The sequence below is a fragment of the [Zimmermannella] faecalis ATCC 13722 genome (genome assembly GCF_000381765.1).
Taxonomy (GTDB): domain Bacteria; phylum Actinomycetota; class Actinomycetes; order Actinomycetales; family Microbacteriaceae; genus Gulosibacter; species Gulosibacter faecalis.
In genome coordinates this window covers 230,336-287,257 of record NZ_KB907074.1, presented here as the reverse complement: position 1 = coordinate 287,257, position 56,922 = coordinate 230,336, and the positions used below count along the sequence as shown (strand labels likewise).

Genomic DNA, 56,922 nt, shown 5'->3' with positions numbered 1-56,922 from the left:
CCACCTCGTCGGCGAAGGCACGAATCGCGTCAATCTGCGGGTCGAGCATCTCGTGCACCGCGATGAAGTTCGGGCCCTGCACGTTCCAGTGCGCGTGCTTGAGCGTGAGGTGCAGCTCGTTGAGGTCGTTGAGCCGCTGCTGCAGCGACGTCGCGATCTCGGCGGCGGTGTCCTTCTCAACACCGGGCACCGTGTACGACGCGGTTGCCGAGCGGGCGTCGAGGTTCTGCGTTGTGGTCATCTGGCGTACCTCCTGAGTCTCGGGGCGGGATCTCCGAACCCGTCATATCTATACAACGTTACGGGGCTGAGTTTTGTGCCCGTTTTGCCCAGGTATTCTGAAGAAATGGCCGATCCCCGCCCGTATAGCGTGCTCGTGCGCGATGAGGACCACGAGATCGAGATCAAGCGGTCGCGGTTCATCTGTTATCTCGCGAGGGTGGAGTCAGAGACGGATGCGCGCGAGCAGGTCGAGCTCGTGCGGGCGGAGCATCGACTCGCTCGGCACCACTGCACCGCGTTCGTCATCGGCCCCGAGCGAGAACTCCGGCGATCAAACGACGATGGCGAGCCGTCGGGCACCGCGGGGATGCCGATGCTCGACGCGCTCGTGAAACATGTGCCTGAGGGCCGCGAGGCGCCCGATCTCTCCGACGTGGTCGCGGTGGTCGTGCGGTACTTCGGCGGCGTGCTGCTCGGAGCAGGTGGCCTCGTGCGGGCCTACTCCGAGGCGGTTTCGGCCACCCTGGCGCGAGCGAGCTTTGCCACGCGGGCCCGACTCGCGCTGTTCACGCTCGAGGCACCGGTTGCCGAGGCTGGTCGCTGGGAGCACGAACTTCGCGCAGCCGGGATCGAAGTCGTCGATACGACGTACGACACTTCGGCCCACCTCCGGCTCGCCATCGACGACACCGAGGCCGCCCGCGCCGCCCTCGACGGGCGCATCGCGACGATCACTTCGGGGGCGGCGCGTGCCGTCGCTGAGGGCACCGAATGGCGCACGACGCGCGGCTAGCGCGACCGTGCCCATTCACCGCCGGCACTACTCGTCGCTAACCCGTTCCTCGGCAGGAGTCGTCACGGGCATGCCGTCGTAGCTGATCTCATCGTCGTCATCGCGGCCCATGAGTCGCAGCCGCGCGTAGAGTTCGTCGACGAGCTCGATGGTCTCGCTAATCGGTCGGGTCGTGTCGAGCACGACGTCGGCAATGCGACGACGCTCCTCATCGCTCGCCTGCGCGTCAATGCGGGCCTGCGCCTCCTCGCGCGTCATGTCGCGATCAGCGAGGAGCCGCTCGAGCCGCACGTCAGCCGGGGCATCGGCAACCCAGATTTCGTCGTAGTCGTAGTTCGAGCGGTTCTCGGCGAGGAGCGGAATGTCGTGCACGAAGATCGCCTCGGGGTCGGCGGCGAGCTCGCTGTCGATTCGTTCCTCGGTGATGCGCCGAATCTCGGGATGCGTGAGGTCGTTGAGCACCCGACGTGCTTCGTCGTCGTTGAACACGATCGCGGCCAGGGCCGAACGGTCGAGCGAACCGTCGGCCCGCAGAATGTCGTCGCCGAAGTGGCTGACGATCGCGGTGAGCGTCGGCTGCCCCGGCTCGACGATCTCGCGGGCGATCTCGTCAGCGTCGATGATGATCGCGCCGAGCTCGCGGAGGCGGTTAGAAATGGTCGTCTTCCCGGAGGCGATTCCCCCCGTGAGCGCGATGGTTGTCATGTCGCTACCTCCTCGAATCGTCGGTGACTTCGTTCTGTCAGACTACTGCCACAGGAGGTTCAATTGCTGGAACTACTCGCTGGTACCGGGCTCGCGACATCGGCGGGGCTCGGGGCCTTCCTTCCCATGCTCGCCCTCGGACTGCTCGACCGCTTCACGCCGCTCGTTGCACTCCCGAGCGGATGGGACTGGCTCTCGAGCGATCTCGCGCTCATCATTGTCGCGGTGCTCACGGTGCTCGACATTGTCGCCGACAAGGTGCCCGCAATCGACAGCGTCAACGACATCGTGCAGACCGTCGTACGCCCCGCATCCGGTGGCATCGTGTTCGGGGCTGGTTCGTCGGCCCAGACCGTGAGCCTCGACGACCCGGCACAGTTCTTCTCGGCCCAAGCGTGGCTCCCGATCATCCTCGGCGCCGTGATTGCGCTCGTGACGCACCTCGCGAAGGCCTCGACCCGCGCGGCGGTCAACACGGTGACACTCGGTGCCGCGGGCCCACTGCTGAGCACCGGCGAGGATGCGATGAGCATCGGCCTCATTGCCTCGGCGATCCTCGCGCCGGTGCTCGTGCTGCTGCTGATTGGCGGCCTCATCGCGATGGCCATCACGCTCGCCCGTCGGTTCCGTGCAATGCGCGCGCGGCGGCAGGCGCGCGTCAACCCGGGCCAATAGCCCATGTTGTGCCGCCCAAACGGGCAACGGCCCGGTTCCGTTCGGAACCGGGCCGTTGCGCGTGGTCGGGCTTAGTTGCTGCCCGAGAGCTTCTCGCGAAGCGCGGCGAGCGACGCGTCATCGGCGAGCGTGCCGAAGCGGTCGTCCGACTCGCTCGAGAACGAGGAGCCGCCGGCCTGCTCTGCGGCCTCGGGCGCGTTCGCCTCGGCCTCGAGCGCACCGCGCACCTGCTCCTTGTGGGCTTCCCAGCGGGTCTGCGCCTGCGCGTACTCCTGCTCCCAGGCCTCGCGCTGTGCCTCGAAGCCCTCGATCCACTCGTTGGTGTCGGGGTTGAAGCCTTCGGGGTACTTGTAGTTGCCCTGCTCGTCGTACTCGGCGAGCATGCCGTAGGTGGCCGGGTCGAAGTCGGTGCCCTCGGGGTCAACACCCTCGTTCGCCTGCTTGAGCGACAGCGAGATGCGGCGACGCTCGAGGTCGATGTCGATGATCTTGACGAAGAGCTCCTTGCCAACCGAGACGACCTGGTCGGCGGTCTCGATGTGCTGGTGCGAAAGCTCCGAGATGTGCACGAGGCCCTCGATGCCATCGGCAACGCGAACGAACGCACCGAACGGCACGAGCTTCGTGACCTTGCCGAGCACGATCTGACCGATCGCGTGGGTGCGAGCGAGTACCTGCCACGGGTCTTCCTGCGTCGCCTTCAGCGAGAGCGAGACGCGCTCGCGGTCCATGTCGACCTCGAGCACCTCGACGGTGACTTCCTGGCCAACCTCGACGACCTCCGACGCGTGGTCGATGTGCTTCCAGCTGAGCTCCGAGACGTGCACGAGGCCGTCAACGCCGCCGAGGTCGACGAACGCACCGAAGTTGACGATCGACGAGACAACGCCCTTGCGGACCTGGCCCTTCTGGAGCTGGTTGAGGAAGTTCGCGCGGGTCTCCGACTGCGTCTGCTCGAGCAGCGCGCGGCGCGAGAGCACAACGTTGTTGCGGTTCTTGTCGAGCTCGAGGATCTTCGCCTCGATTTCCTGGCCGAGGTACGGCGTGAGGTCGCGCACGCGACGGAGCTCGATAAGCGAGGCGGGGAGGAAGCCGCGGAGCCCGATGTCGACGATGAGACCGCCCTTGACGACCTCGATGACCGTACCGGTGACGACGCCGTCGTCTTCCTTGATCTTCTCGACGTCGCCCCAGGCGCGCTCGTACTGGGCGCGCTTCTTCGAGAGGAGCAGACGGCCTTCCTTGTCTTCCTTCTGGATGACCAGGGCCTCAACCTCGTCGCCGATCTCAACAACTTCGTTGGGGTCGACGTCGTGCTTGATGGAAAGCTCACGCGAGGGGATAACGCCCTCGGTCTTGTAACCGACGTCGAGGAGCACCTCGTCGCGGTCGATTCGAACGACGGTACCGGTGATGAGGTCACCGTCGTTGAAGTACTTCATCGTCTCTTCGACCGCGGCGAGGAAATCCTCAGCAGTGCCGATGTCGTTGACGGCGATCTGCGAATTAGCCGATTCGGTCGTGGTGTTCGTCATGTAGGTGGTACTCCAGATGGATGGTGGTGTCGGCCCGTTCGACGCCGCGGATCGCACCGCGGTGCGGAACCGAACGGGAAACGGATAGGTTATGGACGCACAAAAGTGCCTTTCAAGCCTACCTGAGAATTTGCCGGAGTTCCAAGTTTCTGGGAGTCGTTTACTCCCCTACGCATCCATGAGCGTCGAGCGGATCAAGAATCGCTTCCCCGTTGGCCCCTCAAGCGAGAATCCGGCGCCCCGACCGGGCACTGCGTCGACGAGGAGCCGCGTGTGCTTCCAGTATTCGAACTGTTCCTTCGACATCCAAAATTCCAGTTCGCTCGTGCCTGCGCCGTCGGCTGCGGGGAGGTCGAACACCCCCAACAGGACGTCGGCGTCGCCCGTCAAGAAATCACCCGCCGGGTAACACATCGGGGCTGAGCCGTCGCAGCAGCCGCCCGACTGGTGGAACATGAGCGGGCCGTTCCGCTCGGCCAGTTCCTGCAGCAGCTCTACGGCGGCCGCGCTCAGGCCAACGCGCGATCTCGTCTCCCCCGCGATGGCCGGCCGCGCCTCGATCAGCGCTGCCGGCGGGTTGTCGATGACGTCAGACATGCTTGGCTCCTTGCCTGGTCGGCGGGCGGGCGACGGAACCGCCGCCCGCCCGCCGACGTTTGTCGCAATGGTCTCAGAAGAACCCGAGCTTGTTCTCGTCGTAGCTCACGAGCAGGTTCTTCGTGTTCTGGTAGTGCTCGAGCATCATCAGGTGGTTCTCTCGCCCGATGCCCGACGACTTGTAGCCGCCGAACGCCGAGTGGGCGGGGTACGCGTGGTACTGATTCACCCAGACACGGCCGGCCTGAATGGCACGGCCGGCGCGGTAGGCGGTGTTCTGGTAACGCGACCAGACGCCGGCGCCGAGACCGTAGAGCGTGTCGTTCGCGATGCGGATGCCGTCGTCGAAGTCCGAGAACTTCGTCACCGCCACGACCGGACCGAAGATCTCCTCCTGGAAGATGCGCATCGAGTTGTCGCCCTCGAAGATCGTCGGGTTGACGTAGTAGCCGCCCGAGAGGTCGCCGCCGAGATCGGCGCGTTCGCCGCCGATGCGTACCTTCGCACCCTCCTGCTTGCCGATGTCGATGTAGCTCAGGATCTTTTCGAGCTGGTCGTTCGACGCCTGCGCGCCGATCTGCGTATCCGTGTCGAGCGGGTTGCCCTGCACGATCTTGCTCGTGCGCTCGGTCACCACGTCGAGGAAGTTGTCGTAGATCGATTCCTGAATGAGCGCGCGCGACGGGCACGTGCAGACCTCACCCTGATTGAGCGCGAAGAGGGTGAAGCCCTCCTGCGCCTTGTCGAAGTAGGCGTCGTCGTGCTGCATGACGTCTTCGAAGAACAGGTTCGGCGACTTGCCGCCGAGCTCGAGGGTGACCGGAATGATGTTCTGCGACGCGTACTGCATGATCAGGCGACCGGTCGTCGTCTCGCCAGTGAAGGCGATCTTCGCGATGCGGGGGTTCGACGCGAGCGGCTTTCCGGCTTCGACGCCGAACCCGTTCACGATGTTGACGACGCCGGCGGGCAGAAGGTCGCCGATGAGCTCGAAGAGGTACATGATCGACGCCGGCGTCTGCTCGGCCGGCTTGAGCACGACGCAGTTTCCCGCCGCGAGGGCGGGTGCGAGCTTCCACGTCGCCATGAGGAGCGGGAAGTTCCAGGGGATGATCTGACCGACAACGCCGAGCGGCTCGTGGAAGTGGTAGGCGGTCGTGTTGTCGTCGAGCTGCGAGAGCGTGCCCTCTTGCGCCCGAATGACCCCCGCAAAGTAGCGGAAGTGGTCAATCGCGAGCGGAATATCGGCGGCGAGCGTCTCGCGCACGGGCTTGCCGTTGTCCCAGGTCTCGGCAACGGCGATCTTCTCGAGGTTCTCTTCGATGCGGTCGGCGATGCGGTTCAGCACGAGCGAGCGCTCGGCGACCGACGTCTTGCCCCAAGCCTCCTTCGCGGCGTGTGCCGCGTCGAGGGCCGCCTCGATGTCCTCGGCCGTACCGCGGCCGACCTCGCAGAACACCTGCCCCGTGACGGGTGAGATGTTCTCGAAGTACTCCCCCTTGACGGGCGCGACCCACTCGCCGCCGATGTAGTGCTCGTACCGGCTGCGGTACTCGACGAGGGATCCCTCGGTGTTCGGATTTGCGTAAACGGTCATGATGCTCCTTGACTACGTTGTCGGAGAAGTGCAAATGCCCGGAAGGTGCAATTGACGGCATCTTGGATGCGCGTGGTGCAACCGTAGGCCGACGAACGTTGCGTCGGGGTTGCGTCACGTCGTCGCGCTACTCGAGCCCCTCGAGGTCGGCGACGAGCGCCGCTCGCTTTGGCGATCTCGGTGGCAGAAGGCGCAGCAGCTCGTACCGCACGTCCGCATCGTCGGCGTTGCCCGGCACCTCTAGCCAAGCGAGCAGGGATTCAGCGCTGCCGAGTTCGAGCAGGGCCTCGCGGAGCGTCGCCCGGGTGCGATCGCGCAGGTCGCGGATGCCCGGCGCGGTCGAGTTCGGCAGCACCGGCCCGAGGTAGCCGCGAAGCGCCTGCCGGTGGGCACCCCTGCTGACCGCGTCGAGCACGGCACCCGCGTCGGTGCTGAGCGGCGCCGACAGTCGATACGGCCGCGACGCGAGCGTGAGTTCGGCGCCCGCCTCGGCGAGCACACCACGCAGCCGCACGAGCTCGGCGCGCAGGGTGACCGCCCGCATCCCTTCCTCGTGCGCGAGCCCCGCGAGCTCCCCGCTCGAGAGCCCGTCGCGACTGCTTGCGAGCAGCGCGAGAAGTTCGGAATGCCTGCGGCTCAGCACGACCGGCGCCCGGTCGGGCAGCTCGAGCAGCGCCTCGTCACGGCCGAGCAGCCGCAGCCGGGGCCGCTGCGACGGCACGGTGATCGGTCGCGTCGGCGCCGGCCCGCGGTCGTGGCGCTCGGCGTTCCCGTGGCGGATCGACCGCAGCTGCACCTCGGTCTCGACGGCGCGAGCGGTCGCCCGCAGCATCGCGAGGCTCGTCGGCGCGACCGCGTCGGCGCCTCCCGTGATGTCGAGCACCCCGAGCACCTCCCCGGTACCGAGGTTGCGAATCGGCACGGCTGAGCAGCTGTACGGATGCACGCTCGGCGCGAAGTGCTCGGCGCCGGCCACCTGCACGGCGCGCCCAACCACGAGCGCCGTCCCCGGCGCGCTCGTGCCGACCGAGGTCTCGGCCCAGTCGGCGCCGGGCACGAAGCCCATCTCGCCCACCGCCCGGCGCGTGCGCACGCTGCCGTCGACCCAGAGCAGGCGACCGTGCGCGTCGCCGAGCGCAACGACGAGGTCGGCGTCGCGAACCGCCTCGGTCAGGAGTTCCTCGATGATCGGCAGGTACTCGCCGAGCACCGACTCGCGGCGCCAGTCACGCACATCGTCGAGCGCGATCGCGACCCCGGGGTGGGCATTCGCGGGCGAGCCGAGTGCAAGCTCAGAACGACGGTGCGACGCCGCAATGACGTCACCCATGTGGGAAAGCTGCGCAGACACCCGACCTCCTTGTCACGGTGCTGCGAGCCTATCCCCCAACCCTGGTGATTCGTGCAGTCGACCCCCTGGCCCGACTCAGCGGTACATGCCCCGCACCGCGGTGCGGAGCGTGTCGAGCCCGCAGCCGCCAAGGCTCAGCGCGCGGCGGTGGAACTCCTTGAGGTCGAACGCGGCGCCCTCTCGGGCCGCGATCTCGTCGCGGAGGTCCTCCCAGACCCGCTGCCCCACCTTGTAGGCGGGTGCCTGCCCCGGCCAGCCAAAGTAGCGCTCAACCTCGAAGCGCACGAACGGGGCGTTCATGTTCACGTGCTCACCAAGGAACTGCAGGGCTGACTCGAATGTCCAGGCGCCGCCGCCCGGCATCGGCTTGCCGAGGTGCACGCCGATGTCGAGCACGACGCGGGCCGCGCGCATCCGCTGCCCGTCGAGCATGCCGAGCCGGTCTGTCGGCCATTCGAGAAACCCGAGCTCCTCCATGAGGCGCTCGGCGTAGAGCGCCCATCCCTCGCCGTGCCCGCTCGTCCATGCCTCGCGACGCCACGAGTTGAGCTGGTCACGCAGGTACACGGCCTGGCCGACCTGCAGGTGATGCCCGGGCACACCCTCGTGATACACGGTCGTGAGCTCCCGCCACGTGTCGAACTCCGTGACGCCCTCGGGCACCGACCACCACATGCGGCCGGGTCGCGAGAAGTCCTCGCTCGGGCCCGTGTAGTAGATGCCGCCCGTCTGCGTCGTCGCGATCATGCACTCGATCTCGCGCACGGGCTCCGGGATATCGAAGTGCGTGCCGGCGAGGGCCGTGACCGCCGCATCCGCCGTGGTCTGCATCCACTCGCGCAGCGCATCGGTGCCGTGGAGCTTGTGCGCGGGGTCTGCGTCGAGGTGGGCGATCGCCTCGCTCACCGTCGCGCCGGGCAGGATCTCGTTCGCGACCGACTCCTGCGCCTCGCGCATGCGGGCGAGTTCCTCAATACCCCATTCATAGGTCTCGTCGAGGTCGACCTTCGCGCCGAGGAATCCCCGCGATGCGAGCTCGTAGAGGTCGCGGCCCACCGCATCCTCGGTGCGCGCCGCCGGGCGCAGCTCTTCTGAGAGAAACTCGCGGAGTCGCCCAAACGCCTCGGTAGCCGCAGCTGCCCCGCGCCCGAGGTCACTCGCGTTCGCGGAGGAGGCGCCTGCGCCACGCGCCGCGAGGTCGTGAAAGAACCCCGCGCCGTCGACGAACTCGGCGAGCTGGTGCGCCCCGACGTCGACCTGGCGCACCGCCGGGGTCGCGTCGCGCGCGATGCCCTCACGGAGCGTCGCAATGTAGCCGTCGACCGCGCCGGGCACGTTCGAGAGTCGCCCGGCGATATCGTGCCAGTCGTCGTCGGTCTCGGTCGGCATGAGATCAAACACGTCGCGGATGCCCTGCAGCGGGCTCGCAAGGTTGTTGAGGTCGCGGAGGTGCGCACCGGCGTCGATCGTCTCGAGGCTGAGATCGAGGCTCCGCGCGAGGTCGAGCTTCGTTACCTCGTCGACGTCATCGACGGGCTCCAACTGCGCGAGCCGGTCGCGCGTCGCGGCATACACTGCGCGCAGCTCCTGCACGCCCGCGGGCGAGTAGTCGCTGTACTGGGTCTTGTCGCCCTCGCTACCGCGGTACACGCGGTTCTCGGGCTCGAGTTTCGTCGTGGTCTCGACGAACTCTTCGGCGAGTCGGTCGATTTCGGTCTGCGTTCGTGACGTCATTCCGCCACCCTACTCGCGCGGTTCGGCCGCCTGCCCCAGCAGCTCGCGCACCAGCAGGGTGCCGCCGACGGCCGCGGCGGGCGTGCCCACGACCGCACCTCCCGGCACGAGGAACGCCGCGTAGACGGCGACGCCGAATCCGAGGGACCGGGCGCGCCGCGTGCGCAGCAGGTCGCGTCGCTCCTGAAGGGTCAGTCCACGCGCATCACCCGGCGTACCCGTCAGATCAATCGCGAACGCCCGACCCGCGAAGTATGCCCCGAGCAGCCAGCCGACGAGCGATCCGATCAGCGGAATGAGCCCACACACAAACACGAGCAGCGCCGCGAGGAACCCCATCCCGAACAGGCGTAGCCCGTCGCCGAGGCCGCGCGTGACCGACTGCCAGAAGCCCGACGACACGGGCTCGATCCCGCCGAGTTCTCGGTCAACCCGCTCCTGAATCGCGTCGACAAACGGCGCCGAAATCGCGAGCGTGACGGCCGCGAACGTGAACACGCTCGCGGCGAGCCCGCCAACCACGACGGCGGTCGACACGGCAATGCGGAGGGCGGCACGCCACGGCTCACCCCAGTCTTCGGCGAACGGCGTGAGCCACGCGCCGAGCTCTCCCGCCTGCCGCAGCAACAGCACGAGCAGCACCGTGTAAAGCACGGTCGCGATGAGCGCGGGAATCGCGCCTATCGCCATGAGCTTCGGGCGGTGGGCCCAGAATCGAATGCCGCGCGCGAAGACGCCGACGCCCGCGAAAAACTCTCGCACTAGTGCCCCGCGGTCTCCCAGTTCGTGCCTCGGCCAACCGAAACGTCGAGGGGTACCGAGAGGTCGGCCGCGCTCGCCATCGCGTCGCGGACCAGGTGCTCGAGCGACTCCTGCTCCCCCGGTGCCACCTCGAACACGAGCTCGTCGTGCACCTGCAGCAGCAGGCGCGATTCGAGCCCGTGGGCGCGCATCCGCTCGTCGACGCGGAGCATCGCGATCTTGATGATGTCGGCGGCCGAGCCCTGAATGGGGGCGTTGAGGGCCGCCCGCTCGGCGTTCTGCCGCGCGAGGCGGTTCGTTGAGTTGAGGTCGGGGAACGGCCGGCGGCGGCCGAAAATCGTCTCGGTGTAGCCCGTCTGCCGGGCCTGTTCGACCGAGTCGCGCAGGTAGTCGCGCACCTTCCCGAACCGCTCGAAGTACCCGTTCATGAGGTCGCGCGCCTCCGCGACCTCAATTCCCAGCTGCTTCGACAGCCCAAACGCGCTCAGCCCGTAGACGAGCCCGTACGACATCGCCTTCACCTTGCTGCGCATCGTCGCGGTAACGTCGCTCGGGTCGACCCCGAACACCTGCGAGCCCACGAACCGGTGGGTGTCCTCGCCCGAGTTGAACGCCGAGATGAGTGCCTCGTCGCCCGAGAGGTGCGCCATGATGCGCATCTCGATCTGCGAGTAGTCGGCGGTGAGGAGTCCGTCGAAGCGATCGTCGGTCGTGAACGCGCCGCGGATGCGCTGACCCTGCGGCGAGCGAATCGGAATGTTCTGCAGGTTCGGGTCGGTCGAAGCAAGCCGCCCGGTCGACGAACCCGTCTGGAGGTAGGTGGTGTGGATGCGCTCATCGTCGCCGACCGCGCGGATCAACGAGTCGATGATCTGCTTGAGCTTCGTCGCATCGCGGTGGTGACGCAGCGCCCCAAGGAACGGATGCGGCGCCTTCGCCTCGAGCTCCTCGAGCGACTGCGCGTCGGTCGAGTAGCCGGTCTTCGTGCGTCGGGTCTTTGGCATGTCGAGCTTCTCGAACAGCACGGCCTGGAGCTGCTTCGGTGAGCCGAGGTTGATTTCTTCGCCGTCGATGGCGTCGAACGCCTCACGTTCGAACTTCGCGACCTGTTCGCCCTGCTCGGCTGAGAGCGAGCGCAGCAGCTCGACGTCGATGTGGATGCCCGTGTACTCCATCTCGGCAAGGAGCGGCTCGAGCGGCGCCTCAATCTCGGTGAACACGGGCGCCGTGGGCTCCGGGAGGCGAGCCTGCGCGGCGAGTCCCGCACGGCGCGTGAACCACGCCTCGGCGGCGAACGTGTTGCCTGCCTCCCCCTCGCCCTCGATTTCGAGGAGTTGGTTCGGGTCGGACTCGGGCATGGTCTCGCCGAGGTATTGCTGTGCGAGCTCCGCGACGCGCTTCGGCGGGCTGAGCGGGTTCACGAGGAATGCCGCGAGCTGCCCGTCGTAGATGGTGCCGCCAACGACAACACCGGCACGCCGAGCCGCCTTGAGGGTTGGCTTCGCGTCGAACAGCCACTTCGTTGACTCGCCCGCGAGCCAGTCGCCGAGCTCCGGCGCGGCTGCGACGTCGGAGACCACCGCGACCTCCTGCTCGGTCGCGACCGCCGCATCCACCTGGCCGCCCTCGCCGACCCGAAGCGCGACACCCGCGCCGTCAGCACCCTCGAGCCACGTCGCGAGCTCTGCGCCCGAGAGCGCGTCGCGCACCGCAAACTGCTCATACACGCCGTCGTCGTCGCTCGTCGCAACGGCGCCGTCGCGCTCGGCCGCGAGCTTGAGCACGCGGTCTTGCAGGGTGCGGAATTGCAGGCGCGTAAACACCTCGCGTACGGCGTCGACATCGATGGGGTGAATGTCGGCGTCGGCGGGCGTGAGCTCGAGCTCGACGTCACGGAGCAGCTCGTTGAGCTTGCGGTTGCGAACCGCGTTCTCGCGGTGCTCGCGGAACGACTCGCCGACCTTGCCGGGGAGCTCGTCTTCGTGCTCAAGGATCGCCTCGAGCGAGCCGAACTGGTTGATCCATTTCGCGGCGGTCTTCGGTCCGACCTTCGGGATGCCCGGCAGATTGTCGGCCTTCTCACCAACCATCGCCGCAAGGTCGGAGTACTGGTGCGGCAGCACCCCGTACTTCTCGAACACCTTGTCGGGCGTATAGCGCGTGAGCTTCGACACGCCCTGCACCGAGGGATACAGCAGAGTCGTCTCGTCATTCACGAGCTGGATCGCGTCGCGATCGCCCGAGACCACGAGCACGTCAAACCCGGTCTGCTCCCCCTGGTGTGCGAGCGTCGCCAGAATGTCGTCGGCCTCGTAGTCATCCTTCTCGAGCCAGTCGATGCCCATCGCCGACAGCGCCTCTTTGAGGAGGCCAATCTGCCCCTTGAACTCGGGCGGCGTCTCGTCGCGCCCGCCCTTGTAGTCCTCGTACTCGCGATTTCGGAATGACTTCGAGCCCGCGTCGAACGCGACCGCGATGTGGCTCGGGTTGTGGTCGCGCAGGAGCGACAGCAGCATCGAGATGAAGCCGTGCACCGCGTTTGTGTGTTGGCCCTCAGAGTTCACGAAGCTGTCGACCGGCAGCGCAAAAAACGCGCGGAACGCGAGCGAGTGGCCGTCGATGACCATGAGCGTAGGCTTTGGCTGAGTTGCAGTCACGCGACCAGCCTACGTTGAGGGAGGAACCCGATGGCCGAGACCCTGCCCAGCCCGAGCTACTCGCCCGTATCGGAGTCGCAGGTGAACGGGCACTCGATTCCCGATCAGGTTGCGATCACTGGCGGGCACGGCGTCGGCCGGCTGGCTGCCGCGATGGGGATCCTCGTCGTGAAGTGCACGGCCGAACATTCGATCGCGGTCATGCCGGTCGAGGGCAACCAGCAGCCGTTCGGGCTCCTCCACGGCGGCGCGCACTGCGTGCTCGGCGAGAGCCTCGGGTCAATGTCCGCAAATGCGGAACTCAGCCCCGGGCAGTTCGCGGTGGGAGTCGATATCAACGCGACGCACACGGCGAGTCCCTCGACGCCGTGGGTCACGGGTGAGGCCCGTGCGATTCACCTGGGCGGGAGCCTCGCGGTGCACGAGATCGTGGTCACCGACGGCGCGGGGCGGCGCTGCTCGACGATTCGGATCACGAACGCGATCCGAACTCGCCGATAGCGCGACGCCGCGGGCTACTTCTTCTTTGGCGCGAGCTGCTCGACGACGGCCTGCGCGACCTCGTGCATCGTGAGGCGGCGGTTCATCGAGGCCTTTTGAATCCAGCGGAATGCCTCGGGCTCGCTCAGGCCCATCTTGTCGGTGAGGAGCCCCTTCGCGCGGTCGACGAGCTTACGCGTCTCGAACCGCTCGGCGAGGTCGGCAACCTCGCGCTCGAGCGCGACGATCTGCTGGTGGCGGGCGAGCGCAATCTCGATCGCCGGCAGCAGGTCGTTCTGGTTGAACGGCTTCACGACGTAGGCGAGTGCGCCCGCTTCGGTCGCACGCTCGACGAGTTCCTTCTGGCTGAACGCGGTGAGCAGCACGACGGGTGCGACGTTGTCGGCCGAGAGCTGCTCGGCGGCCGAGATGCCGTCGAGCTTCGGCATCTTGACGTCCATCACGACGAGGTCGGGGCGAAGCTCCTTCGCGAGGGCGACGGCGGTCTCGCCATCACCTGCCTCACCAACGACGTCAAACCCGTTGTCTCGGAGGGTTTCGACGATGTCGAGGCGGATGAGCGATTCGTCTTCTGCGACGACTACCCGGCGGGGTGCTGAAGCGGTTGTGTTCTCTGTCACAACCCCAGATTACGCTACTGTTAACCCGGCGAGCTGGCCGGCTTGGCGGAATGGTAGACGCGGCGCACTCAAAATGCGCTATCCGAGAGGGTGTGGGGGTTCGAGTCCCCCAGCCGGCACGTTTGGTGCCGACGGCACCGCAGGTGCCAAGGAGGCACCGAACGGGCCGGCTGGTCGCGAGAACCCCCTGGGCCCCGACCGAGCAGCGGCGCAACGCGCGGCCCACCCCGAAACCGCGACACGCGCACCTCACTGCCGCGCGTTGAGTGCTCGGTTGGGCGTCGAGTCCCCCAGCCGGCACGTTTGGCGCCGACGGCACCCTTCGCCAACTGACGGCAATTCGCAGCTTTTCCGCTGAAAATGCCGCAAATTGCCGTCAGTTCGCGGTGGATGCTGCGGGTCTACGCTGAGCGGACATGGCACGCCTTGGCGGACTCGACGTGGTTTCCCTCGAGTTCACCGGGCACCGCGAACTGGAGCATCCCATGACCGAGATCAATCCCCGCCTCGACCTGACTCTCACGCGCACGATCCACGCGCCACGCCACCGCATCTGGCGCGCCTGGACCGACGCCGACCTGCTCGCACGGTGGTGGGTACCCGCACCGGCTGTGGCCCGCGTCGACCGTTTTGACGTGCGCCCGGGCGGCGCATTCGTCACGAGTATGAGCGACGACGGTGCGTCGTTCACCCCGCACACCGACGGCATCTTCCTCGTTGTCGAGCCGCAAGAACGGCTCGTGTTCACGAATGCGATCGACAGTTTTTGGCACCCTGCGGCGCCAGCACCGGTCTTGATGACCGCCGAGATTACGCTCGCCGATCACCCCGAGGGCACCGCCTATCGCGCGCTTGTTCGCCATGGTGACGAGGCTGCGCGTGACCTCCACGAGGAGCTCGGCTTCGCCGAGGGATGGGGCGCCGTGACAGCCGCGCTCGCCGCGATCGCTGAGGCCGACGACGTGTCGTAACTGCCTCGCTACTTCGTCGCGGTCGCCCAGTAGTAGGTCGCGAGGCGGCGGTCACCGACCAGCTCGATCGGGATTTCGAGATCGTAGATCTCGCTGAGCACGTCGGTCTGCATGATGTCCGGCGCGGCGCCCTGCGCGACGACGTCGCCGTCACGCATGCCCACGATGTGGTCGGAATACACCGAGGCGAAGTTGATGTCGTGAATCACGATGACGATCGTCTTGCCGAGCTCGGTCGCGATGCGCTTGAGGTGCTGCATCATGTTCACGCTGTGGCGCATGTCGAGGTTGTTGAGCGGCTCATCGAGCAGCACGTAGTCGGTGTCCTGGCAGATCACCATCGCGACGTAGGCGCGCTGCCGTTGCCCGCCCGACAGTTCGTCGATGAACCGCCCCTGGAGCTCCTCGAGGCCGAGGAACGCGAGCGCCGCATCCACCTTCTCTTCGTCGTGTGGCGTAAGTCGCCCCTGCGTGTGCGGGAACCGGCCGAACGCGACGAGCTCGCGCACCGTGAGACGCACGACGAGGTGATTCTCCTGCCGCAGGATCGCGAGTCGCTTCGCAAGTACGGGTGACTTCGTCGCCGAGACATCCATGCCATCAACGGTGATGATGCCGCTGTCGAGCGGCTCAAGCCGACTAATGAGCCCGAGCAGGGTCGACTTTCCCGCACCGTTCGGCCCGATGATCGAGGTGATTCCGCCGACCGGCACGGTCAGCGACACGTCGTCGATGACGACCGTGTCGCCGAATCGCTTTGCCACGGACTGCAGGGTGATCACGCGAAGGGCCTCCTCGGGCGTTGCGCTGGGTGGGGCGTGAAAGTGAACAGTGGACTCACGGGCAAGTCACACGTTGAGCACATATGTAGCTTAGGTTAACCTAAACGCGGGATGTGTCCCCCTTGTGAGCTTTTCACCCAAGGATTTGAAGCAAAGGAACTCAAGACGTAATGACCTCGAAGCGAATTCGATATGTCGGCCTCGTCGGCGCAATCGCCGCATCGCTCACCCTCGCCGCCTGCAGCACCGACGCGACCGAGACCGGCGCAACGGATGCCACCGACGCCGCGGCCGCATCGACCGTAACCGTCGAAGACAACAACGGCACGCAGACCATTTCGACGCCGATCGAAACCGTCGTCTCCCTCGACAACCGCACGTTCGAGACGCTCTCGTCGTGGGGTATCGAACTCGCCGCGGCACCGGTTGACCTCATGCCCGACACGATTCCCTACACGACTGACGACTCGATCGTGAACATCGGCAACCACCGCGAGCCCGACCTTGAGGCGCTCGCCGCGGTCGAGCCCGACCTCGTGATCATGGGGCAGCGCTTCGGCGACTACGAGGCCGACATCGCCGAGCTCGTTCCCGACGCCACGATCATCAACCTCGAGCCCCGCGATGGCGAGTCGTTCGCCGAGGAGCTCAAGCGCCAGACGACCGTGCTCGGCGAGATCTTCGGCAAGCAGGCCGAAGCCGAGGAGCTCAACTCCGCGTTCGACGAAGCGTACGACCGCGTTGCGGCCGCGTACCCCGAGGGTGACACCGTCATGGCCGTGAACACTTCGGGTGGCAGCATTGGCTACCTTGCCCCGACCGTGGGCCGCACGCTCGGCCCGCTGTTCGACTGGTTCGAATTCGAACCGGCGCTCGTCGTCGAGGGCGCGAGCGACAACCACGAGGGTGACGAGGTCTCGGTCGAGGCAATCGCCGAGTCGAACCCCGACTGGATTCTCGTCATGGACCGTGACGCGGCGGTCGGCTCCGACGAAGAGGGCTACCAGCCCGGCGCCGAGCTCGTGAAGAACCACGAGGCGCTCGCGAACGTCACCGCGGTGCAGGAAGACCACATCGTCGTCATGCCCGCCGACACCTACACGAACGAGGGCGTGCAGACGTACACCGAGTACCTCAACTCGCTCGCCGACGCGTTCGAGAACGCGGCGTAGTCACGCCTTCCGTTCCCAACCTGGCAGGTGGGGTGGCCACGACCTTCGCGGCCGCCCCACCTTCCCTGATTTCCCGACAGCCTCACCCATGACTCACACTTCCGCCCGGGCAGACCCGGCACCCGCCCCACCCCGGCGCATCCATTACGGCTGGCAGTTCCTCGTCGCGACCGTGCTCGTGTTCGCGCTGCTCGTCGTCTCGCTCTTCACCGGCGTCTACACCCTCGGAGGCCACGGCGAGGAAACCGTCGACATGTTCTGGATCACTCGTGTGCCACGCACGCTCGCGCTGATCCTTGCCGGAGCAGCGATGGCCATCTGCGGCCTCGTGATGCAGCTGCTGACGCAAAACCGATTCGTCGAACCGACCACGACCGGCACCACCGAGTGGGCCGGGCTCGGCCTGCTCTTCGTCATGGTGATGTTTCCCACCGCGACGCTGCTCGGCAAGATGGCCGGGGCGATCGTCTTCGCCTTCATCGGCACCTCCGTCTTCTTCGCGTTTCTGCGCCGCGTCTCGATGCGCTCCTCGCTCATCGTGCCGATCGTCGGCATCATGCTCGGCTCAGTCGTGAGCGCCGTTTCAACGTTCTTTGCGCTGCAGACCGACATGCTCCAGCAGCTCGGCGTCTGGTTCGCCGGGAGCTTCGCGCCGGTCGCCCGAGGCCAGTACGAGGTGATCTGGATCGTCGCGCTCGTGCTCGTTGCGGTGTTCGTACTCGCCGACCGGCTCACCGTCGCGGGGCTCGGCGAGGACATCGCGACGAACGTCGGGCTCAACTACAACCGGCTCATGCTCATCGGCACGGGCCTCGTCGCCATCGCGACCGGCGTCGTGACCGTCGTGATCGGCAACCTGCCGTTCCTCGGCCTCATCGTGCCGAACATCGTCTCGCTGTTCCGCGGCGATAACCTGCGCGGCAACCTGCCCTGGGTCGCGCTGCTCGGCGTCGCCACCGTGACGCTCTGCGACCTCATCGGCCGCACGATCATCATGCCGTTCGAGGTGCCGGTCTCGCTCGTGCTCGGAATCCTCGGCGCGATCGTCTTCGTCGCGCTGCTGCTGCGAAAGCGTCGCTATGGTTGACGCCACCCGCACCCGCGCATCCACCCCGCCGCAGCGAACCGGCAGCGTCGCGTTCGCGACTCCGGCCGCTCGACGTCGCTTCTGGCTCGTCCTGTCGGTGAGCCTCGTGCTCGCGCTGCTGTTCGCGACCGGGCTTGTCGTCTATGACAACCCCGTGCCATTCGGGAACAGTGCGTTCTGGACTGTTGCGCGCCGACGCCTGAGCAGCGTGCTCGTCATGCTCATCATCGCCCTCTGCCACGCGCTCGCGACCGTCGCGTTCCAGACCGTGACGACGAACCGCATCATCACCCCGGGCATCATGGGGTTCGAATCCCTCTATATCGCGATCCAGACCGCCGTCGTCTACTTTGTCGGCGCCACCGGGCTCACCGCCTTCGCTGGCACCGGCCAGTTCGCCGTGCAGGTCGTGCTCATGGTCGGGCTCGCCGTCGCGCTGTTCGGCTGGCTGCTGTCGGGCCGCTTCGCGAACCTCCAGATCATGCTGCTCATCGGCATCGTCATCGGTGGCGGGCTCGGTAGTGTCTCGACCTTCATGCAGCGGATGCTCAGTCCAAGCGAGTTCGACCTGCTCACGGCCCGCCTGTTCGGCTCGGTGAACAACGCGCGCGAGGAGTATCTGCCGCTCGCAATCCCCATCGTGATCGTCGCGGCGACGCTGCTCTATGCGCGCTCACGTCGCCTTAACGTCATGGCGCTCGGGAAGGACATGGCGACGGGCCTCGGCGTCAACCACCAGCGGGAGCTCATGATCACACTTACGCTCGTGACGCTCCTCATGGCGGTGTCGACCGCACTCGTCGGCCCGATGACGTTCTTCGGGTTCCTCGTGGCCGCGCTCGCGTATCAGTTCGCCGGGACGTCCGACCACCGCTATGTGTTGCCGCTGTCGGTCGTCTTCGGGTTCCTCGTCATGACCGCCGCCTACTTCGTGATGAACCACCTGTTCCGTGCGCAGGGCGTCGTGTCGATCATCATCGAGTTCGTCGGTGGCACCGTATTCCTCTGGACGATCCTGCGGCGACGGATGCTCTAGCTCGCGGCGGCAGAAGCGAGGGGCCCGTCACGACCAGTGGTCGTGACGGGCCCCTCGCTTCTGCGATCCCGCGAGACGCTATGCCTCCTCGCGGGTTTGCCGCCCCTCGTAGGCCGGCGCCATTGCGTCAACGGCGTCACCCACGCGGTGCACGCGCAGGTCGTTCGTCGAGCCCGGGACTCCGGGAGGGCTCCCGGCGACGATGACGACCTTGTCGCCGCGCTGCGCCTTGTTCGTCGAGAGCAGATACTCGTCGACCTGCAGGAACAGCTCGTCGGTGTGGCGCTTGCGGTCGACGATGATGCCGTCGACGCCCCAGTAGAGGTTCATGCGGCGGCGAATCGCCTCGCTCGGGGTGAACCCGAGCATGGGAATCGGAGGACGAAGACGCGAGAGCCGGCGGACCGAGTCGCCCGACTCGGTGAACACGCAGTAGTACTTCGCGCCGAGGAACTCACCGACCTCGGTCGCGACGAGCGTGATGACGCCTCCCTGGGTGAAGGGCTGCGTACCGAGCGGCGGGATCATCGCGAGTCCCTCCTCCTCGGTGGACTCGATGATGCGCGCCATGGTCTCGACCGTGATGATCGGATACTCACCGACGCTCGTCTCGCCCGAAAGCATGAGCGCGTCGGCACCGTCGAGCACCGCGTTCGCGCAGTCGGAGGCCTCCGCGCGGGTCGGGCGCGGGCTCGAGATCATCGATTCGAGCATCTGCGTCGCGACGATGACCGGCTTGGCTCGGCGCCGCGCGAGCTCGATGGCACGCTTCTGCACGATCGGCACCTGCTCGAGCGGCAGTTCAACGCCGAGGTCACCGCGCGCGACCATGATGCCGTCGAACGCATCCACGATGTCGGCGAGGCGGTTCACCGCCTGCGGCTTCTCGATCTTCGCGATGACGGGGAGGCGAACGCCCTCCTCGTCCATAATGTCGTGCACTCGGGTGATGTCTTCGGGGCCCCGCACGAACGAGAGCGCGATGATGTCGGCCCCGGTTCGCAGCGCCCAGCGCAGGTCATCCTCGTCCTTCTCGCTCAGCGCCGGCACGTTTACTGCCACGCCGGGGAGATTGATGCCCTTGTTGTTCGAGACGGGGCCAGCCACCTCGACGACCGCGGTGACGGTCGTGTCGGAGACGGCCGTCGCGCGCAGCGCAACTCGGCCGTCATCGATGAGGATCGGGTCGCCGGGGCGCACGTCGCCGGGCAGGCCCTTGAAGGTCGTGCTAACGATCTCCTGGTTGCCGACGATGTCGTCGGTCGTGATCTTGAAGGTGTCGCCCTTCGCGAGCTGGTAGGGCCCGGCCTCGAATTTGCCGAGACGGATCTTTGGGCCCTGCAGGTCGACGAGCACCGCGGCCGGGTGTCCGAGTTCCTCGGATGCCTGCCGGACGTACTCATAGTTGGTGGTGTGAACACCGTGGTCGCCGTGGCTGAGGTTGAAGCGCGTCACGTTGACGCCCGCGTTGAGCAGTCCGCGGATCCCCTCGAGGGAGGAGACCGCCGGGCCGAGCGTCGCGACGATTTTTGCACGTCGGGTCATGTTCGCCTTTTCGTAGTTCGCGATGCCGAGTCGTCTAGTTCGACTCGGCCTTCTCATTCTGGTCGTCGGTGGTGGTGGATTCTTCTTCCGCATCCGCGTCGGGCCTTGCGGAGTCGGTTGCCGCCGTCTCGTTCGCCGACGATGTCGCGTCGAGGTCTTCCGACCAGACGTGGCCGTCGGCGTAGATCGACACCTCGTCGCGCCGGTGTCGGCGCAGCTGCACGATGAACAGGACGAGGCCGATGAGCACGAGGACGAGCGCGCCAAACACGTTCGAACGAAGGCCGAAAATAATCTCGGAGTAGTCGACGCGAATCGACTCGATCATCATGCGTCCGATGCCGTACCAAATGAAGTAGAGCGCCACGGTCTTGCCCCAGCGCATCCGGAAGACGCGTTCGAGCAGCACTATGAGGCCGACGCCGACGAGGTTCCAAAGCATCTCGTAGAGGAACGTCGGGTGGAACAGCGTGTCGGCGGGCAGACCGACCGGGATGGCCGCGTTCGGTGCCGGAATCTCGAGCCCCCAGGGAAGGTCGGTCGGCCAACCGAAGAGTTCGTGATTGAACCAGTTGCCGATGCGGCCGATCGCCTGCGCCGCGAGCAGCGGCGGCGCGACGGCATCGGCGAAGCTCAGGAAGCGGATGCCGCGGAGCCGGCAGACGACCCACGCGGCGGCGGCGCCGCCGATGAGCCCGCCAATAATCGCGTTCCCGCCCTGCCAGATCGCGAAGACCTCCCACCACTCGTGGCCCGCCCCGAAGTAGTCGGCGGGGTGGGTGAACACGTGGTAGAGCCGGGCGCCGAGCAGCCCGAAGATAACGGCGGGCACCGCGATGTCGATGATGATCCACGGCTCGCCGCCGCGCGCCGTGAGTCGCTTGTTCGTCCACCAGACGGCGAGCACGATCCCGAGCACGATGACGAGTGCGTAGACGTGGAAGGTGAGGGGTCCAATCGAAAAGCTCGCCCACTCCGCGGGCGGCGACGGAATCGAGGCGGGTGCGATCACGAGCGCCCCGCTCCTGCGGCGAGGCCGCGGGCCGTATCGGCAACCGCCTCGACGCCGCCCTCGGAGAGTGAGCGCACGAGTGCCGAGCCGACGATCGCACCCTCGGCGTACCCGAGCACGTCCCTGACCTGCTTGCCGGTCGAGATGCCGATGCCGACGCACGCCCGCTCGCAGCCCGCATCGTGCAGGCGCTGGGTGAGAACCTTCGCGGCGGCGTCGACGTCCTTGCGCGCGCCCGTGATGCCCATCGTCGAAACGGTGTAGACGAAGCCACGAGAGAGCTCGACGATCTTCGCGAGCCGCTCATCGCTCGACGTTGGCGCCGCGAGGAACACGCGATCGAGATCGTGGCGCTCCGACGCGGCGAGCCACTCCCCTGCCTCATCGGGAATGAGGTCGGGCGTAATCGCGCCCGCGCCGCCCGCCGAAGCGAGGTCGGCCGCAAACTGGTCGACCCCGTGCTGGAGCATGAGGTTGAAATAGCTCATGACGAGCACCGGCGTGTCGACCTGCGCCCGCACCCGCTCGATGACGCGGAACAGATCGGCCACCCTGAAGCCCGACGCGAGGGCCCGCTGACAGGCCGCCTGAATGACGGGGCCATCCATGACGGGGTCGGAATACGGTACGCCGAGTTCAATCACGTCGACGCCCTCCCGTGCGAGGGCAAGGACCGCCTCTACCGAGCGGTCAACGTCGGGGAAGCCCGCGGGAAGGTAGCCAATGAGCGCGCCGCGTCGGTCTGCCCGGGCCGCGTCGATTGCGCGTTCGACCTGCGAGCCGCTCACTTGTCCCCACCGATCTCGCGCGTCGCGTCGCCGAGCGAGAAGTACTCCATCGCGGTCTCCATATCTTTGTCGCCACGGCCCGAGAGCGACACGATAATGGTCGCGTCGCTGCCGAGTTCCTGGCCGAGCTTCAGGGCGCCGGCGAGTGCGTGCGCCGACTCGATTGCGGGAATGATCCCCTCGGCGCGCGAGAGTAGCCGCATTGCGGCCATGGCCTCGTCGTCGGTGGCACCCGTGTACGTGACGCGACCGGTGGCGGCGAGCCACGAGTGTTCAGGGCCGACGCCGGGATAGTCGAGGCCGGCGGAGATCGAGTGCGATTCGATCGTCTGCCCGTCCTCATCCTGCATGAGCATTGTGCGAGCGCCGTGCAGCACGCCCGGTCGGCCCGTACCGATCGTCGCGGCGGTGCGCGGGGTGGTCTCCCCCTCGCCGGCCGCCTCGATCCCGTACAGCCGCACCGACTCGTCGTCGAGGAACGCCTCAAACATACCGATCGCGTTCGAGCCGCCGCCGACGCAGGCGACAACCGCATCCGGCAGCTTGCCCGTCAGCTCGAGGCACTGCTCGCGCGCCTCGACGCTGATGACCTGCTGCGTGTCGCGCACGAGCGCGGGGAACGGATGCGGGCCAGCCGCGGTGCCGAAGATGTAGTTCGTCGTGTTGACGTTCGCGACCCAGTCACGGAACGCCTCGTTGATCGCGTCCTTGAGCGTTTGCGAGCCCGAAGCAACCGCGATCACCTCGGCGCCGAGCAGGCGCATCCGCGCGACGTTGAGCGCCTGCCGCTCGGTGTCGACCTTGCCCATGTAGATGGTGCACTCGAGCCCGAACAGCGCCGCCGCCGTCGCCGTCGCGACCCCGTGCTGGCCGGCGCCCGTTTCGGCGATGATGCGCGACTTGCCGAGCCGCTTCGTGAGCAGCGCCTGGCCAAGCACGTTATTGATCTTGTGCGACCCCGTGTGGTTGAGGTCTTCGCGCTTGAGCAGCACTCGCGCGCCGCCCGCGTGCTCGGCAAAGGCCGGCACCTCGGTGAGGAGGGATGGGCGACCCGCGTAGTCGCGAAGCAGGCGCTGGAACTCACCCCAGAACTCCGGGTCTTCCTTGCCCGCCTGCCATTCGCGGTCGAGCTCGTCGAGCGCCGCGATAAGGCTTTCGGGAACGAAGCGTCCGCCGAAATCACCGAAGTAGGGTCCCTGAGCGTTCCGATACTGGGTCACGTTATGCCTGTAAGAATTCCTTGAGAGTGGATTCGGGATCATTGCCGGTCACGAGCGCTTCGCCGATGAGCACGGCGTCGGCACCGGCGTCGCGGTACGCCCGCACGTGTTCGGGTCGGAGCACCGCCGATTCGGCAACCTTGATCACTCCCGCGGGATACCGCGGTGCGAGTTCGCCGAAGAGTTCGGGGTGCATCTCGAACGTCGTAAGGTCGCGAGCGTTCACGCCAAGCACGCGGGCATCGGCTTCGAGGGCGCGGTCGAACTCCTCGACCGTGTGCGCCTCAACGAGCACCGTCATACCGAGTTGCTCGGCAAACGCCTTGAGCCGCACGAGCAGGGGCTGGTCGAGGCTCGCGACGATAAGCAGCACGAGGTCGGCACCCGCGGCGCGGGCCTCGAGTAGCTGGTACTCCTCGCCGATGAACTCCTTCCGGAGCACGGGCACATCGACTGCCGCGCGCACGGCGCGCAGGTCGTCGAGGGAACCGAGGAACTTTCGTTCTTCAGTGAGCACGCTGATCGCCGCAGCTCCCCCACGAGCGTACTTCGCGGCGAGTTCTGCGGGGTCGGGGATGCCCGCGAGGCGTCCGCGCGAGGGGCTCGCGCGCTTCACCTCAGCGATGATATTCACGGTGTCGCGAGGGGACAGCGCGGCGACGGCGTCGAGCGCGGGCGCCTGCTCGAGCGCGAGGCGCTCGACTTCGGCGACCGGCACCAGTTCGCGGCGGCGCGCGGCGTCCTCGAGCGACCCTGCCAGGAGGTCGTCGAGCATCATGTTTTAGTGGTGTGCTTTCGGACCGAGACCCGCGGCCTGCATGATCACCCAGACGATTGCGCCGAGCGGGATCAGGCCAACGCCGATCCAGAGCACAAGGTCGAGCTGGAGGAACAGTCCGACGGTGCCCACGGCGAACCCAAGCACGATGAGGACAAAGCCGGTCCAACCGGCAACCGAGTTACCTTCGTCTTCGACGTGGTACTTCGAGAAAACGACGTCCTCGTTCGACATCCCATGACTCCTTGTGTCGCTGGCAGTTACCGCTTCAGTCTACCCGGCCGCTCGTGGTTTGCTCGTCGGTTGGGTCGTCGCCCGCAGAGAGCGCGTCCCACTGGCTGACGCGCGTGTCACCGGCCGCTTCTTCGGCCGTGTGTTCGCCGCTCGCGTCACGGTCGTAGCGACGTCCGCCACCGGCCCAGCGGTGCGCGGTGAACATCGCCACCGCACCGCTCAGCGCGATACCGACGCCACCGACCATCGCGACAATCGGCCACGCGGTCACGGTGATCTCGCCGGTCACGATCACCTGGCGAATCGCGTTTTCGCCCCCGATCGCCGTCGCTTCACCGACAGGCGCGAGCATCCCGGCGGCCGGGTCGGACGCGGCGAGTGCGGCCGCAACCGCAACCCCGGCGCCCAGCAGCACGAGGAGCACCGCAAGGATGATCCGCCACGCTTTCCCCGCCATCGCGAGTGCCGCCGTGCAGGCGAGCGCGGCGAGCGCGAGCGCCATCACCGGGAGTGACGCATCCGCGCCGTTCGCGACGATGTCCGACGCGGTGCCCGCGACGTCGAGCCGCAGATGCGACCACGGCTGCGCCCACGCGAGCATCGAGAGCCCCGCGAAGAGCACCGCGGCGAGCAGGCTCACTCGCTTCGCACGGGCCGGCGTCATACGAACGCCACCGAGTTCGGGTCGGAATCCCAGCAGGTGCGCGTGTTGAGGTGGCAGGCCGCACCCTCCTGATCGACGCGAACGAGCACAGTGTCGGCATCGCAGTCGACCGCGAATGAGTGGACGCGTTGCGTGTGCCCCGACGTGTCGCCCTTTCGCCAGAGCTCTTCGCGCGAGCGCGACCAGTAGACGGCGCGCCGCTCGGTGAGCGTCCGGCGAATCGATTCCTCGTTCATCCAGGCAAGCATGAGCACCTCGCCGGTGTCCCACTGCTGCGCGATCGCGGGCACGAGCCCCGCCGAGTCGAAGGTCACTGCGGCAATGATCTCGTCGATCTGTGCCTCGCTGAGTTCGGTCACCTCACGCACCGCGCACCACCGCTCCCGCCTCGGCGAGTGCCTGCTTCACCTCGGGGATCGTGATCTCGCCGTAGTGGAAAACACTCGCCGCGAGCACCGCGTCAGCGCCGGCGGCCACCGCCGGTGCAAAGTCATCGACGTGCCCGGCTCCGCCGGATGCGATGACCGGCACGGTCGCGAGCTCGCGGATGTGCTCGATGAGTTCGAGGTCGAAGCCGGCCTTCGTGCCGTCTGCGTCCATCGAGTTGACGAGCAACTCCCCCGCACCTCGGTCGCACGCTTCGCGCGCCCACGCGAGTGCGTCGATGCCGGAATCGGTTCGGCCGCCGTGCGTCGTCACGACGAACCCCGAGGGCGTCGTCTCGCTGCGTCGAATGTCGAGCGACAGCACGAGCACCTGCGCGCCAAACCGGGCGGCGATCTCGTCGATGAGCTCGGGCCGCGCGATCGCGGCCGAGTTGACGCCGACCTTATCCGCGCCCGAGGCGAGCAGCCGCGTGACGTTCTCGACACTGCGGACGCCGCCGCCGACCGTGAGCGGAATGAAGATGTGCTCGGCAGTGCGGGTGACGAGGTCGTACGTCGTTGCCCGGTTGTCGCTCGTCGCGGTGACGTCGAGAAACGTGATCTCATCGGCCCCCTGCTCGGCATACTTCACCGCGAGCTCGACGGGGTCGCCGGCGTCGCGAAGACCGCGGAAGTTCACGCCCTTGACGACTCGGCCATCGGCGACATCGAGACAGGGAATCACCCGCACGGCGAGCGAGTTCGTTTCGGTTGCCATCGGCTACATCCGGGCGGCCTGCAGCGCGGTCACGAGGATCGCGCGGGCGCCCACGCTCGAGAGCTGGTCCATCACCTGGTTCAGGTCGCTGTTCGGAACGAGCGACCGCACGGCGTACCAGTTCTCGTCGTGCAGCTGCGACACGGTCGGCGACTGGAATCCCGGCGTGAACGCCATCGCCTCCTGCAGCCGATCGGCGGGGATGTCGTAGTCCATAACCGAGTAGCGGCGAGCGACGAGCACGCCCTCGAGACGCTTGATGAGCGTCTGCGCGTGCTCGACCTTCTCGGGGGTCGAGATGAGCACGGCGGTCGACTCGAGAATCACGGGCCCGAAGATTTCGAGGCCCGCCTGGCGAAGCGTCGTGCCGGTCGACACAACGTCGGCGATCGCGTCGGCGACCCCGAGCTGAATCGACGACTCGACGGCACCGTCGAGCTTCACGAGCTCGGCCTCGATACCCTTCTCGGCGAAGTAGGTGTCAAGCAGCCCCGTGTAACTCGTGGCGATGCGCTTGCCGGCGAGGTCCTCGACGCGCTCGAACACGCCGGGGCGGGCGGCAAACCGGAAGGTCGACTCGCCGAAGTCGAGGGCGCGAATCTCCTGCGCCTTCGACGCCGAGTCGAGGAGCATGTCTCGGCCGGTAATGCCGGCGTCGAGCACGCCCTCACCCACGTAGGTCGCGATGTCGCGCGGGCGGATGTAGAAGAACTCGACCTCGTTCTCGGGGTCGAAGCCGACGAGCTCTCGATCGTTGCGGCGGCCACGGTAGCCGGCCTCGAGGAGCATCTCGTTGGCGGTCTGCGAAAGCATGCCCTTATTGGGCACGGCGATGCGAAGCATTGGTCTGGAATCTCCTAGAGGTGGCGGTAAACGTCTTCGAGTGAGTAGCCCTTCGCGAGCATCATCACCTGCAGGTGGTAGATGAGCTGCGACATTTCGGCCTGGCACTCGTCATCGGATTCGTACTCGGCGGCCATCCACGTCTCGGCGGCCTCTTCGACGAGCTTCTTCCCGATGAAATGCACCCCACGGTCGAGTTCTGCGACGGTACCCGACCCCTCGGGTCGACGCTCCGCCTTCTCACTCAACTCGGCAAACAGGTCTTCAAAGGTCTTCACGCGTTCAGCCTAGTGCGTCGCGGTGTCGGCCGAATGCTCGTGCGCGGCCGCGAGCTCCCGCAATCGGGCGATCTCGTCGGCAGGTTCGCCACGGAAAACGGCGGATCCGGCCACGAACGTGTCGGCCCCGGCAGCCGCCGCGATCTCGATCGTGTCGGCCGAGACACCGCCATCGACCTGCAGCCACAGCTCGGCGCCCGTCTTTCGGGCCCAGTCGCGAGCCTGTCGAAGCTTCGGCATCGTCGAGGGCATGAACTTTTGCCCGCCGAACCCCGGCTCGACCGTCATGATCAGGAGCTGGTCGACGTGCTCGAGCACCTCCTCGACCATTGCAAACGGCGTACCCGGCCGAAGGGCGATCCCCGCGCGCGCGCCGATGTCGCGGATGCGCCGAGCGAGCGTCGCGGGGGCCGTCGCGGCCTCGAGATGGAAGGTCACCGAGAACACTCCGAGCTCCGCAAACTGCGGTGCCCACCGATCGGGATCATCGATCATGAGGTGAAGGTCGAGCGGAATCGGCGAGATCTCCTGCAGCCGCTCGACCATGGGCTGCCCGAACGTAAGGTTCGGCACGAAGTGGTTGTCCATGATGTCGACGTGAGCGGCGTCAGCGGTCGCGATGCGTCCGAGCTCACGCTCGAAGTTCGCGAAGTCCGCCGCGAGAATCGACGGATTAATGCGGGGCGCAGACATGGGCGGTCCTATTCTTCGGTGGCGTCAGGTTGTTCTGTGGTGTCAGGGTCGTCGGTGGCGTCAGCGACGTGTCTCGGCGACGCAACCCGCAGGAGGGCAAGGAACATCGCGTCGCTGCCGTGTCGGTGCGGCCACAGCTGAACCGCCGTGCCGCCCGCGAGCGGGAGCTCCGCGAGGTCGAGCTCCGGTGCGAGCGTGCGGCACACGGCGCGAGTGTCGAGCACGCTGACATCAGCATCCGCGGCCACATCGGCGACGACGTCGGTCGTCTCGGCCGGGTGCGGTGAGCACGTGACGTAGGCGACGAGTCCGCCGGCGCGGGTCGTCGCGATCGCGGCGCGCAGCAGCTCGCGCTGCAGCTCAGCAAGCTCGGCCACATCGGCCGCGGTCTTTCGCCAGCGAGCCTCGGGGCGCCGACGCAACGCGCCGAGGCCGGAACAGGGCGCGTCGACGAGCGTGCGGGTGAATTCGCCAGGCCGCCGCGCGAAGTCACGCCCGTCGAGTTCCGTCACCTCGAATTCGCCAAGCGGCTCGAGCGCGCGGCGCACAAGCCCGGCGCGCGCGGGCGTCACCTCGTTCGCGGTGAAGCTCGCGCCCGCGACAAGCGCCTCGGCCGCGAGGAGCGCCGACTTTCCACCGGGCCCGGCACAGAGATCAAGCAGTAATTCGGCCTCGCCGCCCCGATTCCCGAGGGCTGGATGCGCGGGAGACGACCTCGTTAGGGCGAGCGCTACGAGCTGCGAACCCGAGTCCTGCACGCGGGCCTCGCCGCGGGTGACCGCCCCGAGGCCGCCAGGGTCACCTTCTGCGAGTTCGAGCGCCGTCGGCGCCGACGGCAACGGCCGGAGCCGGGTATCCGCAGCCGCCAGTTCGTCGCGGCCGCACCGCCCCGGCAGCGCGGCAAGCTGCACGTGCGGGGCAACGTTGTCGGCCGCAAGCAGTTCTTCGAGTTCGTCGGCGCGGTGCTCGCGCGCAAGCGCGTCGGCGAGTGCGTCGACGATCCATCGCGGGTGCGAAGCCGTAATCGCGAGCCGATCACGCGCATCCGGAACCTCGTCGGCAACACGGGCGAGCCACTCCTCGCGAGTGTGGCGCGCAATGCCGCGGAGGTTCGCGTTGACGAAGCCCGCGGCCCCGCGACCTCCGCGACGTCGCAGAAGCGACACGGTCTCGTTGACGGCTGCGTGCGGCTTAACGCGCGTGTCGATCAGCTGATGGGCGCCGAGCCGCAGTGCGGCAAGCACCGGCGCATCGATCTTCGTGAGGCGCCGCCCCGACACCGTGCCGATGATCCAGTCATAGAACCCGAGGCCGCGCAGCGTGCCGTGCGTGAGCTGTGTGGCGAATCCGGCATCGGCGCCGCTCAGCCCCGCCGCATCGAGCCGTTTCGGCAGGAGCAGGTTGGCGTAGGCGTCGTCCTCGGCAACGGCAATAAGCACGTCGAGCGCGACCTCGCGCGGAGACTTACCGCGGCTCACGCGAACCGCACCTCGCCGTGCTGCCCGCGGAACCAGTCGGCCGCGGCCATCGGGCGTTTGCCTGCTGGCTGCACTTCGAGCAGCTGATACGCGCCAGCACCGGTCGCCACGAGCACGAGTCCGTCGACCGCGGTGACCGTGCCCGGTTCGCCGCTTGCATATGCCTCGCTCGCCCGCCCCCGCAACAGCTTCACGCGCTGCCCCGCGAGCTCGGTCGCCGCTCCCGGTTCGGGGGTGACTCCGCGCACTCGGGCGTCGATTGTCTCGGAGGTTTCCGTCCAATCAACGCGGCCGTCGGCGTTCGTGAGCTTGGGCGCGGTCGTCGCCTCGCCTGACTGCGGCTCCGCCCGTGCCGAGCCGTCGGCGATCGACGCGACCGTCGCGGTCACCTCGGGCGCGCCAAGCTGCGCGAGCCGATTAAGCAGGTCGCCCGCCGTCTCGTGGGCGCCGATCTCCACGGCACGGTTCACGTAGGTCGGCCCGGTATCGAGCCCCGCCTCGAGCTGGAAAACGGCGACACCTGAGGTGGCGTCGCCGGCCATGACCGCCCGCTGCACGGGCGCCGCCCCGCGCCACCGCGGCAGCTGTGAGAAGTGGAGGTTGATCCAGCCGTACTTCGGCGTATCGAGCAGGGGTGTCCGGATGAGCCCGCCATACGCAACGACCACACCCAGCTCGAATTCGGTCGCGAGCAGTTGGTGTGCGATCTCGTCGGTGATGCGGTTGGCTCGCACCACGGTGAGCCCAAGCTCCTCGGCCCGCTGCGCAACGGGCGAGGGGGTGAGCACCCGGCGGCGGCCGACCGGCGCATCCTCGCGGGTCAGCACCGCCGCAATTTCGTGCCCCGCCGAGACGAGCGCCTCGAGCGTGGGCACGGCGACCTCGGGGGTTCCGGCAAAAACGATCCGCATCTGTCCTCCTGCGTCGATGCTACTGACTAGAACACGTCGGGCGCGTCGAGTTGCACGCGCAGTGTCGACGCCGGTGTTCCACGGCCCGCCGACCGACGCCGGCTCGCGGTCGCCTGCGCCACCAGCTCGGCCTTGAGCGCGGCGGCGAGCGTCGGCCCGCTTCGGTAGCCAAAGCGGAGCACTGCGCGACTGCGATCTCGCTCGTCGGCGTCGGGTACGGGCCCGAGCACCTGCAACTCGAGCCCGTCGAGGTCGGTGAGGCGCCGCACGGCCGCATCAACCTCGAGTTCGCTCCCCGTCACGACCCCAACCCGAACGGCTGGAGGAAAGAACAGCTCGCGTCGCTGCTCGAGCTCGGCGTCGGCCCACGCGTGCTGCTGCCAGTCGCGCAGGGCCACGAGTGGCGGCGACACCTGCCCCGCGAGAATGACGACGCCGTCGTCGCTCGCGAGGGCCGCGGCGTTCGACCAGGCGCGCAGTGCGTCCTCGGTCGTGTGCAGCGACTCCCGGGCGAGCGCCCCGTCGACGTCGAGCAGCAGCACCGCTCGGTAGCCATGCTCGGGCACGGGTTCGGCGCCGCGCGTCGCCACGACGAGTTGCGGCTCGGCCCCCACCGACACGAGCCGTTCGGCCCCGTCGGCGACCACGACGCGGGTCTCGGGGAAGGCGCGACCCAGCTCCTCGGCGGTGCGCTCGTGGCCGGTGCCGCCCGCCCGCAGGCGCTGGCCCCCACACTCGCGACAGTGCCAGTCGGCGTGCACCCGGCCGCACACCGCGCACGACGGCGGGCTCTCCGGGCCCGTCTGCCGCAACGGGCCCCCACAATTTGTGCACGAGGCGGGCGTGCGGCACTCGGTGCACGCGAGCCTGGGGCGATACCCGGCGCGCCCCACCTGCACGAGCACGGGGCCGGATGCGAGGGCCGCCTTCGCGGCCCTCCACGCGGGCGGCGGGATGCGCGCATCGCGGAGCGCGCCCTCGTCGCCGAGCGTCGCGGCGGCGGGGATGATCTTCGGCCGCTGGGGTGTGCCGGGGCCGACCTCGCGGAGCCATCCCGTGCGCACGAGCCGGCGCGCCTCGAGCGAGGGCGAGTGGCCCGCGAGCACGACCGATGCGTCGGCCCGGCGCGCACGCATGAGCGCAACCTCGCGGGAATGGGCATAGGGAGCGTGGGGTTCGCGGAACGACTCGTCATCGTCGTCCCACAGCAGCATTGCGCCGAGCCGGAATGCCGGGGCGTACACGGCCGATCGCGTCCCGACAATGAGTTGCGGCACCGGCTCGAGCGCGAGCAGAAACTGCTCATAGCGCGGCATCGGCTTTTGTCGCGAATCGAACGCTCGAATGCGGTCGAGCGGCAATAGCGTGTTCGCCGCCTCAAGGGCGAGGTCGAGGTCGCGGTAGTCCGGCACGAGGACGATCGCCGAGCGCCCCTGCGCGACCTCGACCGCCGCGACCTCAATGAGCGTGCGCAGGGCGCGAGGAACCCCGTCGACAACGCCCACTGGCACCCGGAGCGAGACTCGCTGCGGCTCGGTCGCCACGCACGCCGCGAGGAACTCCGGGCCGTAGAGCTCTGCGAGCCCCGTCTCTACGGTCGGGGGCGCCGCCGCCACTCGTGCGGCGCGCTCCCCCGCTTCGTCCTCCAGCCACCGCGCTTCGAGTCGCGCCGAGCGCGCGGGAATCGCGAGCCGGAGCACATCGGACATCGTGCCCGCCTGTCGGTCGGCGACCGTCCGTGCGAGCTCGGCGAGCTCTGGCGAGAGCACCGCCGCCCGAGAGACGAGCGATTCGACCTTTGCGAGCCGGCCGCCGTATTCGGGCGTATCCGCCGTCTCGACGACAAACCCCTGCACGACTCGGCCGCCACTGCGCAGCGGTACCTTCACCCGCATACCAGGGCCGACCTCGCCCCGCAGCTCGTCGGGGATCTCATATTCGAAGACCCGATCGAGCTGCGGGAGCGGCGTGTCGAGCACGACCCGCGCGACCGAGTGGGTCATTTGGCGCCGGCGGCCTCGCGCAGTGCCTCGGTGCGGTCGGTGCGCTCCCAGGTGAATTCCGGGAGGTCGCGGCCGAAGTGGCCGTACGCCGACGTGCGGGCATAGATCGGCCGGTTCAGGTCGAGGTCGCGAATGATCGCGGCGGGCCGCAAATCGAACACACTCCGCACCGCGTCGAGGATGCGTTCACGGTCGACGTGTTCGGTGCCGAAGGTCTCGCAGTACAGGCCGACGGGTTCAGCCGAACCGATCGCGTAGGCCACCTGGAACTCGGCGCGGTCGGCGAGCCCCGCCGCGACGACGTTCTTCGCGACCCAGCGCATCGCATACGCCGCCGAGCGGTCGACCTTCGACGGATCCTTGCCGCTGAAGGCGCCGCCGCCGTGGCGCGCCATGCCGCCGTACGTGTCGACGATGATCTTGCGCCCCGTGAGGCCGGCGTCGGCGGCCGGACCACCGAGCACAAAATCACCGGCGGGATTGATGAGGGTTCGCAGACGAGACGTGTCGAGCCCCGCAACGCGCGCGAGGACGGGCGTGACGACCTCGCGCACGACGTCGGCCGCAAGCTGGTCGCGCGTGACGTCGGGGTCGTGCTGCGTCGAGATCACGACGGTCTCGACGCTGCGGGGACGATGGTCGTCGTCGTACCCGATCGTGACCTGTGTCTTGCCGTCGGGGCGCAGGTGCGGCAGCGTGCCGTCCTTTCGGGCCTCGCTGAGGCGCTCCGACAGGCGGTGCGCGAGCCAGATCGGCAGCGGCATGAGGTCGGGGGTCTCGTTACTCGCGTACCCGAACATGATGCCCTGATCGCCCGCGCCGAGCAGCGCGATCTCGTCGACGCTCTCACCGCTGCGGTGCTCGAGCGAGCGCTCAACGCCGTCAGCGATCTCGGGCGACTGCTCCCCGATCGACACCGAGACGCCGCAGAGGTTTCCGTCGAAGCCGAAATCGCTCGAGGTGAAGCCAATCTCGGTGATCGTGCGCCGTACGATGCCGGCGATATCGGCGTAGCCCTCGGTACGGACCTCACCCGCGACGTGCACCTGGCCGGTTGTCACGAGCGTCTCGACGGCGACGCGCGAGCCCGGGTCCTGTGCCAGCAGGTTGTCGAGGATGCGGTCGGAAATCTGATCGCAAATCTTGTCGGGGTGACCCTCGGTCACCGACTCTGACGTGAAGAGGCGCAGTTCTGACATGGTGATGCTCACTTTCCCTAGGAGTGCGCGGCGCGCTCAGGCGCCGCGTGGGAGGACGTATGTGAACCGCGAACGATTAGCTCGCGGGGGTGTCACCGATGCGCTCGGCGACGACGTCAAGGATAGTGTCGGCCACCGACATCTTGTCGCCCACGTCTTCGGCGAGCACCGAACCCGCGAGGTCAATGACCTGCACCTCGGTCTCCTCACGCCCAAACGTGTGGTCCCAACCGACGCGGTTGAGCACGAGCAGGTCGCTCCCCTTGCGCTTCACCTTGGCGCGCGCGAGTTCGAGCCGAGCAGCGTCGTCCGCCTCGGTCTCGGCCGCAAATCCGACGATGAGCTGTCCCGGCACGCGAGCCTCGACGAGCGTGCGAAGAATGTCCGGGTTCTTCGTGAAGGTGAGCGTCAGCGTGTCGCCCGTCGATTCCTTCTTGATCTTGCCTTCCGCGACCCGCTCGGGCCGGAAATCCGCGACTGCGGCCGCCATGACGATGACGTCGTGTTTCGGCGCGAGCTCGGTGGCGGCGGTCGCGAGCTCCTGCGCGCTCGTGACCCGCACGACCTGCACCTCGTCAGGCAGTGGTACCTCGACGTTCGCGGCGATGAGCGTCACCTGCGCACCGCGAGCTGCGGCACGAGCCGCAAGCGCGACGCCCTGCTTGCCCGATGACCGATTGCCGAGGTAACGCACCGGGTCGATCGCCTCGCGCGTACCGCCCGCGGTCACGAGCACGCGCTGGCCAGCAAGGTCTCGGGCTCGCTCAGCCGCGGCCCGCTCGCGCTCGGCAGACTGCGCCGCGACGAGAATCGCGGTGACGATGTCGTTCGGTTCCGCGAGGCGGCCGGGTCCCTCATCGGTGCCGGTGAGGCGCCCCGACTCGGGCCCGACGATGGTGACGCCCCGCTCTTCAAGCCGGCGAACGTTCGTCTGCGTTGCGGGGTGCTCCCACATCTCGGTGTGCATCGCCGGCGCGACGACGACGGGGCCGCGGGCGGCGAGGAGCGTGTTCGTGAGCAGGTCATCCGCGAGTCCCGCCGCCATCCGCGCGAGCGTATTCGCGGTCGCCGGCACGACGGCAACGACGTCGGCCTGTTGGCCGAGCGCCACGTGCTGCACGGCGTGCACGTTCTCGAACACGTCGCGCCGCACCGGGTTGTGGCTGATCGCCTCGAAGGTTGGCGCGCCCACGAACTCGAGCGCGGCCGGGGTCGCGATCACTTCGACCTCGTGGCCGAGCAACACGAGTTGCCGCACGACAAGTACGGCTTTGTAGGCGGCGATACCACCGGAAACGCCGACGACGATGCGCCAGCTCCGGGCATCCGGCTCGTTCGCTGTCGTCATCGTCGCGCGGTGGGTGGCTTACTCGGACTCGGCCGGCGTGACCGAGTCGTCGCCGAAGTCGATGAGGTCGTCGTCGCTCGGGAGCTCGATCGCGGGCGCAGCGCTCGGCTCGCGCATGACGAGCTTGTTCTGGTTAATCTCACGCAGGGCGATCGACAGGGGCTTGTCATCGACCGCCGAGTCGACGAGCGGGCCGACGTTGTCGTAGATCGCGCCGTCCTGCAGATCCGTGTAGTAGTCGTTGATCTGGCGAGCGCGCTTCGAGGCGAAGATCACGAGCTGGTACTTGTTGTCGACCTGCTCGAGCAGATCGTCGAGCGGCGGGTCAATGATGCCCTTGGGCTTCTCAATCATGGTGATTCCTAATATCTTCTCTGCTTCGGGCGGTAGATCGGGTCGTCCTCGTCGGGAATCTCAAAGCCCATGAGGCGAATGACCTCGCGGGCCGCCTTGGGAACGCTCTCGTTTACCACGCGGGCATCGAACTCGTTCTGCGCGGCGAGCTCGACCTTGGCGGTTGCGAGCCGGCGCTCCTGCTCCTCGGGGGATTCCGTGCCTCGTCCGATGAGCCGGCGGACCAGTTCATCCCACGACGGGGGCAACAAAAACACCAGTCTAGCCTCTGGCATCGCCGCCCTCACCTGTCGCGCGCCCTGCAGGTCGATTTCGAGCAGCACGGGATGCGAGGCCTCGAGTTCGCGGCGGATCGGCGCGGCCGGCGTACCGTAGCGATACGAGTTGTGCACGGTCGCGTACTCGAGCATCTCGCCCGACTCGATCATCCGGTCGAACTCAGCGTCGTCGACGAAGTAGTAGTCGCGCCCCTCAACCTCACCGGGACGCGGCGCACGCGTCGTCGCCGACACCGAGATGTGCACCTCGGGATACTCGTCGCGGATGTACCGAGACACGGTGCCCTTGCCGACGGCGGTCGGCCCAGCGAGCACGACGACGCGGGGCATCGCGGCGCCACCGGACTGCCAGTCGATGAGCCATTCGCGCAGGCGCTGGCGCTGATTTCGGCCGAGCCCGCCGAGTCGCTTCACGGGCGCAATTTGCAGCTCGGCGAGGATGCGCTCCGTCTTCGTCGCGCCGATATGCGGAATCGAGCGAAGGAACTGCGTGATCCGCAGACTCGCGGCCGGATGCTCCCGGTCGAGCGAGGCTTCGAGCACGTCGAGCGGGCGCGTCGCGCCCGACGCGATGCGGTTCTTTACCTCGGCGCGGGCACGCCGCGCGGCGACGGCGGCCTTGGAGGCGGCAGTGCGGTCAACGGGAGGAGGAGTCAGGGTCATGGGTTAGAGCGCGCTCTTGAGGGTCTCGAGTTTCGTCGTGATCGCCGCATCGAGGCCGTCGAGACCGTTCGCGAGCATCGAGCGCGATGACGTAACTATGACATTCTTTGCTGATTCGCCGAAAATACGACGCACGTCGGCAAAGTCGGCGCCCTGGTGTCCGAAGCCGGGCGCGAGAATCGGCGTATCCGGTTCGGCCGCGAGGTCGTTCACGTCAATGTCGAGCAGGTCCATGTCGACCGTCGCGCCGAGCACCACACCGACCGAGCCCTTCGACCGACCCGCCGAGTGTTCCCGGTTCCAGAGCGCCGCGCGCGCCGCGATACCCCCGGCGACCGAGCGGCCCTCCTGCGAACCGCGGATGCGGCGGGCGGTCTGCACCGACGCCGACTCGGGGTTCGAGGTTGCGGCGAGCACGAACACGCCCTTGCCGTATTGCTCGGTCATCTCGAGCGGCTTCCGGAACGTGTCGAACCCCTGATACGGGTTAATCGTCATGGCGTCGGCCTCGAGCGGCATGCCCGGCGTCAGCCACGCTTCGGAGTACGCCTCGAGCGTCGTACCGACGTCGCCACGCTTGACGTCAGCGATGACGATGAGGCCCGCCTGCCGGGCCGCCTCGAAGACGTCCTCGAGCACGCGGTAGCCGTTCGCTCCGAAGCGCTCATAGAAGGCGACCTGCGGCTTCACGATGCCGACGCGGCCGGCAAGCTTCTCAATAATGCGGAGCCCGAACTCGTGGGCGCCGACCGCGCTGACTGGAAGCCCCCACTTCTCGAGCAGGTGGGTGTGCGGGTCGATACCGACGCAGAGCCGTCCGTAGCGATCCATCGTGTCGGCGAGGCGCTCGCCGAAGGAGGGGCCCTCATGGGCTGTGGTCTCAGTCTGGGTTTCGGTCACGCGCGTGCCTTCCTGCGTTCGTTGTACTCCTGCAGCGAGGTCACGTCATACCCATCGCGGAGCGCTTGGAAGCTCGCGACCGCCGCCTGCAGTTCGGACATCGTGGTGAAAATGGGCAGGTCGGCCGAGACCGCGGCGGTCCGGATCTCGTAGCCGTCGCCGCGAGAGGAGCCTCCCGACGGCGTGTTGATGACCATATCGATGTCACCCGCGTGAATCATGTCGACGATGTTCGCATGCGTCGCGTCGACCGTCGAGTCCGCGTCGGCCGTGAACTTGCCCACGAGTTCCGAGTCGATGCCGTGCCGCGCGAGCACCCGTGCCGTGCCCTCGGTTGCGTAGAGCGCGTATCCGAGCTCGACGAGCCGCGACACCGGCGCCACGATGGACCGCTTGTCGCGGTCGTTCACCGAGACGAACACCTTGCCGCCGTCGGGCAGCCCACCGTAGGCCGAGATCTGGCTCTTGGCGAACGCGCGGGGGAAGTCGACGTCGATGCCCATGACCTCGCCGGTCGACCGCATCTCGGGCGAGAGCACGGCGTCGACAATGTTGCCCTCGCGGGTGCGGAAGCGCTTGAACGGCAGCACCGCTTCTTTCACCGCGACCGGCGCGTCGATCGGCTGGATCGTGCCGTCGCCCTCGGCCGCGAGGATGCCCTCGCCGCGCAGCTGGGCGATCGTGTCCCCCACCATGACCCGGCTGGCGGCCTTCGCGAGCTGCACCCCGAGTGCCTTCGAGACGAAGGGCACGGTGCGGGATGCGCGCGGGTTCGCCTCGATGACGTAGAGGCGCCCGGCGCTGATCGCGAACTGCACGTTGAGCAGCCCGCGAACACCGACACCCTCCGCGATCTTCAGCGTTGCGTCGCGCACCTCGCCGAGCACGCGGTTCGAGAGCGTGATCGCGGGCAGCGTGCACGCCGAGTCACCGGAGTGGATGCCGGCCTCCTCGATGTGCTCCATGATCCCGCCGATGTAGAGCTCGTTCCCGTCGTAGAGCGCATCGACGTCGATCTCGGTCGCGTCGTCGAGGAACCGGTCGACGAGCAGCGGGTGCGACTTCGAGATGATCACCTGATTCGCGTTGCGCACGAAGTAGTCGTCGAGCTGCGCGTCGTCGTAGATGATCTCCATGCCGCGGCCACCGAGCACAAAGCTCGGGCGCAGGAGCACGGGGTAACCGATCGATTCCGCGACCTCGTGGGCCGATGCCGCATCAAACGCCGTCCCGTTCGCGGGCGCCGCGAGGTTCGCCGCGTCGAGGATGTCCGAAAACAGGCCCCGCTCTTCCGCGAGATCGATCGCGGCGGGCGTGGTGCCGAGGATCGGAACGCCCGCGGCCTCGAGGCCCTTCGCGAGCCCGAGCGCCGTCTGGCCGCCAAGCTGCACGATCACACCGAGCAGCTCGCCGCTCTCACGCTCAGCCTCGACAATCTCGAGCACATCCTCGAGGGTGAGCGGCTCGAAGTAGAGGCGATCCGAGGTGTCGTAGTCGGTCGAGACGGTCTCGGGGTTGCAGTTCACCATGATCGTCTCGTACCCGGCGTCGGAGAGCGCGAAGCTCGCGTGCACGCAGGAGTAGTCGAATTCGATGCCCTGCCCGATACGGTTCGGGCCCGAGCCGAGAATGATGACCTTCTTGCGGTCGCTCGCCGCGATCTCGCTCTCGGTGTCGTAGCTCGAGTAGTGGTACGGGGTGAACGCGGGGAACTCACCGGCGCAGGTGTCGACCGTCTTGAAAACGGGAATCACACCGGCGTTCCGACGAATCGCTCGCACCTCGGTCTCGCTGAGGCCGCGCAGCTGCGCGAGCTGCGCATCCGAGAAGCCGTGGCGCTTCGCGAGACGAAGCGTCGCCGCGTCGAGGCCCTCGGCGTCACGGACGTGCTCGGCGACCTCGTTGATCAGTGCGATCTGGTCGAGGAACCACGGGTCGATCTTCGTTGCGTCGAAGACCTGCTCGACGGTCGCACCCTTCGCGAGGGCGATCTGCACGTCGACCATGCGGCCGTCGGTGGGCGTCGCGATGCTCTCGAGGAGCTCCGAGACGCTGCGCGGGTCGTCGGCCCAAGTGAACGACGAGTCGCGCTTCTCGAGCGAGCGCAGCGCCTTCTGGAGTGCCGTCGTGAAGTTGCGGCCGATCGCCATCGCCTCGCCGACCGACTTCATGGTGGTCGTAAGCAGTGGGTCGGCGCCGGGGAACTTCTCGAAGTTGAACCGCGGCACCTTCACCACGACGTAGTCGAGCGTCGGCTCGAAGCTCGCCGGGGTGACGCGGGTGATGTCGTTCGGGATCTCGTCGAGGCGGTAGCCGATCGCGAGCTTCGCGGCGATCTTTGCGATCGGGAAGCCCGTCGCCTTCGAGGCGAGGGCCGACGAGCGCGAGACGCGCGGGTTCATCTCGATGACGATGACGCGGCCCGTCGCCGGATCAATCGCGAACTGGATGTTGCAGCCACCCGTGTCGACGCCGACGCGGCGGATGATGTCGATGCCGATGTCGCGGAGGTTCTGGAACTCGACGTCGGTGAGAGTCAGCGCCGGGGCGACCGTGATCGAGTCACCCGTGTGCACGCCGACCGGGTCAACGTTCTCGATCGAGCAGATGACGACGGTGTTGTCGAAGTTGTCGCGCATGAGCTCAAGCTCGTACTCCTTCCACCCGAGAATCGACTCCTCAAGGAGCACCTCGGTCGTCGGCGAGGCGAGCAGCCCCTCCTCGACGATGCGCACAAGCTCGTCCTCGGTGTGGGCGAAGCCCGAGCCGAGACCGCCCATCGTGAACGAGGGGCGCACGACGACGGGATACCCGAGGTCGGCAGCGGCGGCTCGCGCCTCCTCGACGGTGTGGGTGATGTGCGAGCGGGCAACGTCGGCGCCCGATTCGAGCACGAGCTCCTTAAAGATCTGCCGGTCTTCACCGCGGCGGATGGCCTCGACGTTCGCACCGATGAGCTCGACGCCGTGCTTTTCGAGAATGCCGAGCTCGTGCAGCTTCATGGCCGCGTTGAGGGCCGTCTGGCCACCGAGGGTCGGGAGGATCGCGTCGGGACGCTCCTTGATGAGGATCTTCTCGATCGCCTCGGGGGTGATCGGCTCGATGTAGGTGGCGTCGGCGAAGTCCGGGTCGGTCATGATCGTCGCCGGGTTCGAGTTCACGAGGATCACGCGGATGCCCTCCTCGCGGAGCACGCGGCAGGCCTGCGTTCCGGAGTAGTCGAACTCGGCCGCGATCCCGATGACGATCGGGCCGGAACCGATGACGAGGACGCTATTGATGTCTTGGCGCTTTGGCATGTGGTTCGTCGGCTCCTAGTTGGCGGTCGTGGAAGTCGTGGTGCCGAGCACGAGGTCTCGGAAGCGGATGAAGAGGGCGGCCGCGTCGTGCGGGCCGCTCGCGGCCTCGGGGTGGAACTGCACCGAGAACGCGGGGATGTCGAGGCAGCGGATACCCTCGACGACCTGGTCGTTGAGGCCGACGTGGCTCACCTCGACGCGGCCGAAGCCGGCGGGCGACTCGACGGTCTCGCCGATTGGCAGGTCGACGGCGAAGCCGTGGTTCTGCGCGGTGATCTCAACCTTGTTCGTCTCGGTGTCGAGCACGGGCTGGTTGATGCCGCGGTGCCCGAACGGGAGCTTGTACGTGCCGAAGCCGAGCGCGCGGCCGAGGAGCTGATTGCCGAAGCAGATGCCCATGAACGGCAGTCCGTCGCGCAGCAGCTCGGCGAGCAGGTCAACCTGTGCCTGGTTCGCCTCGGGGTCGCCCGGGCCGTTCGAATAGAACAGCGCGTCGACGCCGAGGTCGCGCACCTGCTGTGCCGTCACGTCGGCGGGCAGCACGTGCACGTCGAAGCCGGCAATGTTGAGGTTGCGGATCGTCGCCAGCTTGATGCCGAGGTCGAGGAGCGCGACGGTGCCGACCGCCTCCCCCTCGTTCGTGTGCGGCGACAGGTACGCCTCGTCGGTCGTCACCTGGTCGGAGAGGTACTGGCCCGCCATCGACGGTTGCTGGCGCACCCGCGCGAGCTGCGCATCCGCGTCAGCCTCGTAGGCCTCGCCCGAAAAGATGCCCGCTCGCATCGCGCCCTCGGAGCGCACGCGGCGAGTGAGCGCGCGGGTGTCGACCTCGGCGATGCCGACGACGCCCTGCTCGCGCAGCGCCGCCTCGAGGTCGCCCTCGGCGCGCCAATTCGAGACCACACGGCTGGGGTCGCGCACGACGTATCCCTCGACCCAGTAGCGGTTCGATTCCATGTCGGTCGCGTTGACGCCAGTGTTCCCGATGTGCGGCGCCGTCTGAATGACGATCTGGCCCGCGTAACTCGGGTCGGTCAGGGTCTCCTGGTACCCGGTCATGCCGGTCGTGAAGACGAGCTCACCGAGTCGTTCGCCGGCGGCGCCATACGCGAGGCCCTCATAGCGGCTGCCGTCTTCGAGCACGAGGACGGCGGGTTCGGTGGTGATCATGCGGTCTCCTGGGTGGTTGCGGAAGGTTCGATGAGTTCGCCGATCGAGGTCAGCAGCGTCGCGCGCTCGTCGGGGTTGACGACGCGAAGATAGGTTTCGACCGACTGCGCCGGATCGAGCAGCCAGCGCACGACGATCAGGCCGTCTCGCTCCACAGCGCGGTCAATCGTCGCCTGCGCGACGGCGACCGTCTCGAGCTGTGCGGTCGGGATGAAGAAGGGCTCCTCCCCCGCGATCCCGAGGGCGAGGCCCTGCGGATGCACCTCGACCGTCGCGCGGCCACGGTACGCAAGCGGGCGCTTCGCGATGCGGTCGAGCGCGTTGCCGGTCTTCGACGTCGCGACATAGTGCGCGTCGTCAACGGCAAACACGGGGGTGCCGAGCCCGGCCGGCAGCTGCTTCGGGCTCGGGAGGTGCGACTGCGTTCGCTGTCGTCGTCGCCACCCCAGCCACATCGCGCCGACGATAATGACGACGACGGCGAGTATGCAGAGTGTGGCGATGATGGGACCGGGCACTAGTTCTCCTCTCCCGGATCGACGATGCGGCCGTCGCGCAGGGTGACGACACCCCGGTAGACGGTCGTGGTGACAGCTCCCGGCAGCGGCGCGCCGAGGAACGGTGAGTTCACAGATTTTCCAGCGAGATCGGCCTCGGTGAAGACCCCGCCCGAGGACGGGTCAAAGGCCGTGAGGTCGGCTCGCTCGCCGACCGCGATCGGGCGACCGGCCTCGGTCGCCCCGCCGATTTGTGCCGGCGCCTCGCTCATGACCCGGGCGACATCGCGCCAGCCGATCGCGCCGGTCTCGACCATCGTCGCGACGACGACGCGCAGGGAACTCTCGAGCCCGACCATGCCCATCGCGGCGTGATCCCACTCGCGCTCCTTCGCATCGCGCGGATGCGGCGCGTGGTCGGTCGCGACGATGTCGATCGTGCCGTCGGCGAGCGCCTCGCGGAGGGCTTCGACATCGGCCTCGGTACGAAGCGGCGGGTTGACCTTGAAGCGGGCGTCGAATCCGCGCACCCGCTCGTCGGTGAGCACGAGGTGGTGCGGCGTTACCTCGGCGGTGATCGCAATCCCGCGCGCCTTTGCCCAGCGCACGACGTCGACCGACGCCGCGGTCGACACGTGGCAGACGTGGACGCGCGATCCGGTCTGCTCGGCGAGCAGCGCGTCGCGCGCGATGATCGAGGTTTCTGCCGCCGCCGGCCATCCCCCGAGCCCGAGCTCGGCCGAAACGGCGCCCTCGTGCATCTGGGCGCCGATCGTGAGTTTCGGTTCCTGGGCGTGCTGCGCGACGACCCCGTCGAACGCGCGCACGTACTCGAGCGCGCGGCGCATGAGCAGCGGATCGTGCACGCAGTCGCCGTCGTCGGAGAACACCCGGACGCCGGCGCGTGAGGTCGCCATCGAGCCGAGTTCGGCGAGCTGTTCGCCGGCCCGGCCGACCGTGACGGCGCCGATGGGCCGCACGTCGACGAGCCCGGCGTCGCGTCCGAGCGCCCAGACCGCTTCAACGACCCCCGCGGTGTCTTGCACTGGCGATGTGTTCGGCATCGCGAAAATCGTGGTGAAGCCACCCTTCGCCGCGGCGCGGGAACCGCTCGCGACGGTCTCCGACGACTCGAAGCCGGGCTCGCGCAGGTGCACGTGTAGATCGACCAGACCCGGGAGCAGCACCTGCCCGGTGACATCGATCGTGTCGCATTCGTCGGGGGCGGTGATCGTGCCGGCCTCGGCGATTTCGGCGATGATGCCGTCGCGCACGAGGACGTCGCGAGCTGCTTCGCCGTAGGGGCGGCCCCCGGTCAGCAGGAGATTCATCGTGCGCCTTCCTCTCGAACGCCGGAACACAGCAGGTACAGGGCGGCCATGCGCACACTCACGCCGTTTGCGACCTGCTCAAGCACGGTCGATTGCGGCGAGTCGGCCGCGGCCGACGAAATCTCGAGGCCGCGGTTCATCGGGCCCGGGTGCATCACGAGCGTGGTTGCGGGAAGTCCCTCGAAGCGCGCCGCGCTGAGACCCCACATGCGAGCGTACTCGCGCGTGTGCGGGAAGTAGGCGTCGCGCATCCGTTCGGCCTGGATGCGCAGCAGCATGACCGCGTCGGGTCGAGTCGCGAGCACCGCGTCGAGATCGAAACTCACCTCGGCGGGCCAGGTGCTCGTGTCGGAGGGCAGGAGCGTCGGCGGGGCGACGAGCGTCACCTTCGCGCCGAGCGTCGTGAGCAGCCACACGTTCGACCGTGCGACCCGCGAGTGGAGGATGTCACCGACGATGACCACGTGCACGCCGTCGAGGTCGCGGCCGCGTGCCGCGTCGCCGTGCAGCCGCTCACGCAGCGTGTAGGCGTCGAGCAGGGCCTGCGTCGGGTGCTCGTGCATGCCGTCGCCCGCGTTGAGCACGGGCGCGTCGATCCAGTCTCGGTCGGCGAGGAGCTGTGGCGCGCCGGTCGAGGGGTGGCGAATCACGACGGCGTCCGCGCCGATCGCGTGGAGCGTCTGCGCCGTGTCCTTGAGCGACTCCCCCTTCGAAACGCTCGAGCCCTTTGCCGCGAAGTTGATGACGTCGGCGCTGAGCCGCTTCTCGGCCGCCTCGAACGAGATGCGCGTGCGCGTCGAGTCCTCGTAAAAGAGGTTGACGACCGTCACGCCGCGCAGCGCCGGCAGCTTCTTCACCTCGCGGCGCTGTGTGGCGGCCATGTCGACGGCCGTGTCAAGCAGCAGCAGCGCGTCGTCGCGATCGAGGTCGCGGGTCGAAATCAGGTGCTTCATGCGCCGGCCTCCTCGCTGTCGGTGATGACGACGCGATCGGCGCCGTCAACCTCGCGAAGTTCAACGAAGATCCGCTCGCTCCGAGCCGAGGGCAGATTCCGACCGACAAAGTCGGCCCGAATTGGCAGCTCGCGGTGGCCGCGGTCGACGAGCACCGCAAGTTGCACGATTTGCGGTCGCCCGACGTCGGCGAGCGCGTCGAGCGCGGCGCGCACGGTGCGCCCCGAGAAGAGCACGTCGTCGACGAGTACGACGGTCTTGCCGTCAATGCCGGTGAGCGGGATGCGCGTGGGGTGCGCCTCGGTGAGGGGGCGGCGACGTAGGTCGTCGCGGTAGGGCGTGATGTCGAGCTCGCCGACGAAGTCGTGCGAACCAGCGTCGCGGCCCTCGATGGCCGCGATGTGTTCGCCAAGGCGTCGCGCGAGCGGCACACCGCGAGTGGGAATCCCCAAGAGAACGAGTTCGTCGCCCCCGTGATTCGCCTCGAGAATCTCGTGGGCAATGCGTTTGAGGACACGTTCGACGTCGTCGGACTGGAGCACTTCGCGTTCCGTCACGTGCGACCCCCTTCTCCGCCTCGCTGGACGGCTCATTAAAGGACGATCAACCACGCACCATCCTACCCCCCAAACGACGAACACCGTGCCGCCCCAAGAACTCTGGAGGGCACGGTGTTGTCGGAAACGGTCGAGCTAGGAGGCCTTCGCGGCGTCGGCGATTGCGCCGAGCACTCCGCTGATGAATCGCGACGAGTCGTCGGTGGAGTACTCGCTGGCGGCCGAGATCGCCTCGTTGATCGCCACCTCAACTGGCACCTCGTCGTTGTAAAGGATCTCCCAGGCGCCGATCCGCAGGATCGCGGCGTCGACGCTCGGCATGCGCTCGAGGGTCCAGTCCTTCGCGGTCGCTTCGATGCGGGTGTCGATGTCGTGCTCGTACTCGAGGTACCCCGTCACGATGTCTCGGGCGTAGCGCCACGACGCCTCGCGCTCCGGCTCACCGAGCGCCTTCGCCTGCTCGTCGGCCAGCACGTCGCGAAGGTCGCGCTGCATGACATCGGCGACAAACAGCATGTCCATCGCGCGCTTGCGCGCCTTGGTGCGAGCGCTCACTAGTCGTTCACGCGGCCCAGGTAGTCACCCGTGCGGGTGTCCACCTTGACGCGGGTGCCCTGCTCGAGAAAGAGCGGCACCTGAATCTCCGCGCCAGTCTCGACGGTCGCGGGCTTGGTTCCCGCGTTCGAGCGGTCGCCCTGCAGGCCGGGCTCGGTGTAGGTGATTTCGAGCACGACCGAGGCGGGGAGCTCGATGTAAAGCGGCTCGCCCTGGTACAGCGCGATCTGCACCTGCTGCTGCTCGAGCATGAACTTCGCGCCGTCGCCGACGATGGTCGACGACACCGTGAGCTGGTCGTAGTCTTCCTGGTCCATGAAGACGAAGCCGTCGCCGTCCTGGTAGAGGTACTGGAAGTCGCGGCGATCGACCGTGGCGGTCTCGATCTTCGCACCAGCGTTGAACGTGCGGTCGACCGTCTTGCCCTGCACGATGTTCTTCAGCTTCGTGCGCACGAAGGCGCCACCCTTTCCGGGCTTGACGTGCTGGAACTCGATTACCTGCCAGAGCTGACCGTCGATGATGAGCACAACGCCATTGCGGATATCAGCGGTGGTTGCCATCTGGGGTTCCTTTCAAATTTTCGACGCTCAAGCATAGCGCGCCGAGGCCTGACTAGGAGGCGATCTCCTGGTAGGCGGCGAACATGAGGCTCTCGTCGGGGGCCGTCATGATGGTCGGATGCCCGATGTCATCGAGCACGACAAACCGAAGTAGCTGCCCGCGGGCCTTCTTGTCACGGTGCATGACCGAGAGCAGGGTCGGCCAGCGGTCGGCCGGATACCCCGTGGGGAGGCCGAGGAGCTCAAGGATGCGAAGGTGTCGGTCGGCCGCAGCGTCGCTGAGTCGGCCAGAGAGCCGTGCCAACTCGGCCGCAAAGTGCATCCCGATGGCGACGGCCGCGCCGTGGCGCCACTGGTAGCGCTCCGTGTGCTCGATCGCGTGGCCGAGCGTGTGCCCGTAGTTGAGCATCTCGCGCTGCCCGCTCTCGCGCAGGTCGGCCGCCGTGACATCGAGCTTGTACTGAATCGCGAGCTCGAGGATGCGGCGGAACTCGTCGGTTGCCGGATCGGTCGCGCGCTCGGGATCGGCCTCAATGAGATCGAGGATCTCGGGAGCGTGAATGAACCCGATCTTGACGGCCTCGGTAAAGCCGGTCACGAGTTCGTTGCGCGAGAGGCTGTCGAGGATGTCGAGGTCGACCACAACGCCGGCGGGCGGGTGGAACGCGCCAACCATGTTCTTGCCCTCGTTCGTATTGATGCCCGTCTTGCCGCCGATAGCGGCGTCAACCATGCCGAGCACCGTCGTCGGAATCTGGAGCACGCGCACGCCGCGCAGCCACGCCGCGGCGACCCACCCCGCGAGGTCCGTCGTGGCTCCCCCGCCGAGCCCGATGATCGCGTCGGAGCGGGTGAAGTCACTCTGGCCGAGCAGCTGCCACAACCATTCCGCGACCTGCACGCGCTTCGCGTCTTCCGCATCCGGAATCTCGGCCATGAGCACGCGGCGGAAGTGCGGCGCGAGCTGCACGCGCAGGTTCTCGGCGACCTGCGCGAGCGAGGGCTGGTGAATGATGAAAATCTGGTCGGGCAACTCACCGAACACCTCGGGCAGGTGCGCATCGAGGTCGCGAATGAGGCCTCGGCCGACGAGCACGGGGCCGTGCGGGCCCGGGGCCTCAAGCTTCGTGATGTGCTGGGTCAAGAATCCTCCTGGTTACCGAGTTGCCTGAAGTCGGGTGGGCTAATTGCCGGACTGCGCCGGGCTCGCCGTGCGGATGAGCGGCGACCCGGTGCGCTTGAGGTACCGGTGCACCTCATTCGTCACCTGCCACATGGGCCGACGGCTCGTGTCGACGGTGACGTGGGCGAGTCGCTCGTAGATCGGCCGGCGGGCCTCATAGGTCGCGACCCACGAGTCAATGCCGCTGAGGAGCGGCCGGTTCGACTTGCCGCGAATCCGCTCCTCGATCGCCTCGGGCGTCGCGACGAGCAGCACGACGGTGTGCTCGCCGCTCGAGAGCTGCGCCTGGGTGTCTTCATCGAGAATCGCCCCGCCGCCGAGCGACACGACCTCGTAGGCGGCGAGGGCCGCCTGCACGGTGTTGCGCTCAATTCGACGGAACTCGGCCTCACCGCGCTCGGGGATCAGCTGCGAGATCGCCCCGTGTTCACGGGCAATGAGCTTGTCGGTATCGGCGTACGTCGCGCCGAGCTTGCGGGCGAGCCGCTTACCGACCCTCGACTTGCCCGCCGCCGGCGGACCAATAAACACGAGGCTCATACGCGCCACTCGCTCACGGAGTCGCCCATCGGCGTCTCGTCGACGTCGCCCGTCACGGTGTCCGGGTCGACAAGCTCAGGGTTGGTTGCGAGGTGCGCGGGAATCGCCTCGAGGTACCCTGAAATATTGCGTCGGACCTCGGCGAGGGAGTCACCGCCGAACTTCTCAAGGAGCGCGTCGGCGATGATGAGCGCCGTCATCGCCTCGGCGACGACGCCCGACGCCGGCACGGCGGTGACGTCGGAGCGCTGATGGTGGGCCGTCGCGTTCTCGCCGGTCGCGACGTCGACCGTGTGCAGTGCGTGTGGCACGGTCGCGATCGGCTTCATGCCGACCCGCACGCGGAGCACGCCGCCGGTCGTCATGCCGCCCTCAATACCGCCAGCGCGGTCGGAGGCACGGCGAATCTCGCCATCGACGGCGTAGAGCGGGTCGTGCGCCGCGCTGCCGGGCCGGCGGGTCGTCTCGACGCCGTCACCGACCTCGACCGACTTGATCGCCTGGATGCTCATGAGCGCGCCCGCGAGGCGGCTGTCGAGGCGGCGGTCCCAGTGCACGTACGATCCGATTCCCGGTGGCAGCCCGTAGACGAGCACCTCGGTCTGCCCACCGATCGTGTCGCCTGTCTTTCGGATCTCGTCGATGCGGTCGACCATGGCGGCGCTCGTCGCGGCGTCGATACAGCGCACGGGATCGGAGTCGAGGCGCTCGACGTCGTTCGGCAGCGGACGCTCGATATCGTCAGCGAGCCGCACCTCGCCGATCGAGACCGTGTGGCTCACGGTGCCGATGCCGAGCTCGGCGAGGAACTTCTTCGCGACGGCGCCGAGCGCGACGCGCGCAGCCGTCTCGCGGGCGCTCGCGCGCTCGAGCGCGGGACGCGCCTCGTCGAAGCCATACTTCTGCATGCCAACGAGGTCGGCGTGGCCGGGGCGGGGGCGGGTGAGCTTACGTCCACGGCCGGTCTCGAACACCTCCGGCCCGACCGGCTCGGGGCTCATGACCTCGGTCCACTTCGGCCACTCGGTGTTCTGAATGCGAATGCCAAGGGGCGAGCCGATCGTCACGCCATGCCGCACGCCCGACGAAAGCGTGAGCTCGTCCTGTTCGAACTTCATGCGGCCGCCGCGACCGTGGCCGAGCTTGCGCCGCGCGAGGTCGGCCTGCACCTCCGCGAGGGAAATGGGGACGCCGGCGGGCAATCCCTCAAGTACAGCGAGCAGTTCGGGGCCGTGAGACTCCCCCGCAGTGAGCCAACGAAGCATTCCCCCATTCTCGCACGAGCCGCGCGTCCGCTCACCCCCGCCGGTTACCCGAGCCGCAGGGCAGCCGAACCAGCACGGTCAGGCCAGGGCCGCGCGCATCCGCTCGAGCACAGCGGGCTCGTTTGGCACGGGCTCGTCGATCGGCGCACCGCCAAACAGTCGCACCTGATACACCGCTTGGTGCAGGAGCATGTCGAGGCCCGTGACGACCGGTGCCTCGGCCGCGAGCCAGCGTTCCGCGAGCGGCGTCGGCCACGGGTCGTAGGCGGCCGAGAGCAGCGCAGTATCGCCGAGGTCGCCCAGGAGGTGTTCCTCGGGCGAGTAGCCGCGGGGAACCGTGTCGACGACGAGGGCGACCTCGCGTCCAACGCGCCAGTCGGCAAGCGCATGGGCCGTGACGTCCGCGCCGAGGCGTTCCGCAAGGGCCCGTGCGCGCTCGGGCCTGCGTGCATACACCTCAACGCACTCCGCGCCGAGACGCTGCGCCGCGATCGCCGCGCTCGCCGCCGTCTCCCCCGCGCCGAGCACCTGGGCGGTGCCCCGCAGTTCGGTAACCCCGCGTTCGGCGAACGCCACGACGATGCCGGGGATGTCGGTGTTCTCGCCCCGCGCGGGCGCACCGGGCTCGAGCGAATCGAACACGAGCGTGTTCACCGCGCCGCTGCGGCGCGCATCCTCACTCACCGACCCAGCGAAGGCGAGCGCCTCGGCCTTGAGCGGCGCCGTCACCGAAAACCCGCGCCAGCCGTGTCCGCGACCCGTGAGCGCCGCGGCGAGCCCACCGGCCGGAATGCGCCACCGCGAATACTCCCAGCGGCGGCCGAGCGCGCGATACGCCGCGAGCTGGAGCTGCGGCGAGCGCGAGTGCTCGACGGGGTCGCCGAGCACGGCGAGGCGCTGGCTCCCGCCCCGGCCCGCGGGCTCGGCCGACGAGTAGCCGTCGGGTACCCGCCAGTAGTCGTGGTCGTCGTGGGTCATGATCAGCCGTAGTCGGGGTTGTCTTCGAGCCACTGCTGCCACTGGTCAACGGCCTGTAGGTGCTCCTCGTAGGTGTCGGAGAACACGGTCTCGCCGGTCTCCTGATTCACCGTGACGAAGTAGAGCCACGACCCGTCGGCCGGGTTCATCGCCGCATCGATCGCGGTGTCGCCCGGGTTCGAGATCGGGCCCGGAATCATGCCCGTGTGCGCGTACGTGTTGTACGGGTTCGAGTCGTCGCCGCGCTCGTCGTCGGTCGTCGCGGCACGGTCATACTCGCCCGTGCCGTAGGTGACGGTTGCGTCAGACTGCAGCGGCATGTCGATGTCGAGGCGGTTGTAGAAGACGCGAGCGACCTTGTAGAAGTCCTCGGTGATGCGGGCTTCCTTCTCGACGAGTGAGGCCATGCGAATGACGTCCCACACCTGGTCGTCGGGCACACCAGCCGCATCGAGCGACTGGTAGGTGCGGTCGACCATCGTCTGGAGCACGGTGGTCGCGTCGACCCCGTTATCGAACGTGTAGGTCGCGGGGAACAGGAATCCCTCGAGTGTGGTCGCCTCTTCCGGCAGCCCGAACGACTGCGGATCCTCGGCCGCGGCCTCGAGATCGGCCACGGGGATGCCGACGTTCGACTCGATGAGCGTGTAGACGTCCCGAGCAACGGTTCCCTCGGGAATCGTCACGGTGTTCTCAATGCGTGCGGTCTCGTCGGTGAGCACGCTCAGTGCCGAGGCGGCGCTCATCTCTTCCTGGAGCGCGTAGGTGCCCGGATAGAACGATGGTTCTTCCGGCTGCTCCATGACCACCCGAACGAAGGCGCTCGACTCTTTGATGACGCCGTGTTCTTCGAGCCGGTCGGCGATCGAGGTGCCCGTGTCGCCCTCGAGAATGCTGAAGTCGACCTCGGTGCCGTTTCCGTCGCCCTCGTAGTCGTCGTTGTGCACGCCGAACATGCCGAGAATGCGGTCGCCGACGAGGTTCCAGCCGACCACCCCGCCCGTGATTACGAGCGCGAGCGCGACGAGCAGCACGAGGCAGCCGCGCCAGCGTCCGTGCCGCTTCGGGCGCCGACCGCGACCGGCTCGCTCGTCGATGGTCTCGCTAAAGATCTCCGCGACGGGGTCGTGCTCGGGCTCGGCCTCGGTAGCCGGGCGCGTCGCGTCGTCGGGCTCATCGCGCCTGTTCGTGCCCGCCACGGGAATCGCGGCGGCCGCGGCCTCGTACTCCGCACGATCGCTCTGTGCGCCCGCGTCTGTCTCCGTCTCAGGAAGCTCGATCGGCCCCGTGTTCTGCGAACGCAGCTCCTGCGCGAGCCGTTCGCGCTCGCGCTCGCGGGCCTCGCGGCGGCTCAGCGGCTGATCGCGTTCGTCTGGCTGCTGGTGATCTTCGTCGTTCACGAGGCTCCTCGCTGGTTAGTCGAGTTCGGTGCCGGGTGGGTTGCCGCTGGAGCGTTCGCGGTCAAGCGCATCCTGCAACAGTACTACCGCCGCGGCCTGGTCGATCTTGTCTCGTGACCGCGACGCCTGCCTGCCGCTCGCACGAAACTGCTTCGCTGCCGAGACCGTGGTGAGGCGTTCGTCGAGCAGCCGCACGGGCACCTCGATCGCGGCGGCGAGCGCGCGGGCGACCGCGATCGCGTCGTCGGTCGAGGGCGTCGACTCACCCCGGAGATTGAGCGGATGCCCCACGATGACCTCGAACACGCCGTACTCGTCGACGAGGTCCGCGAGCCGGGCGATGTGGGTCTCCCCCGAGAGGTCGCGGGCGACCGTCTCGACCGGCACGGCGAGCAGGCCATCGGGGTCGCTGCGGGCAACCCCGATGCGAGCCTTACCAACGTCGACCGCGAAGCGGACTCCGCGGCGCACTAGTTCGCCCGGAGCGCGGCGGTGACGGCCGCGATCGCCTCAGCGTGCTTCGACGCATCCTGACCGCCGCCCTGCGCGACGTCGGGCTTGCCACCGCCACCGCCACCCAGCGCACCCGAGGCGGCCTTCACGAGCGCGCCGGCATTCGCGCCAGCGTCGCGCGCCGCCTGGTTCGTCGCGACGACGACCGATGGCTTGTCGTTCGCGGCGCCGATGAGGGCAACGACCGCGGCCTCGCTCCCGAGACGCTCGCGCAGCTCGAGGGTGAGCTGTCGCACGTCGTCGGCGCCGCCGACGGTGCCGAGCCAGGCACCAATGAAGGTGACGTCGCCGACGCGCTCGGCCGTGGCAAGCAACTCGGGAATGCGGGCGCGCAGCTGCGCCGACTCGAGCTCGGCGATGCGCTTCTGCGCCTGCTTGAGTTCACCGAGCAGGTCGTGCACGCGGGTCGTGACCTGTTCTCGAGGCACGCGCAGCCCCGTCGAGAGCTCGCGCACGAGCGCGCGCTCGGTCGCAAACTCCTCGAATGCGGTGCGGCCGACGAGCGCCTCAACGCGACGGTTCGTCGCGCCGACGCTCGACTCGCCCACGAGGTTGACGATGCCGACCTGCGCCGACGTGTCGACGTGCGTGCCACCGCAGAGTTCCCGCGACCACTCGCCACCGATCTCGACCATGCGCACTCGGCTGCCGTACTTCTCGCCGAACAGCGCGCGGGCGCCGAGCGCCTTCGCGTCGTCGAGCGACATCTCGCGCGTGATGACCTCGTAGTCGCGGCGCACGGCGCCGTTCGCGATCTCTTCGATCTCGCTGCGGGTTTCGCCCGACAGGGCGTCGCTCCACGAGAAGTCGAGACGCATGTAGCCGGCCTTGTTGTACGAACCGGTCTGGTGCGCGTCGGCCCCGAGCGTGTCGCGCAGGGCGGCATGGATGAGGTGGGTCGCGGTGTGCGCCTCCGAGGCCTGCCGGCGGTACCGACCATCGACGACGGTCTCGACGCGGTCGCCCACGCCGATCTCGCCCTCGGTCACCTCGACGGTGTGCGCGATCAGGCCCTGCACGGGCCGCTGCACGTCGAGTACGCGCGAGCTGAAGCCGCCCGCGGGCGAGCGCAGCCAACCCTGGTCGGCGTCCTGGCCACCGGCCTCGGCGTAGAGCGTCGTCTCCCCCACGATGAGTTCGGCCGTGTCGCCCGCACGGGCAGCCGTGACGCTTGCGCCGTCGACGATGATGCCGAGCACCTCGGATTCGGTCTCGAGCGCGTCGTAGCCGACGAACGCCGTTTCGCCGAGCCCGCGGAACTCGCGGTAGACCGTGAGGTCGGCGAGCGACGACCGCCGGGCCCGCGCATCCGCCTTCGCACGCTCAACCTGCGCGAGCATGAGCTCGTCGAACTTCTCGCGGTTGACGCGGAGCCCCGATTCTTCGGCCATCTCGAGCGTGAGGTCGATGGGGAACCCGAAGGTGTCGTGGAGCTTGAACGCGGTCGCGCCGTCGAGCACGGTCGATCCCGCATCGCTCGCCCGGGCGACGGCCTCATCGAAGATCGCGTTGCCCTGCGCGAGCGTGCGCAGGAACGTCGTTTCTTCGGCGTAGGCAATGCGGCTGATGCGGTCGAAGTCGGCCTCGACCTCGGGGTACGCGTCGCGCATCGCGGCCATCGACACCGGGAAGAGCTCGGGGAACGTCGCGGTCTCGACGCCGAGCAGGCGCATGTTGCGGACAACGCGGCGCAGGAGGCGGCGCAGAATGTAGCCGCGGCCCTCGTTGCTCGGCTGCACGCCGTCACTAATGAGCATGAGCGACGAGCGCACGTGGTCGGCAACCACTCGCAGCCGCACATCGTCGTCGTGGTTCGCCCCGTAGGCGCGGCCCGAGAGCTCGCTCGCGCGGTCGAGCACCGGGCGCACCTGGTCGGTCTCGTACATGTTGTCGACGCCCTGCAGCAGGAACGCGATGCGCTCGAGGCCGATGCCGGTGTCGATGTTGCGCTGCGGCAGGTCGCCGAGCAGCTCGAAGGTGCCGTCACCGAGGTCGGCGCCGCGTTCGTACTGCATGAACACGAGGTTCCAGATCTCGACGTAGCGGTCGTCGTCGGTCGCGGGGCCGCCATCAACACCGTATTCGGGGCCGCGATCGAAGAAGATCTCGGAGTCCGGCCCCGCGGGGCCACCGGGCTTGCCGGCCGACCAGTAGTTCGTGTCTTCGCCAAGCTTCTGAATCCGCTCGGCGGGAATCTCCGAAAGCTCGAGCCAGGCCTCGTACGCCTCCTCGTCGCCCTTATAGACGGTCACCCAGAGGTCTTCGTGGTTGAAGCCGAGGCCGCCCTCGCTCGTCGGCATGGTGAGGAACGTGTAGGCGAACTCGATCGCCTCGCGCTTGAAGTAGTCACCGAACGAGAAGTTGCCGCCCATTTGGAAGAAGGTGCCGTGGCGCGGCGTCTTGCCAACCTCTTCGATGTCATTCGTGCGAATGCACTTCTGCACGCTCGTCGCGCGCGGATACGGCGCGGGAACCATCCCGGTCATGTACGGGATGAACGGCACCATGCCGGCGATCGTGAACATGACGGTGGGGTCGTCGCTCACGAGCGAGGCGGAGGGAACCACGGTGTGTCCGCGCTCCTCGAAGTAGGTGAGAAAGCGGCGTTTGATTTCAGCGGTGAGCATGGTGCGGTGGGAGTCTTACTTCTCGTTGGCTTCGATTGCGGCGTAGATCGCCTCGGTGCGGGCCTCGTAGCCCTGTTTGACGGCGTCGGCGAACTCGGCCGTGAACTCGTTCACCCGGCCAAAGAAGGCGCGGCCCGACTCGGTTGAGTTGACGAGGTGCGCGAGGGCAAAGCCGCCCGCGACACCGGCGGCGACAAGGGCGACGGAACGAACAACGTTTCGCATGCTGTGGAAGGCTCCTAGGACGGGATGCGGGGCGAACTACTTGGTGCGCTTGCGGCGCTGCGGCTTGAGGGCGCGGAAACCGGCGGCGGCCGCCGCCGAGAACCCGGCGAGTTTGATGAGCGGGCCGCCGACCGTGGCCGCGGTGAGCGCGACGAGCGAATTGACGTTGCTCGTGGTTTCGTGCACCTGCTCGGTGATCGCGTCGACCTTCGCGAGCTGTCGGTTCGTCTCGCGCATGGTCTCCTGCGTCTCGACGAGCGTCGGCGTGATGCTGTCGACCGACTCGCCGACGCCGCGCCGAACCTCGTCGAGCACGCGCCCGAGCTTGATGATCGGCACCGCCAACAGGGCCACGAGCACCACGAACGCGCCCGCAGCGATGAGCCCGGCGATGTCACCACCTGACATAACGAAATCTCCTGAACGACGGCGAAAGTTGCGAAAACGGAAGAGAGCGGACCGCCGCAAGGCGATCCGCTCTCCATGCTAGCGGGCGGTCGGAGTGCGACCGGAACGACTAGCGGCCCGAGTAGTACTCAACCACGAGCTGCACGTCGCAGGTGATGGGCACCTCGTCGCGCTTCGGGCGACGCACGAGCTGCGCCTGGAGCTTGTCGAGCGAGACCTCGAGGTAGCCGGGAACCTGCGGGAGCACCTCGGCGTGGCCACCGGCGGCGGCGACCTGGAAAATCTCGAGCTCCTCCGAGCGCGGCTTCACGCCAATGGTCTGGCCGGGCTGCACGCGGAACGAGGGGCGGTCGACGATCTTGCCGTCAACGAGGATGTGGCGGTGCACGACGAGCTGGCGGGCCTGGGCCGTGGTGCGGGCGAAGCCGGCGCGGAGCACGAGCGCGTCGAGGCGCATCTCGAGGAGCTCGACGAGGTTCTCACCGGTCAGGCCGGCGGTGCGGCGGGCCTCACCGAAGACGATCTGGAGCTGCTTCTCGCGGAGGCCATACTGCGCCCGAAGACGCTGCTTCTCGCGAAGGCGAACGGCGTAGTCGCTGTCGGTCTTGCGGCGGGTGCGGCCGTGCTCACCGGGAGCGTAAGGACGCTTCTCCATGAGGCGCGCGGCCTTGGGGGTCAGTGCGACGCCGAGGGCGCGCGACAGGCGCACCTTCGAGCGGGTACGGGACTTCTTCGACACGAAGTCTTCCTTTCTCATGTTCGTATGACACGCGTGAGCGTGCAGACAAGTTGCTCTCCGCCTCTCCCTGTGGACGAGGCGTCAAATGAACCGGCCTAGCTTACCACGGCTCGGGCAGCTATGCGCCCTCGCCTCTGGTGATTCGGCGCAGCTTCTCGAGGCGCGACGAGATCTCCCGCTCCCAGCCGTGCTCCGTCGGTGAGTAGTACACGCGATCACGCAGCGGGTCGGGCAGGTACTGCTGCTCGACGACGCCGAGCGCGTCGTCGTGAGGATACGCGTATCCCTTGCCGTGCCCGAGGCGCTTCGCGCCCGGATAGTGGGCGTCTCGCAGATGGGTCGGCACGCGGCCCGAGCCGCCCGCCTTGACGTCGGCGATCGCGGCGTCGAGCCCGACGTACGCGGTGTTCGACTTTGGCGCGGTCGCGAGGTAGACGGTCGCGTTCGCGAGCGGGATGCGTCCCTCCGGCATGCCGATGAGGGCGACGGTGCTCGCCGCCGCCTCGGCGATGACCATCGCCTGCGGGTCGGCCATCCCGATGTCTTCCGACGCCGAGATCATGATTCGGCGCGCAATGAACCGAGGGTCCTCCCCCGCGACGATCATGCGCGCGAGGTAGTGGAGTGCGGCGTCGGGGTCGGAGCCGCGGATCGACTTGATGAACGCCGAGATGACGTCGTAGTGCTCATCGCCCTGCTTGTCATAGCGCAGGAGCGCCTGGTCGCTCGCGCTCTCGACGTCCTCGGCCGTAATCGAGGCGTGCTCGGCCGCCTGCGCGCCGCCCGCGGCGGCCTCGAGGGTCGTGAGCGCACGACGCGCGTCGCCGCTCGCGAGGCGCACGATCGCCGACTTCGCGTCGTCGTCAATCGTCACGGCTCCCGCGAGTCCGCGGGGCTCCGCGACGGCTCGGTCAATGAGCGTCGCCAGGTCGGCGTCGTCGAGCGACCGCAGCGTGAGCAGGAGCGAGCGCGACAACAGCGGGGAGATCA

The 56,922-nt window shown here is 67.8% G+C and carries 57 protein-coding genes and 1 tRNA gene (2 of these 58 only partly in view); 8 read left to right on the top strand and 50 right to left on the bottom strand.

Going from position 1 to position 56,922, the window contains the following annotated elements:
• Window positions 1-241, bottom strand: partial view of a DNA starvation/stationary phase protection protein Dps gene (dps, locus tag G328_RS0101340; RefSeq protein WP_019617543.1) — the beginning only. 272 nt of this gene lie to the left of the window's left edge; only the first 241 of its 513 coding nucleotides appear in the window; it begins with the start codon at window positions 239-241; its stop codon lies off the left edge, out of view.
• A 105-nt stretch (window positions 242-346) separates the two neighbouring features.
• Here dps and G328_RS0101335 point away from each other — a divergent pair, with 105 nt between their 5' ends.
• A complete protein-coding gene (locus G328_RS0101335) occupies window positions 347-1,015 on the top strand; it encodes an IMPACT family protein (protein WP_026339566.1) in 669 nt (222 codons plus the stop codon).
• A gap of 27 nt (window positions 1,016-1,042) precedes the next feature.
• Here the strand turns inward: G328_RS0101335 and coaE are convergent, their stop codons facing one another.
• A complete protein-coding gene (coaE, locus tag G328_RS13670; protein ID WP_019617541.1) occupies window positions 1,043-1,720 on the bottom strand; it encodes a dephospho-CoA kinase in 678 nt (225 codons plus the stop codon).
• A 63-nt stretch (window positions 1,721-1,783) separates the two neighbouring features.
• On the opposite strand from coaE, the gene G328_RS0101325 reads away from it, so the two are divergent.
• The gene (locus tag G328_RS0101325) at window positions 1,784-2,395 is read left to right on the top strand and encodes a DUF4126 domain-containing protein (RefSeq protein WP_019617540.1); all 612 of its coding nucleotides are present in this window, start codon (window positions 1,784-1,786) and stop codon (window positions 2,393-2,395) included.
• A gap of 71 nt (window positions 2,396-2,466) precedes the next feature.
• On the opposite strand, the gene rpsA is transcribed toward G328_RS0101325, so the two are convergent.
• The 7 genes from rpsA to polA all read right to left on the bottom strand — a co-directional run bounded on the left by rpsA (window position 2,467) and on the right by polA (window position 12,598).
• Window positions 2,467-3,930, bottom strand: a complete 1,464-nt coding sequence (gene rpsA / locus G328_RS0101320) for a 30S ribosomal protein S1 (RefSeq protein WP_019617539.1) — start codon at window positions 3,928-3,930, stop codon at window positions 2,467-2,469.
• A 168-nt stretch (window positions 3,931-4,098) separates the two neighbouring features.
• A complete protein-coding gene (locus tag G328_RS0101315) occupies window positions 4,099-4,527 on the bottom strand; it encodes a DUF779 domain-containing protein (protein ID WP_019617538.1) in 429 nt (142 codons plus the stop codon).
• Between the two features lie 73 nt (window positions 4,528-4,600).
• The gene (exaC, locus tag G328_RS0101310; RefSeq protein WP_019617537.1) at window positions 4,601-6,124 is read right to left on the bottom strand and encodes an acetaldehyde dehydrogenase ExaC; all 1,524 of its coding nucleotides are present in this window, start codon (window positions 6,122-6,124) and stop codon (window positions 4,601-4,603) included.
• Window positions 6,125-6,251: 127 nt separating this feature from the next.
• Entirely contained in the window at window positions 6,252-7,475 is a 1,224-nt protein-coding gene (locus G328_RS13665; protein ID WP_154651493.1) for a GAF domain-containing protein, read from the bottom strand.
• A 75-nt stretch (window positions 7,476-7,550) separates the two neighbouring features.
• Window positions 7,551-9,209, bottom strand: coding sequence for a DUF885 domain-containing protein (locus G328_RS0101300; protein WP_019617535.1), 1,659 nt, complete (start codon window positions 9,207-9,209; stop codon window positions 7,551-7,553).
• A gap of 9 nt (window positions 9,210-9,218) precedes the next feature.
• Window positions 9,219-9,971: an EI24 domain-containing protein gene (locus G328_RS0101295; RefSeq protein WP_019617534.1), complete on the bottom strand. Its 753-nt coding sequence runs from the start codon at window positions 9,969-9,971 to the stop codon at window positions 9,219-9,221.
• Entirely contained in the window at window positions 9,971-12,598 is a 2,628-nt protein-coding gene (gene polA, locus G328_RS0101290) for a DNA polymerase I (RefSeq protein WP_019617533.1), read from the bottom strand. The genes G328_RS0101295 and polA overlap by 1 nt, the downstream gene beginning before the upstream one ends.
• A gap of 60 nt (window positions 12,599-12,658) precedes the next feature.
• Between polA and G328_RS0101285 the strand changes: the two genes are divergently transcribed.
• Entirely contained in the window at window positions 12,659-13,129 is a 471-nt protein-coding gene (locus G328_RS0101285) for a PaaI family thioesterase (protein ID WP_019617532.1), read from the top strand.
• Between the two features lie 14 nt (window positions 13,130-13,143).
• Here G328_RS0101285 and G328_RS0101280 read toward each other — a convergent pair whose 3' ends face one another.
• On the bottom strand, window positions 13,144-13,749 hold the full coding sequence (locus tag G328_RS0101280; RefSeq protein ID WP_019617531.1) for an ANTAR domain-containing response regulator: 606 nt from the start codon (window positions 13,747-13,749) through the stop codon (window positions 13,144-13,146).
• A 36-nt stretch (window positions 13,750-13,785) separates the two neighbouring features.
• On the opposite strand from G328_RS0101280, the gene G328_RS0101275 reads away from it, so the two are divergent.
• Together G328_RS0101275 and G328_RS0101270 are read left to right on the top strand one after the other, a co-directional pair.
• A tRNA-Leu gene (locus G328_RS0101275) sits at window positions 13,786-13,868 on the top strand.
• A 297-nt stretch (window positions 13,869-14,165) separates the two neighbouring features.
• Complete coding sequence (locus G328_RS0101270; RefSeq protein ID WP_019617530.1) at window positions 14,166-14,720, top strand: SRPBCC domain-containing protein; 555 nt, start codon at window positions 14,166-14,168, stop codon at window positions 14,718-14,720.
• A gap of 8 nt (window positions 14,721-14,728) precedes the next feature.
• Here G328_RS0101270 and G328_RS0101265 read toward each other — a convergent pair whose 3' ends face one another.
• Window positions 14,729-15,502: an iron ABC transporter ATP-binding protein gene (locus tag G328_RS0101265; protein ID WP_019617529.1), complete on the bottom strand. Its 774-nt coding sequence runs from the start codon at window positions 15,500-15,502 to the stop codon at window positions 14,729-14,731.
• Window positions 15,503-15,672: 170 nt separating this feature from the next.
• On the opposite strand from G328_RS0101265, the gene G328_RS0101260 reads away from it, so the two are divergent.
• The 3 genes from G328_RS0101260 (at window position 15,673) to G328_RS0101250 (ending at window position 18,797) form a co-directional block, all read left to right on the top strand.
• The gene (locus G328_RS0101260; RefSeq protein WP_019617528.1) at window positions 15,673-16,674 is read left to right on the top strand and encodes a siderophore ABC transporter substrate-binding protein; all 1,002 of its coding nucleotides are present in this window, start codon (window positions 15,673-15,675) and stop codon (window positions 16,672-16,674) included.
• A gap of 88 nt (window positions 16,675-16,762) precedes the next feature.
• Window positions 16,763-17,761, top strand: coding sequence for an ABC transporter permease (locus G328_RS0101255; RefSeq protein WP_026339560.1), 999 nt, complete (start codon window positions 16,763-16,765; stop codon window positions 17,759-17,761).
• Window positions 17,754-18,797: an iron chelate uptake ABC transporter family permease subunit gene (locus tag G328_RS0101250; RefSeq protein ID WP_019617526.1), complete on the top strand. Its 1,044-nt coding sequence runs from the start codon at window positions 17,754-17,756 to the stop codon at window positions 18,795-18,797. Before G328_RS0101255 ends, G328_RS0101250 begins: the two co-directional genes overlap by 8 nt.
• Before the next feature lie 78 nt (window positions 18,798-18,875).
• On the opposite strand, the gene pyk is transcribed toward G328_RS0101250, so the two are convergent.
• The 39 genes from pyk to G328_RS0101055 form a co-directional block, all read right to left on the bottom strand.
• Window positions 18,876-20,342 (bottom strand): pyruvate kinase, encoded by a 1,467-nt coding sequence (gene pyk, locus G328_RS0101245; protein WP_019617525.1) that lies wholly within the window; start codon window positions 20,340-20,342, stop codon window positions 18,876-18,878.
• A 34-nt stretch (window positions 20,343-20,376) separates the two neighbouring features.
• Window positions 20,377-21,354 (bottom strand): prolipoprotein diacylglyceryl transferase, encoded by a 978-nt coding sequence (gene lgt, locus G328_RS0101240; RefSeq protein WP_019617524.1) that lies wholly within the window; start codon window positions 21,352-21,354, stop codon window positions 20,377-20,379.
• Window positions 21,351-22,142: a tryptophan synthase subunit alpha gene (gene trpA, locus G328_RS0101235; RefSeq protein WP_019617523.1), complete on the bottom strand. Its 792-nt coding sequence runs from the start codon at window positions 22,140-22,142 to the stop codon at window positions 21,351-21,353. Before trpA ends, lgt begins: the two co-directional genes overlap by 4 nt.
• Window positions 22,139-23,404: a tryptophan synthase subunit beta gene (gene trpB / locus G328_RS0101230; protein WP_083919498.1), complete on the bottom strand. Its 1,266-nt coding sequence runs from the start codon at window positions 23,402-23,404 to the stop codon at window positions 22,139-22,141. Before trpB ends, trpA begins: the two co-directional genes overlap by 4 nt.
• Complete coding sequence (gene trpC / locus G328_RS0101225; protein WP_026339559.1) at window positions 23,364-24,137, bottom strand: indole-3-glycerol phosphate synthase TrpC; 774 nt, start codon at window positions 24,135-24,137, stop codon at window positions 23,364-23,366. Before trpC ends, trpB begins: the two co-directional genes overlap by 41 nt.
• A gap of 6 nt (window positions 24,138-24,143) precedes the next feature.
• Window positions 24,144-24,374 carry an HGxxPAAW family protein gene (locus G328_RS13660; protein WP_019617520.1) on the bottom strand — a complete coding sequence of 77 codons (231 nt, stop codon included), beginning with the start codon at window positions 24,372-24,374 and terminating at the stop codon, window positions 24,144-24,146.
• Between the two features lie 34 nt (window positions 24,375-24,408).
• On the bottom strand, window positions 24,409-25,038 hold the full coding sequence (locus tag G328_RS0101215) for a Trp biosynthesis-associated membrane protein (protein ID WP_019617519.1): 630 nt from the start codon (window positions 25,036-25,038) through the stop codon (window positions 24,409-24,411).
• A complete protein-coding gene (hisI, locus tag G328_RS0101210; protein WP_110463751.1) occupies window positions 25,035-25,397 on the bottom strand; it encodes a phosphoribosyl-AMP cyclohydrolase in 363 nt (120 codons plus the stop codon). The genes G328_RS0101215 and hisI overlap by 4 nt, the downstream gene beginning before the upstream one ends.
• Before the next feature lies 1 nt (window position 25,398).
• On the bottom strand, window positions 25,399-26,181 hold the full coding sequence (gene hisF, locus G328_RS0101205; RefSeq protein WP_019617517.1) for an imidazole glycerol phosphate synthase subunit HisF: 783 nt from the start codon (window positions 26,179-26,181) through the stop codon (window positions 25,399-25,401).
• Between the two features lie 3 nt (window positions 26,182-26,184).
• Window positions 26,185-27,024 (bottom strand): ATP phosphoribosyltransferase, encoded by an 840-nt coding sequence (hisG, locus tag G328_RS0101200; RefSeq protein ID WP_019617516.1) that lies wholly within the window; start codon window positions 27,022-27,024, stop codon window positions 26,185-26,187.
• A 14-nt stretch (window positions 27,025-27,038) separates the two neighbouring features.
• Window positions 27,039-27,302, bottom strand: coding sequence for a phosphoribosyl-ATP diphosphatase (locus G328_RS0101195; RefSeq protein ID WP_019617515.1), 264 nt, complete (start codon window positions 27,300-27,302; stop codon window positions 27,039-27,041).
• Window positions 27,303-27,311: 9 nt separating this feature from the next.
• Complete coding sequence (gene rpe / locus G328_RS0101190; RefSeq protein WP_019617514.1) at window positions 27,312-27,995, bottom strand: ribulose-phosphate 3-epimerase; 684 nt, start codon at window positions 27,993-27,995, stop codon at window positions 27,312-27,314.
• An 8-nt stretch (window positions 27,996-28,003) separates the two neighbouring features.
• On the bottom strand, window positions 28,004-29,473 hold the full coding sequence (locus tag G328_RS13655) for an RsmB/NOP family class I SAM-dependent RNA methyltransferase (protein WP_019617513.1): 1,470 nt from the start codon (window positions 29,471-29,473) through the stop codon (window positions 28,004-28,006).
• The gene (gene fmt, locus G328_RS0101180) at window positions 29,470-30,384 is read right to left on the bottom strand and encodes a methionyl-tRNA formyltransferase (RefSeq protein ID WP_019617512.1); all 915 of its coding nucleotides are present in this window, start codon (window positions 30,382-30,384) and stop codon (window positions 29,470-29,472) included. Before fmt ends, G328_RS13655 begins: the two co-directional genes overlap by 4 nt.
• A gap of 26 nt (window positions 30,385-30,410) precedes the next feature.
• Window positions 30,411-32,387 carry a primosomal protein N' family DNA-binding protein gene (locus G328_RS0101175; protein WP_019617511.1) on the bottom strand — a complete coding sequence of 659 codons (1,977 nt, stop codon included), beginning with the start codon at window positions 32,385-32,387 and terminating at the stop codon, window positions 30,411-30,413.
• Window positions 32,384-33,586 carry a methionine adenosyltransferase gene (metK, locus tag G328_RS0101170; protein WP_019617510.1) on the bottom strand — a complete coding sequence of 401 codons (1,203 nt, stop codon included), beginning with the start codon at window positions 33,584-33,586 and terminating at the stop codon, window positions 32,384-32,386. Before metK ends, G328_RS0101175 begins: the two co-directional genes overlap by 4 nt.
• Before the next feature lie 76 nt (window positions 33,587-33,662).
• Window positions 33,663-34,934 (bottom strand): bifunctional phosphopantothenoylcysteine decarboxylase/phosphopantothenate--cysteine ligase CoaBC, encoded by a 1,272-nt coding sequence (gene coaBC / locus G328_RS0101165; RefSeq protein WP_019617509.1) that lies wholly within the window; start codon window positions 34,932-34,934, stop codon window positions 33,663-33,665.
• Between the two features lie 18 nt (window positions 34,935-34,952).
• Window positions 34,953-35,288, bottom strand: a complete 336-nt coding sequence (gene rpoZ / locus G328_RS0101160) for a DNA-directed RNA polymerase subunit omega (RefSeq protein WP_019617508.1) — start codon at window positions 35,286-35,288, stop codon at window positions 34,953-34,955.
• Between the two features lie 8 nt (window positions 35,289-35,296).
• Window positions 35,297-36,229: a guanylate kinase gene (gmk, locus tag G328_RS13650; RefSeq protein ID WP_019617507.1), complete on the bottom strand. Its 933-nt coding sequence runs from the start codon at window positions 36,227-36,229 to the stop codon at window positions 35,297-35,299.
• Between the two features lie 3 nt (window positions 36,230-36,232).
• A complete protein-coding gene (gene pyrF / locus G328_RS0101150) occupies window positions 36,233-37,129 on the bottom strand; it encodes an orotidine-5'-phosphate decarboxylase (protein WP_019617506.1) in 897 nt (298 codons plus the stop codon).
• Window positions 37,126-40,428, bottom strand: coding sequence for a carbamoyl-phosphate synthase large subunit (carB, locus tag G328_RS0101145; RefSeq protein WP_019617505.1), 3,303 nt, complete (start codon window positions 40,426-40,428; stop codon window positions 37,126-37,128). Before carB ends, pyrF begins: the two co-directional genes overlap by 4 nt.
• Window positions 40,429-40,443: 15 nt before the next feature.
• Window positions 40,444-41,598, bottom strand: a complete 1,155-nt coding sequence (gene carA, locus G328_RS0101140; protein ID WP_019617504.1) for a glutamine-hydrolyzing carbamoyl-phosphate synthase small subunit — start codon at window positions 41,596-41,598, stop codon at window positions 40,444-40,446.
• Window positions 41,595-42,116: a PH-like domain-containing protein gene (locus tag G328_RS0101135; protein ID WP_019617503.1), complete on the bottom strand. Its 522-nt coding sequence runs from the start codon at window positions 42,114-42,116 to the stop codon at window positions 41,595-41,597. Before G328_RS0101135 ends, carA begins: the two co-directional genes overlap by 4 nt.
• Window positions 42,116-43,426, bottom strand: coding sequence for a dihydroorotase (locus G328_RS0101130; RefSeq protein WP_019617502.1), 1,311 nt, complete (start codon window positions 43,424-43,426; stop codon window positions 42,116-42,118). Before G328_RS0101130 ends, G328_RS0101135 begins: the two co-directional genes overlap by 1 nt.
• A complete protein-coding gene (locus G328_RS0101125; protein WP_019617501.1) occupies window positions 43,423-44,379 on the bottom strand; it encodes an aspartate carbamoyltransferase catalytic subunit in 957 nt (318 codons plus the stop codon). The genes G328_RS0101130 and G328_RS0101125 overlap by 4 nt, the downstream gene beginning before the upstream one ends.
• Window positions 44,376-44,936, bottom strand: coding sequence for a bifunctional pyr operon transcriptional regulator/uracil phosphoribosyltransferase PyrR (pyrR, locus tag G328_RS0101120; RefSeq protein ID WP_019617500.1), 561 nt, complete (start codon window positions 44,934-44,936; stop codon window positions 44,376-44,378). The genes G328_RS0101125 and pyrR overlap by 4 nt, the downstream gene beginning before the upstream one ends.
• Window positions 44,937-45,071: 135 nt before the next feature.
• Entirely contained in the window at window positions 45,072-45,491 is a 420-nt protein-coding gene (nusB, locus tag G328_RS0101115) for a transcription antitermination factor NusB (protein WP_026339556.1), read from the bottom strand.
• Entirely contained in the window at window positions 45,491-46,054 is a 564-nt protein-coding gene (gene efp / locus G328_RS0101110; protein WP_019617498.1) for an elongation factor P, read from the bottom strand. Before efp ends, nusB begins: the two co-directional genes overlap by 1 nt.
• Window positions 46,055-46,106: 52 nt before the next feature.
• Complete coding sequence (gene aroB, locus G328_RS0101105) at window positions 46,107-47,198, bottom strand: 3-dehydroquinate synthase (protein ID WP_019617497.1); 1,092 nt, start codon at window positions 47,196-47,198, stop codon at window positions 46,107-46,109.
• Window positions 47,199-47,237: 39 nt separating this feature from the next.
• Window positions 47,238-47,777, bottom strand: coding sequence for a shikimate kinase (locus tag G328_RS13645; protein ID WP_019617496.1), 540 nt, complete (start codon window positions 47,775-47,777; stop codon window positions 47,238-47,240).
• The gene (gene aroC, locus G328_RS0101095) at window positions 47,774-49,042 is read right to left on the bottom strand and encodes a chorismate synthase (RefSeq protein WP_019617495.1); all 1,269 of its coding nucleotides are present in this window, start codon (window positions 49,040-49,042) and stop codon (window positions 47,774-47,776) included. The genes G328_RS13645 and aroC overlap by 4 nt, the downstream gene beginning before the upstream one ends.
• Window positions 49,043-49,120: 78 nt before the next feature.
• Window positions 49,121-50,020: a shikimate dehydrogenase family protein gene (locus G328_RS13640; protein WP_019617494.1), complete on the bottom strand. Its 900-nt coding sequence runs from the start codon at window positions 50,018-50,020 to the stop codon at window positions 49,121-49,123.
• A 2-nt stretch (window positions 50,021-50,022) separates the two neighbouring features.
• Window positions 50,023-51,420 (bottom strand): endolytic transglycosylase MltG, encoded by a 1,398-nt coding sequence (mltG, locus tag G328_RS13635; RefSeq protein WP_019617493.1) that lies wholly within the window; start codon window positions 51,418-51,420, stop codon window positions 50,023-50,025.
• 15 nt (window positions 51,421-51,435) lie between these two features.
• Entirely contained in the window at window positions 51,436-51,891 is a 456-nt protein-coding gene (gene ruvX / locus G328_RS0101080; protein WP_019617492.1) for a Holliday junction resolvase RuvX, read from the bottom strand.
• Window positions 51,891-54,560 (bottom strand): alanine--tRNA ligase, encoded by a 2,670-nt coding sequence (alaS, locus tag G328_RS0101075; protein ID WP_019617491.1) that lies wholly within the window; start codon window positions 54,558-54,560, stop codon window positions 51,891-51,893. The genes ruvX and alaS overlap by 1 nt, the downstream gene beginning before the upstream one ends.
• Before the next feature lie 15 nt (window positions 54,561-54,575).
• A complete protein-coding gene (locus G328_RS13630) occupies window positions 54,576-54,785 on the bottom strand; it encodes a hypothetical protein (protein WP_019617490.1) in 210 nt (69 codons plus the stop codon).
• A 36-nt stretch (window positions 54,786-54,821) separates the two neighbouring features.
• On the bottom strand, window positions 54,822-55,193 hold the full coding sequence (locus tag G328_RS0101065) for a DUF948 domain-containing protein (protein WP_019617489.1): 372 nt from the start codon (window positions 55,191-55,193) through the stop codon (window positions 54,822-54,824).
• A gap of 109 nt (window positions 55,194-55,302) precedes the next feature.
• On the bottom strand, window positions 55,303-55,932 hold the full coding sequence (rpsD, locus tag G328_RS0101060) for a 30S ribosomal protein S4 (protein ID WP_019617488.1): 630 nt from the start codon (window positions 55,930-55,932) through the stop codon (window positions 55,303-55,305).
• Window positions 55,933-56,050: 118 nt separating this feature from the next.
• A protein-coding gene (locus G328_RS0101055) for a replication-associated recombination protein A (protein ID WP_019617487.1) crosses the window boundary here: on the bottom strand, window positions 56,051-56,922 show its 3' portion. 460 nt of this gene lie beyond the right edge of the window; the window shows 872 of its 1,332 coding nt (coding positions 461-1,332); the start codon falls outside the window, past its right edge — the gene reads right to left on this strand; it ends in the stop codon at window positions 56,051-56,053.

Coding starts and splice junctions, on each gene's coding strand:
- aroC (WP_019617495.1), bottom strand. CDS start 49,042: ATGCTTCGTTGGCTCACTGCGGGGGAGTCTCACGGCCCCGAACTGCTC.
- rpoZ (WP_019617508.1), bottom strand. CDS start 35,288: ATGATTGAGAAGCCCAAGGGCATCATTGACCCGCCGCTCGACGATCTG.
- alaS (WP_019617491.1), bottom strand. CDS start 54,560: ATGCTCACCGCTGAAATCAAACGCCGCTTTCTCACCTACTTCGAGGAG.
- trpB (WP_083919498.1), bottom strand. CDS start 23,404: ATGATCCCGAATCCACTCTCAAGGAATTCTTACAGGCATAACGTGACC.
- G328_RS0101125 (WP_019617501.1), bottom strand. CDS start 44,379: ATGAAGCACCTGATTTCGACCCGCGACCTCGATCGCGACGACGCGCTG.
- metK (WP_019617510.1), bottom strand. CDS start 33,586: ATGTCAGAACTGCGCCTCTTCACGTCAGAGTCGGTGACCGAGGGTCAC.
- hisF (WP_019617517.1), bottom strand. CDS start 26,181: ATGGCAACCGAAACGAACTCGCTCGCCGTGCGGGTGATTCCCTGTCTC.
- hisG (WP_019617516.1), bottom strand. CDS start 27,024: ATGCTTCGCATCGCCGTGCCCAATAAGGGCATGCTTTCGCAGACCGCC.
- G328_RS0101130 (WP_019617502.1), bottom strand. CDS start 43,426: ATGAATCTCCTGCTGACCGGGGGCCGCCCCTACGGCGAAGCAGCTCGC.
- G328_RS0101260 (WP_019617528.1), top strand. CDS start 15,673: ATGACCTCGAAGCGAATTCGATATGTCGGCCTCGTCGGCGCAATCGCC.
- coaBC (WP_019617509.1), bottom strand. CDS start 34,934: ATGACGACAGCGAACGAGCCGGATGCCCGGAGCTGGCGCATCGTCGTC.
- pyk (WP_019617525.1), bottom strand. CDS start 20,342: ATGACCCGACGTGCAAAAATCGTCGCGACGCTCGGCCCGGCGGTCTCC.
- G328_RS0101250 (WP_019617526.1), top strand. CDS start 17,754: ATGGTTGACGCCACCCGCACCCGCGCATCCACCCCGCCGCAGCGAACC.
- polA (WP_019617533.1), bottom strand. CDS start 12,598: ATGGTCATCGACGGCCACTCGCTCGCGTTCCGCGCGTTTTTTGCGCTG.
- G328_RS0101215 (WP_019617519.1), bottom strand. CDS start 25,038: ATGACGCCGGCCCGTGCGAAGCGAGTGAGCCTGCTCGCCGCGGTGCTC.
- exaC (WP_019617537.1), bottom strand. CDS start 6,124: ATGACCGTTTACGCAAATCCGAACACCGAGGGATCCCTCGTCGAGTAC.
- G328_RS0101065 (WP_019617489.1), bottom strand. CDS start 55,193: ATGTCAGGTGGTGACATCGCCGGGCTCATCGCTGCGGGCGCGTTCGTG.
- G328_RS13630 (WP_019617490.1), bottom strand. CDS start 54,785: ATGCGAAACGTTGTTCGTTCCGTCGCCCTTGTCGCCGCCGGTGTCGCG.
- rpe (WP_019617514.1), bottom strand. CDS start 27,995: ATGTCTGCGCCCCGCATTAATCCGTCGATTCTCGCGGCGGACTTCGCG.
- coaE (WP_019617541.1), bottom strand. CDS start 1,720: ATGACAACCATCGCGCTCACGGGGGGAATCGCCTCCGGGAAGACGACC.
- G328_RS13645 (WP_019617496.1), bottom strand. CDS start 47,777: ATGAGCCTCGTGTTTATTGGTCCGCCGGCGGCGGGCAAGTCGAGGGTC.
- carA (WP_019617504.1), bottom strand. CDS start 41,598: ATGATCACCACCGAACCCGCCGTCCTCGTGCTCGAAGACGGCAGCCGC.
- G328_RS0101335 (WP_026339566.1), top strand. CDS start 347: ATGGCCGATCCCCGCCCGTATAGCGTGCTCGTGCGCGATGAGGACCAC.
- G328_RS0101285 (WP_019617532.1), top strand. CDS start 12,659: ATGGCCGAGACCCTGCCCAGCCCGAGCTACTCGCCCGTATCGGAGTCG.
- fmt (WP_019617512.1), bottom strand. CDS start 30,384: ATGCGGATCGTTTTTGCCGGAACCCCCGAGGTCGCCGTGCCCACGCTC.
- gmk (WP_019617507.1), bottom strand. CDS start 36,229: ATGACCCTGACTCCTCCTCCCGTTGACCGCACTGCCGCCTCCAAGGCC.
- G328_RS13640 (WP_019617494.1), bottom strand. CDS start 50,020: ATGACCCACGACGACCACGACTACTGGCGGGTACCCGACGGCTACTCG.
- rpsA (WP_019617539.1), bottom strand. CDS start 3,930: ATGACGAACACCACGACCGAATCGGCTAATTCGCAGATCGCCGTCAAC.
- G328_RS0101270 (WP_019617530.1), top strand. CDS start 14,166: ATGGCACGCCTTGGCGGACTCGACGTGGTTTCCCTCGAGTTCACCGGG.
- G328_RS0101175 (WP_019617511.1), bottom strand. CDS start 32,387: ATGACCCACTCGGTCGCGCGGGTCGTGCTCGACACGCCGCTCCCGCAG.
- efp (WP_019617498.1), bottom strand. CDS start 46,054: ATGGCAACCACCGCTGATATCCGCAATGGCGTTGTGCTCATCATCGAC.
- G328_RS0101300 (WP_019617535.1), bottom strand. CDS start 9,209: ATGACGTCACGAACGCAGACCGAAATCGACCGACTCGCCGAAGAGTTC.
- G328_RS0101315 (WP_019617538.1), bottom strand. CDS start 4,527: ATGTCTGACGTCATCGACAACCCGCCGGCAGCGCTGATCGAGGCGCGG.
- G328_RS0101255 (WP_026339560.1), top strand. CDS start 16,763: ATGACTCACACTTCCGCCCGGGCAGACCCGGCACCCGCCCCACCCCGG.
- trpC (WP_026339559.1), bottom strand. CDS start 24,137: ATGCTCGACGACCTCCTGGCAGGGTCGCTCGAGGACGCCGCGCGCCGC.
- carB (WP_019617505.1), bottom strand. CDS start 40,428: ATGCCAAAGCGCCAAGACATCAATAGCGTCCTCGTCATCGGTTCCGGC.
- G328_RS13660 (WP_019617520.1), bottom strand. CDS start 24,374: ATGTCGAACGAGGACGTCGTTTTCTCGAAGTACCACGTCGAAGACGAA.